We start from the raw sequence: 53,784 nt of genomic DNA on the forward strand, positions 1-53,784 counted from the left end.
GTCCGTGCAATAATTCACTATCCATATTAATTTGTATCTGAGTCATTATTCTCCTCCTTGTTTTTGTTTTGGCAAATCCAATTTACAAGGATTGAATTTTGGCTCAAATTCTTTTTACACCATTTTTAGGACTCTATCAAGCGGAAGACAAACAAGAATAAAAAAGTCATAAGGAGAAAGAATGAAAAGAAATATTGTAATATTAATACTATTGATAACCGTTTTATCTGGTTGTGCAGTTATTGGAGGAGCAAAATACAGGTATCGTAAAATTGCTGAAGGACTGCACGGAACCTGGGAAGAATCCGGCGGTACAATTTATAAGATCGAAGTTATGGATGAACTGGTAAATATAATTTCCATCGTAGATAGTGACGGTGAAGCATTTGAAGTTCAAGAAACGAAATGGGAAGAAGGGATTTTAAGCTGGACGTATCTTGTTCCTTCTACCGAATATGTAGTAAATATGCATAGCACAGCCATTACAGAAGACACCATCATCTGCGATTGGCAAAATGATTATGCCGAAGGATCAGAAACACTTACAAAAATATCTGATGTAATAGAGTGATCTGAAAAAAAATCTTTAAACCTTCCAGGATTTGCAAAACCTGGAAGGTTTTTTATTTATTTTTATTTGATCAAACTGATCTTTCTGGTCTGAATATGATTTCCTACCTCTAATCTGCAATTATAAATTCCACTAGAAACAGCTTTACCAGAATCATCTTTTCCGTTCCAGACAATTTGATGATCTGTTGATTGAGAGATTTGGAGATTGGAAAATCTTTTTACTATTTGTCCTTTTAAATTGAAGATTGTCATCTCCGCATCTTCCGAGACACCAGTGGTTAAATTGAAAGAAATTGTCGTGGAAGGATTGAACGGATTCGGATAGTTTGAAAGTGAAGTAATTGGATTCAGCACATCATCGGCAGCAGTGTCCAAAGTCACGTTCAAAAATGGCTGCAGATCTGCATTTACAGCTTCTTTGGAATTGAATTTACTGTGTCTCTGACCAGCATCAGCAATAATCACAAAACCATAATTCGGTTCATTTGCATATAACCAGTGATTTACGTAATCGGTAAGATCTATCTGAAACCAGGTGTCCTGCGTTCCTGCCGGACCTGAAAATGAAAAGGGAAAACCACTTGTATCAACGTATTGAATAAAAGTATGCTCATCCCAGCTGTCTTCGTCCCACTCTTCATTAATCCTGTAGATCATGGCAGAAGTAATTCCACCTCCACCACCGCAGGAAAAGAATCTGTGAATATTCAAAGTTGCCGATTCGATAAAAATTCCCATCAATCCGGAAACATCAAATCTCATCATGATCTGTTCTTCTTCTGTAGCTGTTTCACAATTTACATATAACTCTGCTTCCGGATGTGCTGCTCCACCAGTTATGCAGTCTGTGTACATATCATCAGAAGGTGCAATCTGTACTTCCTGACAAAATATTGAAACTGCAAAAATGGATATCATAATAGTGATAATAAATTTCTTCATCTTCTCTCCTTTTTTTGAAATCAAATACTTTATCTAATATAATAATCCAAAGTCAAAATCCCTTCCCAGATAGCTCTGCCAGTCTGCAAAGCTGCCTTCCTGAGGATCGTTCTCGCTGTAAATGAGCCGATAATCTCCATGCTGCTGCAAGTCTATGAAAATATAAGTAAGATATTCCACAATTCTATATTTCCAGATCTCATAATCTTTTTGAGCATATTTTGTGTTCATGGAAGTGGCTCGTTTAATGATCTCGTACGGCTGCCCATGACGAATATATATCCTGCCCCGATCTGTATTCCAGCCGGATTTGAAATGAGTAAAATGAGCATTACAATATTCTATCCTCGTCTTTATCTGATCTAAAAATTCGTTTTGCTCTGTAGTAGGATCAAGATCATTGGCTTTCCAGAAAGTAGCCAGGTAACGCCATTTATCTTCCTCACTTAGTTTTTTGTAATATTTTTTCTGCTGATAGGTTAAGAAATAGCTGGCAAGCTTGTATTCATCTTTCAGATTTTCGAAAACTTTGTGATTTTCTTTGGGTTCATCAACTTCTTGTTTTTGAGCTGATAAACTAAATAAAATAGCGATTAAAAGTGCGAAAATTATTGTTTTTTTCATCGAATTTTCTTCCTTTTATAACTTATTTCAACAACTGCCAGGATCATGATTATTGCGCTGATCCACTGCACAAGTGATAATTTGTGATCATTTATCAAATAGTCAAACAGTATTGCAGAAATGGGAAAAAACAATTCACAAATAGTCGAAACCATTGCTTTCACTTTATTCAATCCGAAATAGAAGAGAAAGATCGCTCCTGAACCGGTAGTTACAGCGATAATCAGGAAATACATAAGATGATCTGTTGTTATATTTTGGAATTCGCCAATAGCTCCGGTGAGAAGAACATAAATGAACATTATAATCGCAGTAAATCCAAAACGATAGAAATTAGTTGTGTAATAGGGAAATTTATTAAGAGCTTTCTTGCCAAAAACAGTAGCACTTCCAAAAGAAAAAGCCGCAATTACAGCCCAGATAGATGCTTGAATAAGATCAGCATCTTCAATCGCATGAGGAAGGTGAAAACCAAAAGTAAGTGTATAGCTTGCTCCAATAGCAATAACAGCCCATAAAACAAAATTCTTCTCAATCTTTTCTTTCAGGAAAATAGCAGCTAAAATGATGGCAAATATGGGTTGAAGTTTTTGCAGTAGTACTACCACCGAAAGATGCTGGAAATGTACCAGGAAAAGTGCTTTAACAATTGCCAGAGTTCCCAGGGCACCTCCAAAAAAGGATAATGCCAGTAAAGTAGCCAGATCTGTTTTCGTAAACGTTTTGATCTTTTTATATTCTTTGAACAGGAATGTATTCATCAGAACAAATGGCACCAGATGCAGCATAAATACCACGAATCCTACATTTAAGCTGAACAATCTTGGAGTGAGTACAACTCCATCAAATCCCCACATAATTGCAGCCAGGATGATGGCTGTGGCTCCGATATATCTTTTTTTATTTTCGTTCATATTTTTCCTTTATCATCGAACTTGCCTGAAAGCGAAGTCTTCAGGTAAGGACGGATGATCATTTATCAATTGTCCTTAACCCACACTTCGTTTTGGGTCAATTCCAGTTTACTATATCGTTAAAATCACAATTCCGCCAACCGTCATCAGCATGCCGATAATATTCTTGGTGGTAATCGGTTCGCCGCCCAGCAAAATTCCCATCAAAGCACCAAACAAGGGTGAAGTAAACGCGATCGGCATCACTTTGCTCAGCGGTGCTCCTTTGATCGCCATGTAAAAACAGAGCATTCCAACAGAACCTGCAACCACGCCGCCACCGATGATCATGTAAGTAAGAGCTTTTCCACCGGCATGAGCTACAGTTTTCCAATGTGGATAACTGGCAATTGAAAGCACAATAAGTGCAATAAACGTTCTGATCGTAATTCCCATCTGCGGAGACAGTTTTCCCAGATGTAAACCTTTCTTTTCGAAATAACCGCCAACTCCCCAGGCTATTGCCGTGAGCAGCGCAAATAATTGTGGCTTCATATTTTTCCCTTTTTTCGTAATTGCCTGAATGCACAGGCTTCAGGTAAGAACAGATAAATATTTATAGTTGTTCTTAACCCAAACTTTCTATTGGGTCAAGACCAGCTTCAGTCCTGCTAACTTTATATTTTATTCCTCTCTCTTCCTGATATTTCAACATTTTTTCCAGGCAGCCTGTTTCTGCTCCGACGAATTCGGGTGGATTTATCCCAACTTTCTTAAAATCTCCATTCAAAATCAGATCAACCGCCGCTGTAGCAGAATAGCCTGTCGTTCTGGCCATAGATGAAATGCCGGTTTCTTCATCATATCTATCCAAAAGATCATATTGATAGCAAACTCTCTTTTCCTGTTCTTTTCCGGCAATAATTATTTTCATCACAGTAAATTCCGGTTCATCTTTTTCCAGTTTCCACTGCTTGAAAAGCAGCTTTGCTGTCAGCTCGATCGGCTTGATCTTCCTGCCTTTTACTTCTATCTCATCTTCAGCAAAGAAACCGCTTTCACGCAGCATTTTCATGTAATCGATATGACCGGGAAAACGCATGGTTTTTTCGATCATATTAGGAATTTTCATGGTGAAAAGCAGGGATCGCAGACCATCTGTATTGAAAGCTTCCAAAGTTCCGATCTCAGCGAATTCCATAAATTCTGGTTCGGAAAGAGCAGGCTTTGTAACCAATTTTCCATCTCTGATATATCTTGCCGGTCGCGTATACTCTTCTATCACATCGATGGGAGAGAACGGCGCTTTATATTGAAAGGGTAAGGTTCTTTTTTGCGGCAAGCCACCTACGTAACATTCATAACTTTCCACCTGCATCATGGCATTGTGATGTCCCAGGATCACATTTCCCATGCCGGGTGCTACCCCGCAATCCACGATTGCTATCAAATTCTTCGATTTTGCCTGCTCATCCAGTTCAAAACAATCTTCCGGAAAGAAAGAAATATCAACGATGTTTTTGCCGGATTCGATCACGGTTTTCGTGGTTTGAAATCCCATGAAACCCGGAACAGCATTTACCACCAGATCAGCTTTAGTTATAGCTTTTAGAATATTTTCAGCTTTGGAAAGATCGAGTTTTTCAATTGAAATGTTGTTTCTTCCAGCAACTGATTTGAGATTTTCTTTGCTTACATCAACCGAAAGAACTTTGTGCTTTTTTGCCAGATCCAGAGCAATTGCACTTCCCACCATACCACAACCAAGAACTGTGATTTTTGCCATCTGTTTCTCCTGAAATTTTATCTTATTTTACTACCGTGCCAGCGCAACATCAAAAACATGAGCATTACAGGAAGGAACGTTCCAATTACCGAAATCAATCCTACAAAAGCAAATTTGAAGATCAAAGCTACGGCAATTAGAATTATTTTCCATTTTAATACAATCTCATCATTTGTAACAAATTTTACCAAAATAAATAAAGCTGCTGCTGATGCTGCTATACCAACCAATATTACCTCCGAAAATTATTCAAGTTGAAAGTTCAATTTGATGCTTGGAAAGTCAAATAAAAATATTTATCCAAAATACACAATTAAAACAAATGATAGGTTTCGTAGGAATGAGGTTATTGTTAAACGTTTTCTTGTTAACTACTGATATTAACTTTGCGAAGATCAAGAAAAGCAAGAAGTTCGAAAAGATGAAACTTGGTAAAAACCCTCAGCCTCCGCAAGCGGAGACAGCTCCCTAACCAGGGAGCGAATTAGGAAATCTGAAAGAACAAAACCTCGCGAAGATCGAGAAAAAAGGTTTCGTGTAATTCGGTGAAAATCGGTGGCAAAATAAAGAAAATTCTTAAATTTGACTATCACCGTGGTAGAGCCAAGGTGTATTTCGCTAAATTTATTTCAGCAAGCTGAAAATCGAATTTTCATTATTTACCCCTCTCCGGCAACTGCCGGATCTCCCCTCAAACAGGGGAGAAAATTTGGAAAACCCCGATGTAGAGCAGCGAGGAATTCTTTCGATTAAACTTTGCGAAGATCAAGAAAAGCAAGAAGTTCGACAACGTCTGGTAGTTGAAAGAATATCAGCATCTTGCAGATGCACTCTTCGAAGGGTATTTTTGCACGATCTGAGAGATCGTGATACAGAGAGTTTTCTCGTTACAAAGCTCTGGTTTTGTAACGTACGATTTCCGCAACTCCAGCTGCCATTTACATATAATTTATGCTATAAAACGTGAGTAAAACCTTGAAAAGGTCTAATTGCCAGATTTTCTCCGAATGTAACCTTTTCAAGGTTCTGCTAATTTATTATTTATTTCTTCAAATATAATACCAGCAATTTCAAGGTGTTTTCCAGACCTTCTTTATGCGTTCTTTCATAACCGTGTGAAGCAGAAACTCCCGGGCCGATGAGAGCATGTTTTATATCAAAACCAGCTCGCAATGTTGCTTCTACATCTGAGCCGTAAAACGGATAAATATCAACAGCATATTGCAGTTTATTTTCCTTTGCCAGTTGAATAAGTTTGGTTGTTACATCATAATCGTAAGGCCCGCCGGAATCTTTGGCACAAATGGAAACTTTGTGTTCATCTGTTTCCAGATCGTCGCCAACCGCTCCCATATCAACTGAGATCATTTCTTCCACATTAACCGGAATACCGGAAGATCCACCATGACCAACTTCTTCGTAAGTAGTGAAAAGCAGATAGACTTTTCGGGAAAGTTCGATCTTTTTATCGGCAACCATTTGGGCAAATGCCAACAATGTTCCTGCACTGGCTTTGTCATCCAGGTGACGACTTTTAATGAATCCATTTTTTGTAACGATTGTTCGAGGATTCAGTGAAATAAAATCACCGGTTGAAATTCCCAGTTTCTTCACATCTTCTGCTGAATCTACTTTTTCATCGATCACCACTTCCAGGGTTTTATCATCACGTTTTGCTTTTGCCAATTCTGCATTCACATGAGCTGCAGGTTCACACATCTGAAAAGTACCGGTAAATTCTTTTCCATCCCTGTTATGGATAATGCAGTTTTCTGCTTCTACGTTATTTCCCGGGTAGCCGCCGATCTTGGTAAAACGCAACCTTCCATTACTTTTTATGGCTCGCACCATTGCTCCCAAAGTGTCTACATGAGCTGCCAAAACAACTGCTTCACCTTTTCCACCCAGATCTACGATCACCGATTTTTTGCGGGAATATTGCGGTTCAAATCCCATTTTCTTAAGCTCATTAATTAAATATTCTGTAGCTTTGATCGTGAAACCACTGGGGCTGGGAATGCGACATAAAGTTTCGGTTTGCTTTACTGCCAGATTAACATATTTCTTCATCTCTTCTCCAATTATTATTCATTTTCTACAAGTGGAACATAAATATACATTTTGGAATCATCGCTATCCATTTCAAATTCTTCACCATACCATTCCATATCAACTTTGTTTGTATCGTATTCGTAACCGGATTCCGGCAGCCATTCCATAAAAATATAATCGTAGATTTTACCAAGATTTTCCAATTTTCCCTTATAAGTAAATTTTGCATACAACCCTTCTGGCACACTTTTCCAACAAATTCCTTCAGGAAGTTTCTTCACCTTTTTTACAGGATAACCAACCAAATGAAAATAATGATATTCCATCTTCTCAGGATCTTCGCTGATAACATTGGAACCATAAGATATTCCCACGCCAACATTTTCAAATTTCTGGTATTCAACTTCCTCGGCTCGTTCCATGAATCTTTCCCATAAATTGCCGATAAGATTAAGATTATTGCTCATGTAGGATTGTATTCCTACCACTTTCATTTCATCCAAATTTACAAATTCAGGAGTCCATTCTTCGGTTTTTGTTTCTTCGGCAAAACATAGAAAAATTGATAAAATAAATAATATGGAAATAGTTCTTTTCATCTCTCCTCCAATTTTTTAACAATCAAAAAAATTTTTTTTTGGAAGAAAATCGTCAAGTATTTACTATTATTGTATTTATTATCTGGTTAGTTATTTATATAGCCTTTTGATTATACACAGAAAAAATTATTAAAAATCTGCTAAATTTATACAACTACAAATTGCATATCACTTTTGAGCATGGAATAGAGTTTGATATCCATATATTCATCGCCAACCAGGATTTTTTCTCTTAAAATTCCCTCTAAAATCAAGCCTGCTTTTTCCAGAACTTTGGCTGCTGCCTTGTTTTCTTTCAAACAGAATGCTTCAATTCTATTTATGTCGGTTTTATCAAAAATAAATGATAAGATTTTAAGTAAGGCTTCTGTCATCATGCCTTTACGATGATGTTTTGGAAGCAGCATATAATGCATTTCTACGCAATTAAATTCTTCTTTGTAATTAAAAAATTCCACTACACCAATCAGATGGTTATCTTCTTTTAATTCAATACCAAAACAGCTGGGATGATTCATATTATAAGAATCTCGAACTTCTGTAATGTAGGCCTCGATCTCATCCATATCATCCAGATGATTCCAGATCATTTTTTTATCCATTTCTGAATTAGTCAGCAATTCGAAAAGATCTTCTTTATCGTCTCCTGATATCTTTCTCAGAATCAGTCTTTTTGTTTCCAATGTTGGATTATAACTCATTAGAAATCTCCTTTTATAATATAGTTCACAAATTTCGAAACCGGTATTCTTTGTCCATTAAAATTTAAGAAATAAAACATCTCATAATTCTGATGTAATCTATAATTAATGTTGCATTTAGAATTTATGAACGATTATTCAATTTATTGTTGGATCATTAAAAAATGTGCTTACTGATTTTTTCCAAACACTATTTAATTCAAATCTATGATAAGACTCAGAAACCTTGCAGCGCAAAATCTTCACCCTCCTCATATGGAGACAGCTCCCTAACCAGGGAGCGAATTAGGAAATCTGAAAGAACAAAACCTCGCCAAGATCAAAAAAATGGGTTTCGTATAATTCGGTGAATATCGGTGGCAAAATAAACCTTGCGAAGGTCGAGTAAAGCAAGAAGTTCGAAAACCTTCGAAAGGTTAGTGTGCTTCGAACCAGTTTTCGCCGATTCCGATATCTACAACCAGCGGTACGATTTCCGAATATTCTTGGGGAAGAGCATTTTCCATTTCAGTTTTTATCAGCATCTTTGCTTCTTCTAATTTTTCTTTTTTCACTTCAAAAACCAATTCATCATGAACCTGCATGATCATTTTGATATCATCGTTATCTTCTATCTTTTCCTGCAATTTGATCATGGCGATTTTTATGATATCGGCAGCACTGCCCTGAATCGGCATATTTGTGGCAACGCGAGCTGCTTCACTCACTCTCTGACGGTTGGAACTGCTCAAACCAGGAAGAAACAGTTTTCTGCCAAAGATCGTTTCGGCATAACCTTTTCTGGTTGCATCTTCTATGCTTTTTTGAATGTGATTCTGGATTGTGGGAAATTTACTGAAATAATTATCAATGAATTCCTGAGCTTCCTTGCGCGTAATTTCCAATTCATTGGACACGCGAAAAGCTCCCATGCCGTACATCAAACCAAAATTGATGATCTTGGCATAACGTCGCTGATCTGCTGTAACTTCCTCCTGCGGAATTTCATAAATAATGCTGGCTGTTTCGCTGTGAATATCTTTTTTCTGCTGGAAAGCATTGATCATTTTTTCATCTTTGGATAGCATTGCCAATATGCGCAATTCGATCTGGGAATAATCGGCAGCTATCAGGATTTTATCATCACCTTCTGCCACAAAAGCGTACCGAATCTCTTTGCCCATTTCGCTGCGAACAGGAATGTTCTGCATATTAGGATTTGTACTGGAAAGCCTGCCGGTGGAAGCCACAGTTTGATTGAACGAAGAATGAACTCGACCCGTTTCTGGATTTACAAGTTTGGGAAGAGCAGTAACGTAAGTAGATTCCAATTTGGACAGCATGCGATATTCCATCAATTTCCGGGCAATTTCATGATCTTTTGCCAATGTTTCCAGAACAGTTACATCGGTTGAATAACCTGTCTTGGTTTTCTTGACCGGTGGAATTCCCAGATCATCAAACAACACCTTTCCCAGCTGTTGCGTGGAATTTATATTAAATTGCGAGCCGGCAATTTCATAGATCTCTTTGGTCAATTTCCCGATGCGTTTTTGATTTGCCTTAGACATTTTATCCAAAATATCCACATCGATTTTCACACCGTTCTGTTGCATTTTTGCCAGCGAATAAAACAGCGGCATTTCTATATTTTTGAAGAGGTTGTAAAGATCTGCTTTGATCAGTTTATCTTCGTAAATTTTATAAAGTCGAAATGTGATATTGGCATCCTCAGCAGCATAATCACAAGCCTGGCTGGTAGGAACCAGATCGAACGTGATCTGCTTCTTTCCCACTCCGATCAAATCTTTTATCGGGATCATTTCGTGATCGAATTCTTCTTTGCTGCAGGCATCCAGAGAATGGCGCGAAGTTGGACGCAGCAGATAATCAGCAATCATTGTATCGAAGATTTCATTCTCGATCTTCCAACCTGCTCTTTCCAGAACCAGGTAATCATATTTAATGTTGTGGGCAATTATCAGTTTTCCTTTTAAAATTTTTGGTAATTCATCCAAAACCATTTCTACTGGAACATTATCTGCCATTTGATGTGCAATTGTAATGTAATAAGCTTTCTCAGAATTTGTGCAGATTGAGATTCCTACCAGTTTTGCCAGCAGCGGATCGGTGGAAGTGGTTTCGGTATCCAAAGCTACAACATCAGCTTCTTTAATTTCCTTCAGCAGGTTTTGGAATGCTTCTATTTTGTCGATCAGGATTGCTTTAAAATTGATTCCTGTTTTTGGAGGAGTTTTTGCTGAATCCTGAGAAATAAAATCAAACTCTTCTTTGAATTCTTCCTTTTTTTCTTCAATTTTATTTTGGATTACCGGATCATTGAAAGTAAGAATTTTTTTGGCAGTATTTCTCAATTCATATTCTTTTAAAAAAGGTATGGAATTTGCCAACTTAGCTTTGTCAAAACAGAAAGTTCGCTCATCTGCAATATCTATTGGAACATCACGAACAATGGTTGCCAGTTTTTTGGAAAGAAATGCTTCTTCCTTGTATTCGATAAGTTTTTTCTTAGTACCTTTTGCTGAAATATTTTCGATATTTTCATAGATATTTTCCAGAGTTTTGTATTCTTTTATAAGCTTTGTTGCGCCTTTTGGCCCGATTCCCTTCACGCCGGGAATATTATCGGCACTGTCGCCGCAGATCGCCAGATAATCGATGAACTGCTTGGGTTTCAAACCATATTTTTCTATTACAGCTTCTTCATCCATCACCATTTCTTTGGATGGATCATAAAGCAAAACATTATCATCGACAAGTTGGGCAAAATCTTTGTCACCCGTCACGATAATCACATCAAATTCATGCTTGAATTTTTCGGCCAGAGTTGCCAGAACATCATCTGCTTCGTAGCCGGCACAGGAAATTTCATTCAGTCCGATCAGTTTAAAAAAATCTTTGATCGGTTCCACCTGCTCGTGCAGTTCTTCCGGGGCTGGAGGACGATTTGCTTTGTAGGTGTCAGTAATTTCATGTCGGAAAGTTTTTTCTCTTCGATCAAAAGAGATCGCCACATGATCCAGATTATAACGTTCCACCAAACGCAGAAAAGCATTGATGGTACCGTAAATAGCGCTGGTATTTTGTCCTTTGCTGTTATAAAGCGGATTGCGGATAAAAGCAAAGAATGATCTATAAATGATCGCTGTTCCGTCGATTAAAAATAACTTTTTTTTCATTATCAAAACTCCTATTAGTCCGAACTTGCCATTCTTGCCTCAATGCGCAGGCTTGAGGTAAGAATGGATATAATTTCCACTGTTCTTAACCCAAACTTCGTTTTGGGTCAAGTCCAGTCGTCTTATTATTCAAACAATAATTTATTAAACTCTTTTTCTTCAATATATTCTTCATATTCTCTAATTGTTTGTTCATAATTTTCTAATTCATCTGCGAATATTTCTTTAAACTCAGGAAAAAATAACCTTGATTTTCCTTTCCCAGACCAACCAAGATAATTTGAATACTTCCAATCAACTAAATCTTTTACCAATCCAGCTTTAATAGGATTGAAATGTATATATTTACATAATTGTACAAAATAATTATTTGATTTTACACGAATATGTTGAAGTGGCCCTTGAAAAAGCGTTCCTTTCCTTTTATATTTAGAATTAAAATGCAAAACATACGGACGGAAACTGGAATCAAAAAGTTTGAATACAGGAATATTACCATCCTGCCGTAAAAAGAAATGAAAGTGATTTGGCATTAAACAAAAAGCTACTATCGATGCAGGAATTTCGGTAAGTTTGTTTTCGAATCGAGATAAAAAATACTCATAATCTTCATTTTCGTTAAATAGTAATTCCTGATTTACAGCTCGATTGTAAATATGAAAAAACTCATCTTTAACAAATTCTTCTTGTTTGCACCTCATTAATCTTTCTCCACTGTTCCCAGACTTGCCTCAATGCGCAGGCTTGAGGTAAGAATGGCTTCATTCCACACTGTTCTTAACCCAAACTTCGTTTTGGGTCAAGTCCAGCACTTTTTCGATTTGAATTCTGGCGGTTTTTGTGTCTATGAAATTTTTTGCTTTGACATCACATTTCCTTTTGATAATAAATGTTATAATAAATTTTACAGGAGAATTTTATGGAAGCAATGATTAAAGTTTTAGTAGTAAATGTGAATACTTCATTTTATCGAGTAGACCGCTACAAGCTCGGAGATTTTTTTGGCCCTGTCGATCTGGGCTTGCATCTGGCAGGAAAATTGAACAGCTTAAATATTGGAACAGGATTGTTTGCTGGTTCGATCCTGCCTGGATCAAATCGCCTGATCTTTTCCGGTTTTTCTCCCTGCTGGGGAGGATTTTATATTTCTTCCATGGGTGGTGCCGGTTTGGAATTCAATAACTTGGGAATCAACCTGCTGGCAATCGTCGGAAAAGCTGCTCAACCATCTATTTTATATCTGAATCGTGATCACGGCGAAGAAATCCAGTTGGAAATTTATCCTGTAAATTCAGCTAATATCTGGAATCAAAAGGAAAAAGGTGTTTACTCGATGATGGATCAAGTCTATAAAAATTACGGAAAGAATTTCGGTTCCAATCCCCGCATTTTAGCAGTTGGGCCTTCCGCAGCAAAAACCGATATGGGAGCGATCTGTTCTGTGCCAATTAAAAACGATAAACTTACACATATCGATACCTGGGCAGGTAGAGGAGGGTTTGGTTCCAAGCTGTATCAGGAACATGGAATTGCTTCGATCATTTATGGCGGGACCCATCTGGAAGAAGATTTTCGCGATCGTTCTGTGGCTGATAAATGGTTCAAAGACAAGTATAATCAAATTCTGGCAGTAAAAGATTTTGAAGCAACAACCAAGTACCGCTTCGATCCTAAATTTCAAACCGGTGGTACTCTGGGAGTGAATTATGCTAACGTTTCAGGAAAATTGATTGCCTTCAATTATAAAAGTATTTATTACTCGGAAGAAGAAAGGTTGGATATTCATAAAAAATTCATTTTAGATCATTATCTGAAGCAATTCAATGAAGAAACAATAAAAACGAAACAGCAGAAAACCTGCGGAGAACCATGCGCAGCTTTGTGCAAGAAGATGCACGGAAAATACAAAAAAGATTATGAACCTTATCAAACCCTGGGACCACTTTGCGGAATTTTCGATCAACGAGCTGCAGAAAAACTGGTTCATCATGCCGATATGCTGGGCTTTGATGCAATTTCCGTCGGAGGAGTTTTAGCCTGGTTGATGGAATGCGTGAACGAAGACTTGCTTACTTTAGAAGAAGTTGGCATTTCCCAAAAACCTAAATTCGATACCAAGGATTTTGGTGTGATAGAAGATTCCAAGAGAAATGCTGAAATTGGTATTGAATTGCTGGATTCGATTATTCAGAAAAGAGGAATTTTAGACTTCCAGGAAGGAGCCCGGAAATTTGGCCGCCGACTTTCCCGCAAAAAAGGGAAAGCAATACTGGATAAATTTATTTACATCGCTTTTGCCCGAAAAGGCTGGATGGTTCCCAATCAATATTGGACTCCCGGCGTTCTTTCGCCAATGGCGATAATGGGAAAATATTACATGTACTATGGAAACGAATTCTTCAAACCCAGAGATCTGGGAAGATTGGCTGCTGAAAGATTTATGGCCGAACTGGTGATGGATAATCTTGGTATTTGCCGATTTCATCGAGGCTGGGCGGAAGAAATGCTGCCGGAGATCATGGAAAAAATTTACCAGCTGAAAGATGATTTTATAAATAGTGTAAATATGACGGCTTCCCGCATCAACAGCCGAAACTCCAGCGTATTCTGGGAGTCGGAAAGAGATTTTGATTTCGTAATGAAGTTTATGGAAAGAAAGATCGAGATCGAAAAAGATGACGATCCGTATTTGAAAGAATGGTTAGAAAAATTCAAGAACAATAAATTTGAAGCTGGTTTGGAATTCTGGTATGAAATTCATAAAGGGATTCAAGAATCGTTGAAAGAATTTTGACAAGAAAATCAGATTTGTTTGAATGTGCAGGCTTGAGGTAAGAATGGCTTCATTCCACACTGTTCTTAACCCAAACTTCATATTGGGTCAAGTCCAATACTCCAGACTTGCCTCAATGCGCAGGCTTGAGGTAAGAATGGCTTCATTCCACACTGTTCTTAACCCAAACTTCGTATTGGGTCAAGTCCAGCGATGAAATTTTCGTTAAAATGAAAATATTGCTTGCATCTCTCACAAACATAATTAATTTTTACATCAGTTATTCATTAAAATGAAAATGAGGCTAAAATGAGAATTGATGAGCTGGGTAAATTGATTAAACAACGAAGAAAAATCTTGCGAATCAACCAACAGGATCTGGCTGAGATTTCCGAGATCGCTTTGCACACGATCAGCGACATCGAATCGGGAAAAGGTAATCCAACTTTACTGGTTATAAATAAACTTTGTGAAATACTGGGTTTAGAACTTCAGATCAAAGTTAAAGGCAATGAATAATGCAAGCTCAAGTTTATTATAAAAATAAATTTGCTGGAATTCTCAGTAAAATAGATTCAGGTTTTTCTTTCGTTTACGATGATAGTTTTTTATCAGATTCAGATTCCAAATCAATCAGTCTTACACTTCCTAAGCAAAAAAAAGAATTTCAATCTCAATATCTTTTTCCTTTTTTTCATGGTTTACTCACCGAAGGTTTTGCTTCTCAAATCCAATCTCGCAAATTAAAGATCGATGAAAACGATTATTTCAAAAGACTTATTGAAACTGCAAACAATGACACAATAGGTTGTGTAACCATCGGTGAAAACAAATGAATAGATGCTTTGGTTGCTTTAAAAAAATTCGCTCGAAACATTACTGTAATGCATGTTCACGAAGATTGTTTGATGGCAAAATTCCCACATTAAATTTGAAGAAAACTGATTTTCAAACTGTTAGATACGAACTGATCGACCATTTTTCCATTTCGGGAGTGCAGGATAAAATCTCATTGAAATTAGTAAGAAATGAACTGCAACCCACATCCGAAAATGGCGAATATATTTTAAAACCGGTACCTGAACTAAATGTTCCAAAATTGCAAAATGATATTCCTGCCAACGAACATCTGACGATGCAGATTGCCAGACAAATCTTCAAGATCAAAACGGCAGAAAATGCCTTGATTACTTTCCAAGATGAAGAATTCGCTTATATAACCAAGCGTTTCGATAGAAACAACAAAGAAAAATTACGACAGGAAGATTTTTGTCAGTTAACCGAAAAATCACCTGAATCACATGGCAAAAATTTCAAATACGACGGAAGTTATGAAAAGCTCGGTAATGTGATAAAAAGATTTTGTGCTGCCAGTAAAATTGAAATTGAAAAACTATTCAAACTAATTCTATTCAATTATGTTTTTGGTAATGGTGATTCTCATCTCAAAAACTTTTCATTAATTGAAACTCAAAACGAAGACTTTATTCTTTCCCCAGCTTACGATCTGACCAACACAAATATTCATTTCCCAAATGAAAGCAGAATGGCTTTGGAAATGTTTGACGATTTTGAATCGAAATTTTATAGAAATAATGGATTTTCTGGAAAAGAAGATTTTTTAAAATTAGCTGAGTTTTATGAAATAAAAGAAAAACGTGCAATCAAAATGATAAGAGAATTCCCTGAAAAGAAAGAAAGTGTTAATAAATTGATCGAAGCTTCTTTTTTAAGCGAAAAGGCTAAAGAAAAATATATGATTGTTTTTCATGATAGATTGAAAGCGATTAGTTAAATTAATTGGAGAAAGTTATGCAAACCGAAACCAAAATAATCTGTACGATCGGGCCGGCAAGTTCCAGTGAATTGACACTATTGGGATTAGCCGGAGCCGGCATGAATGTGGCAAGACTTAACATGAGTCATGGTGATTATAAAACTCATCAGCAAGTTATCGATAACATAAACAAATTGAATACAGAACATGATCTGCAGATAAAGATTTTGATGGATCTGGAAGGTTACCGTATTCGTATTGCTAAGTTAGAACATCCTGTAAAAGTGGAAAAAGATGAAGAATTATTGCTTTCTTCAATTAGATGTGAAACAGACAAAAAATGCATAGCTTTTGATTACGATGGAGATTTGAATCTGGTTCCCCAAAATTCTGATCTTTTTATCGATGATGGACATCTGCGTTTCAAGATTTTGGAAATTAAAGAAAATTCTCTGCTATTGAAAACGATTTTCGGTGGAACTATTAAATCCCGCAAAGGAATCAACATTCCAGATCTTACACTACCCAACGCATTTTTGAATGAGCAGGATAAAGCAGATATAAAATTCGGGGTGGAAAATAATGTCGATCTCATTGCCCAATCTTTTGTCTGCAATGCGCAAAACATCGAACTGGTGAGAAGCGAAATTGAAAAACTCGCTGGAAAATGCGGCGTTTTCGCCAAGATCGAAAATGCAGCTGGCGTTAAAAATATCGATTCGATTATTGACGTTTGCGATGGCATCATGGTGGCTCGCGGAGATTTGGGAATCAGCCTGCCGGTTTACAAAGTTCCGGCTATTCAAAAATATATCATCAGCCGCTGCAGTAGAAAAAAGAAGCACGTGATCATCGCTACCCAAATGCTGGAAAGTATGCTGGATTCACTCTATCCCACTCGCGCTGAAGTTTCCGATATTGCCAACGCTATTTACGACAAAGCCGATTACCTGATGCTCTCTGCCGAAACTGCGGTTGGTAAATATCCAGTGCAAACCGTGGAGATGATGCGAAAAATCATTGAATATACAGAAGATAGTATTTATATTCAGCCGGAGCTGAAATGAAAAAAACATTTATATTTATCTCTGGATCAATTCTCTTAATTCTCACATCCTGCTCTTCCATGAACAGCTTTCAATCTCCCAATGTAACACCAGAAGGTAAGTATGAAGTTGGAGCTGGTAGTTCATTTATTTTAAACAATGATCATTCCACATTGATCAATATTGAATGCTTTGGAAGAATTGGCTTGAATATGAGAAGTGATGTTGGAATAAAAGTGTTTGGATTACCGGGACTCAGTGGTGGTTTGATGGCAGATTACAAATATCAGATTATTGAAAACCCCGTTTACGTTTCTGTCGAACTGGGAGCATCATACTGCTATACAAAAGACCTGAATTATTATGATATCTATCCGATGTTGATTGCGGGAAGTGAAAGATTTTACGGAGGTTATCGGGGCATTTACCGCAATGGCGTAGACGATGATGCCAAAGTTGAATTTAACAATTATATGAATAGCTTTTTTCTTGGATGTAAAACTGGACCAGGACCATACCTTCGACCGGAAATTGCCTTCTTCACACACGATTTCAAACACGGCTTTTTCATTTTTGGATTGGCTCTACAATTCAAGTAATTATTATTTTCAATTTGACACAATAAAACCAGATCATCTTATTCACAACAAGTGAGGTGATCTATGAAAAAAATTGTTGTATTTTTTGTTTTAGTTGTAATTATTTTTGGATGTTCAAACTCCCGCAAATCACTACTAAAACTTTCCGATCTGAAAACTGAACAGGAAGATTGGGAGTTGGTCTATGCCGATTCTCCTACAGATTCCGGTTATCAGAAATTTAACCATGATAAGTGGCTGATGTACTATCTGCACTGGCGTCCTTTAACCGAAGAACGCAAAAATATTTCCACCGAATATGTACGTGAATTGATGCTTTCTTTCTGGGGACCAAATATGCCTTTCACTATAACGAGCGATGGCGGTGAAACAGAAATTGGCGGACATCAGGCTTTTTACATCGACGGCACACTTTTCAATGAAATGGTAAGAACTCGTTTTATCGTGTGGAACTGCCTCGAAACCAATCGACAATTCATTTCCGATTGCAACATAAATCAAACCATGAACACTTCTCCTGACCTTTTTGACCTGGAACTGGAAATCACCAAAACTGTTTCCAGTCACGGTCAGGAAGTTTCCCAAAATCCGAATTTACCAAAGCTCTTCAAATCAGAAGAATTTAATATTTCCTTTTATATTCCCGAACATTGGAATACAGCTATTTTTCCTCATGCCGGCTGGTATCCTGATGGCGTAACCAAAGATAGCGGCAGTTTCTGGACTTTGATAACTGATCCGGAAAAAAGTATTGAAGTTCTTTGGCAACCTCAAACAGAATTAACCGAAGAGAATCTTCAAAAATTCATTTCTAAAACAGAAGAAACCGAATTCCAACAGGGAGAATTATTTTCCAGCTGCGATAGTGTGAAGATTTCCAACCTAAATATCGAATCCGATCTGATCATCGCGGATTGCACCCAATATTATACTCACAAACAAACTGTTCAGGAACAGGAATATGTTTGGAACGATCATTACATAGGCAAAGTTTTTATGTTCAATCGGCATAAAGAAACTTATCTCATCGCAGCAACCATTCTGGTTAATACAGAAGTGATGGGAGTGCAAGTGAATTTGAAGCCATCCCAGAAAACAATAGATGAGTTTATCCAGGAAAAACTGTATGGAAATATTGAATTTCTGCAAGATACAGCGAGTTAATCATACTACCTTGAATTAATCTTTTGACAGAGTACTGATCTTCCAAATTAATTGAATCGAAAAGTAAATTAAGGAAAAATTATGGAACGCAAAATTTCGGTAGATCTGGGAAATCTCATCCTGTCATTTTCCGATTCGATGGACTTGGCAAGTCCAGAGCTTACACAACATCAGCAGAGAACAGCTCTGATTGTGTGGGAAATTTGCAAACTTGCAAATCTTTCAACTGAACGTCTTGAAAACATTTTTACCGCTGCTCTTATTCATGATATTGGAGCCTTTTCACTGGAAGAAAAAGCTTCTCTGATGCAGGCAGAGAACATCAATACGGAAGAACATTGCATTCGTGGCCAGAAACTGCTGAGAAAAACACCCTGGCTGAGAGATTCTGCTAGAATTATACGCTATCACCACACTCCCATCAGAGAGTGGAATCAAGCAATTTATGTAGCTCATGTTTTCGATTCGCAAATTTTATATTTATCAGATTATGTGGAACGTCAGATCGATCGAAATCAATTCATTCTTTACCAACATTATAATATCATAGAAAAAGTAAAAAAACTGAGTGGAGTAGAATTTCATCCTCAGATAGTAGAACTTTTTCTGGAAACTAGTGATCGGGAGGAATTCTGGCTGGATCTGATTTCTCCGAGGCTTTATTCAATCTTGCAAGCTGGACCATTTAGAGAAATCAAAGTAAATATGCAGGAGCTTATGAATATCTCAGAGCTTTTCCGTAATATCATCGATCTCCGATCACGGTTTACTTCTACTCATTCCAGTGGAGTTGCTGCAGCTTCATCCAAACTGGCAGAAAAATTTGGCTTTACTCAAATGGAAATCGATATGATGCAGATTGCCGGAAATCTGCACGATATAGGAAAGCTGGCTATTCCCAACGAGATCTTGAACAAACGTTCCAGCCTGACCAGACCAGAAATTGAGATCATGAAATCGCATACTTACTACACTTATACCATCATCAATAAAATTTCCGGTTTGGAACAAATTGCCCGTTGGGCTGCTTATCATCACGAAAAACTGGATGGCAGCGGCTATCCGTTCCGATGTAGAGCAAAAGAACTTTCTTCCGGTGCGCGCATCATGGCAGTTGCCGATATTTTTACGGCTTTAGCGGAAAATCGTCCTTATCGAAAAGGAATGGATCAAAAGGAAATTGTGCGAATCATGCGTCAGTTTGCTGATAGAAGTCTTATCGATAGTAAATTGGTAAGATTGTTGTTATTCAACTATGATGAAGTTCTGGATCATGTAAAAACTCAACAGAGAATTGCCAGAAATTTTTACGAAAATCAGTTTGAAATTAAAGATGTTCAATAAGCTGTAATCTGTAAAAACAGGAGGAAGAATGGAAGTTTTCTGGCTAAAATCTGCATCGTTTTTTTTGATATTTATCACTGGTTTAACTGGTGGTTTCTTTGCGCATTGGCTTTCCAAAAGATCAAATAGTAAAATTATCTTTTCGTTGGGAAATGCTTTTGCCGGTGGAGTTTTTCTGGGTGCCGGCCTTATTCACATGCTCCCCGATGCTCAATCGGGATTTGCAGCTATTTCTTCTAATTCCGATTATCCCTGGTTTGCGGTAATCTGTATCGCAGGTTTTTTAACTATTTTCTTTCTGGAAAGAGTACTGCTGCATCATTCTCATGACTCTGTTCCTGAAACTGATAACATTGCTGTAAACAATAATCCTTCCAGAATTTTATATCCATACGTTCTCATGTTTATTCTTTCTATTCATTCCATCATTGCCGGAATTGCTTTGGGAATTGAAGAAAAGGCAATCCAGGCAATTGTTATTTTGCTGGCAGTTTTGGCACACAAAGGAACTGCAGCTTTTGCTTTGGGAGTGAGTATGCTGCGAAATAATACAGATAAAAAGAAATACAGATCTATGATAACTTTCTTTTCGTTTATGACTCCGCTGGGAATAATGCTGGGATATCTTTTTTCTGTTTTACTTTCAGGAAGTTCAGAGCAGATTTTTGAAGCAATCTTTGACGCTTTAGCAGCTGGAACTTTTATCTATGTTGCTGTCATGGATATTCTGGATGAAGAGTTTACGATCAGGGAAAAACTGATCACTAAATTCAGTTTCGTTTTAGTGGGATTGGCCATTATGGCTGTGGTTGCTATTTGGACATAAATTTGTTAATTTTTTTATAGATTATCTAATCGATTATTTCATAAATCCTATAGATATAAATATTTTTGTTGCCAAAATATATTGTTTAAGTTTTTTTTCGTTGTTAGATGAAAAATGTTTTGTAAGCTGAAAAAAGAAATGTATTTAAAAAGCGGGAAGTGATATGAGAAGCGTTCCAGCCTTAATTATAGTTATTATCGGTGTTGTTGCCATTATCGGTGTTGTTGCTTTCGTAATAGCCAGTATAGCACACAATTATTCTGAAGTCGAAATGCAGGCAGGACAGCAAATGCAGGAAACATCCAATTTACCGGAATTGAACCAGAACATGTTTATTCTACAATTGTTCTCCAGCAAAAATTATTCACGCATCGAACATCAGAAACAGAAATTGGAAAAAGCCGGTTATAACATGATCGTGACCAAAACAATGAAAGAAAATGAAATTTTGTATCGTTTGCGTTTGGAAGGTCTTTACGGCAAGAATGAAGCTTTGGCGATAGGAGAAGAGATAAAGCAGAAGTTTCCGTCCATCCAGAATTACTGGCTCGATCAGATCGGAACTGAAGAATCTGTATCCGAACATATTGCCGAACAAAACCTGGTGGAAGAAGTTGATGACAGCGAAGTTGCCCAAGATCAGCAAACAGAGCAGCCATCAGAAACAAATCAGCAGACAGAGCAGAAGCAAACCACATATCAACCCATAACTCAAACTTCCGGTAAACAGTATGAAGTGCAATTAATGGCCAGCAGCAATTATGCCAAGATCGAAGAAGCAAAAGCCGCTTTATCACGCTTGGGATATAACACAAAAATCTTAAATCTGCGAGAAGGAAAAAAGATCGTTTATCGCCTGCGATTAAGTGATATGTATTCGGAATCTCAGGGAAAAGCTCTTGGCGATAAGATCATCAAAGAATCACCACTAATTTCTGGATATTGGCTGGACGAAATGGAAAATGGAAAATCCGTTCAAAACCAGAATCAGATTTCCAAAACAACGGAACCAGTAAAACAGCAACAGACAAAAACTTATACAGGAGCCAAGAACTACGAAGTTCAATTCCTGGCAAACACCAAACTGGATTTTGTGCAAAACCGTAAGCAAGAACTGGAAAATAAAGGTTACCGAGCTAAGATATTGACTGTGGTTATCAATGGAACAACTTATTATCGTTTGCGATTGGCTGATGCTTATTCCAAAGCTCAAGCTGAAGATATCGGTAAGCAGGTGAAACGTGATATTGGTTTCGTAAAAGATTACTGGGTTGTAAAGAAAACAGCAAATGATCGGGTTTATACTCAAACTACCAACACACAGCAAAATACAAGAAAAGAAGAACCGAAGGTACCCAAAACCGAACCACCTGTAGTGGAAGAAACTGTTGTATCCGATGGAGATGCAGAATCTAAAATTGTTGATTACTCCGCTTCCTGTAATGCCAATGACGTGAATATTCGAACAGGTCCGGGAATGCAGCATGAAGTCGATCCGATCGGAAAACTGATGCAGGGAATCACTGTTTTCGTGGTAGAAGAAAAAGGCGATTGGGCTCGTTTTACAATAACTCCAAACGACGAATCATGGTCGGGTTGGGTTCGTTTACGCTACCTGGATAAGAATTAATCGAATTTTAGAGTAATAAATTGAACTGGATCAGATTTTGGCCAATTCTACTAACTGTAGCATTAGCTATTTTCGTTTTTATAACAAAAGAACATATTTGGAAGAAGATTATCGCTATTCTAATTCCTGTTGTCATTTTACTGATAAAGTATTTATCATCAAATATCACTATAGAAATTTTATGTACTTATGGATTGATTATCTATTTCATTTTATTGCTGATATATTATCGAAATAAAGGTGTAGTTTAAATGAATAAAATATTAATATTTTCAATTATTTTAGCAACTCTGCTTATTTGCAGTTGCACAGGAAAAGCCATGTTCAAAGAAATTAAAACCAATACAGATCAATTGCAGAATTTAACTATAATGGGATACGGCACAGGAAGTTCTAAAAGCCCCAATCTGGCAAAAGCAAAAGCCAAAACCTACGCCTTTGCCAACCTCGCAGAACAAATTTCCGGCAAAAATTTCAGTTATCAGAAAAACAATGGTTCAATTACATTCAAAACTAACACTCAGGCAACCATCAGCGGTTCCGAAGAAGTAGCATCGGTCTACATCGGAGATCACACTTACTTCACGATCCTATCCACAAAATTTTCCCGAGAAAATAGTTCAACAAACGATTCCTGGCTGCTGGATACTGAATATAAAACCCAAGATCTGGAAAAAAGTTTTATCGAAAAATATCAGCAGGCTGTTCAACAGGTTATTGATAAACGATTTTCAAACATAAATCGTTTGGAAGGCAGATTATTCCTCACAAATATCGATGTGCAATATGATGAATCTTCAAAGCAGTTTTCAGTAAAAATGCAGGTTCTGATAGTGGTTGAAGGTTAGATATTACCTACTCTTTCTTCTCAGTTTTTTTCCTGAAATATTTCATGGCATCTTCTATCATAGCCATGCCGCGATAGGTTTGCCCCACATGAAAATTAGAAGTGAGTTCATCCAGACTGGCTTCCTTTTTGTGTGAACTCACACCGTAAGAATAAAGCATTTCCTGATCTGTAACCAGCAGATCAACTTCAGCCTGAGCTCCTTTGTGTTCAGGATTCAATACCAAAACTCGTTCAAAGCATTCCAAAGCTTTTTCGATCTGTTTCAAGCCAAGATATGCCAGCCCCAGATGATACTGAACAGCCACAGCTTTGTCATCTTGCTTCACTATTTCTTCGAGCAGTTTCACCGCTTCTTTAAAACGTCCTGCCGCTTTCAATGAAATCGACATTTGATAATAACCCAGAGTTGAGTTCCTACTATGCTTGTGCAGTTCTTTGAAGGAATTGATGGCAGCATCGATATTGCCGCGATGATAGTAACTGAGACCTTTCCAGTAGTGCGCCATATATAAATCCGGTTCATTGGTACTGATCTCGTTGAAGCACTCAATTGCTTTCTGGAAATCTGTGTAACGAAAATAACAAATTCCCAACTTGTAAAATGCCAGACTGTATTTTGGTTCCATCTCGATAACTTGCTGATAAAACTTGATTGAATCCTTCAAATCACCCAGCAGATAATGCAGTTCGGCAAGGTTATAGATCACATCGATCTCTGCGGGATTTTCATTTAAAATTTCCTGATATATTGATATCGCTTTTTTCAGCTGTCCATGCATTTTATATTTTTCTGCCTGTTTCAGTTTTGTTTGAAAATCTGCCATTTGAACTCCTTAAAACACAATAAATTAAACATCAAATAAACTTTTCAAAATTCATGATAAGTTTATCCAATTTTGATGTAAAGAAAAAAAGCGCACAAAAAATATGTGCGCTTTCATAATATCATTATTACTCTTATTTCACTTCCTCGATAGCCCACTGGATGGCATTTTGCAACATTTCATCTTTGGGGCTTTCAATGAATCCGGTTTCCATCAGTTTTTTAGTCATACTTCTGGAATAATCGATATCGGTTTTGGCTTTCTGGAATGCTTCATCCCAGGTCATCTCGATTCGAGCAACTCCGTCTTTGATTGCCTGCATTGCCACATCAGCAGCTTCCACAGCAAAAACACCTGATTCATCCATTGTGGGAACAATATTCTCTGGATTTATGCCGCGTTTTTCAGCATAATTTGCCAGTGAATGGGCAGCAGCAATTGCCATATTATCGGTTACTTTTTTGGCACGAACCAGCAGAGCACCTTTCAAAATTCCTGGAAATCCCAGAGAATTGTTTACCTGGTTCGGAAAATCTCCGCGACCGGTAGCAGCAATAAAAGCTCCTGCTTCTTTGGCTGCATAAGGATAAATTTCCGGAACAGGATTAGCGCAGGTGAAAACAATAGATTTTTCTGCCATTGAACTGATCCATTCCGGTTTAACTGTGTCTGGACCTGGTTTACTTAGAGCGATCATCACATCGGCTCCTTTACAGGCTTCGGCAAAAGATTCAATTTTTTCAGGATTTGTACTTTCACACAGTTCCCATTTGCGATAGAAGCGTTTATCTGCTTTGATATCTTCTCTACCTGTATGAAGTCCGCCTTTGGAATCGAAGAGATACATTTTTCGGGGATCTCCACCGGCAGCAATTATCAGTCGTGCAATAGTCGTATTAGAAGCTCCAGCACCCAGCATTACTATTTTCACATCTTCGATCTTCTTTTCAGCCAGTTTCAGCGCATTGATCAATCCGGCCAGTGTAACGCAAGCTGTTCCCTGAGCATCATCGTGCCAAACAGGAATTATACATTCCTCGCGCAAAGTATCCAGAACTTTGTAGCAGTTAGGCTGAGAAATATCTTCCAAATTAACCGCTCCAAAACTGTGCTGACACATCTTTACGAATTCGATGATCTTATCAGGATCGTTTTTGCCGTTTTCATCTTTACTGTCCACGCAAAGTGCTACCCCGTCTACTCCACCCAGATATTTCATCAGGAAAGCTTTTCCTTCCATCACGCCGAGTCCACCGGGAGGTGTACAATCGCCATCACCCAGCACACGAGTGGAATCGCTGACTACAGCAACCAGGTTACCACGGTTGGAAAGCTCGAAACTGGTGTCGTTGTTATCACGGATCGTGGTAGAAATTTTGGAAACTCCGGGTGTGTACCACACATTGAACCAGTTAAAACCAAAAACACCGGCTTTGGGAACGGTCTGGATTTTTCCACCGTAGAATTTGTGAGCATCTTCAGCCAGTTTTTTCAGGAACAGTGTTTTGGCTTTGGCGATCTGTTCCTGCGAAAATTCATCGGGAAAAACTTCATTCAAATTTGTTAAATCCATCTTCAACTTTTTCATTGGAAATCTCCTATTAACTTTATTTGCAATTATTTATCAATACTATCCTTCGATACTATTCAGTAAACTGAATCACTCAGGATTACATTATTACTTCATTTTAAAAAACCTCACTATCACACTGAGTAATACCTGCGACGTATCGAAATGCGAACCATCAGATTCTATTTCTGATACTGTTTCACGCCTTCTTTATAAATGTCGTTTCCCTTTACATCATTTGCCACAATGCAGGGAAAATTCTCCACTTTCATCTCGCGAATCGCTTCAGTTCCCAGATCTTCATAGGCAATTACTTTTGCTTCTTTTATCGATTCTGCCACCACAACGGCAGCTCCACCGATTGCGGCAAAATAGACAGCCTTATTTTTCTGCATGGAATCGATAACAGCCTGGTTGCGAGGTCCTTTTCCGATCATACCTTTTAATCCAGCATCCATTAAAATCGGAGCATAAGGATCCATGCGATAACTGGTTGTCGGCCCGGCAGAACCGATCGGTTTTCCTGGAGGAGCCGGTGCTGGTCCTACATAATAAATCACCTGACCCTTGATATCAAAAGGCAATTCTTTTCCAGCTTCCACCAATTCTACTAAACGTTTATGCGCTGCATCTCTTCCGGTATAAATCGTGCCGGAAATATAAACTTTATCTCCAATCTGAAGTTTTTCCAGATCTTCACTTGTTAAAGGTGTTTTTAAATAAACTGTATTTTCCATTGTATCTCCTTTATAAGCAACGAACAAAACCCGTCTTACTGAGGAAATCTTCAAAGAAACTTCTTCCGCAGAAGCTCGCTTCAATTTGAAGGCATTCCTGAGAACAATTTGCAGGATTCGTCAGGATATCTTGCAAAAAGTTAGTTTTGTTAGTGTTGTTCGCTGCTGACATAATTTATTATCAAATCACTGCACTTTTATGTCGTGCTGCATGACATTGCACATTTACAGCAACAGGCATGGAAGCTATATGACACGGTTTGGTAAGTATTTGAACTCCCAGAGCTGTGGTTCTGCCGCCCAAACCCTGCGGACCAATTCCCAGATTATTAATTTTTTCCAGGATTTCTTTTTCTACTTTCGCCCATTTAGGATCAGGATTTTCTTCATCCAAATCTCTTAATAAGGCTTTTTTGGCCAAAAGCGCACTTTGTTCAAAATTTCCACCCAATCCAACTCCAACCACTATTGGAGGGCAGGGATTACCACCGGAACGAGCAATGCGATCGACTACAAATTCGACTACACCTTCTATTCCATCAGCGGCTTTCATCATCTTAACTTCGCTCATGTTTTCACTACCGCCGCCCTTGGGAGCGATCGTGATCTTGATCTTTTCGCCGGGAACTATATCGGTGTAAATGATTGCCGGAGTGTTATCCTTTGTATTCACACGATCGATGATCGGATCATCCACCATCGATTTGCGCAGATAACCTTCTTTGTAACCTTGCCGAACTCCTTCATTTATCGCTTCATAAAGATCACCACCAACCAGATGAATATCCTGACCGATTTCCAGGAAAGTAACCGCAATTCCGGTGTCCTGACAGATCGGCATTTTCTCCTGAGCAGCCAGTTCATAATTTTGCAGAAGAATATCCAGTACTTCCTTTCCGGTAGGAGATTCTTCTTTCTCTTTCATCTGTTTGATCCGATTGATAACATCTTCTCCCATGTAAAAGTTAGCATCGATGCATAACTTTTTAACGATCGGGATCAAATCTTTCACATTCACTTCTCGCATGATCTCACCTCTTTATTATAATTCATTTACTTCCTTATTTTCATACCTCTCGAAAATCACAATTTACAAATCTCAAATTACAAATAAGTTCCAAATTCAAAATAAAAAAATTTCAAACACATGATTTCATAATCTACATTTTATATGTTTAAATTTCCTTTTTTTATTAAACCCCTCTACGGCTAAAGCCGCATCTCCCCTTGTCAGGGGAGAATTTCTTCGATTAAAAAAAAACTAATAAAGAACATTCTTAAATTTGACTATCACCGTGGCAGAGCCAAGGTGTATTTTGCTAAATTTATTTCAGCAAGCTGAAAATCGAATTTTCATTATTTACCCCTCTACGGCTAAAGCCGCATCTCCCCTCAAACAGGGGAGAAAATTTGGAAAACCCCGATGCAGAGCAGCGAGGAATTCTTTCGATTAAAAGACTATTCTTTTCTTTCATTTTTCTTTCAAATCCTCTTTCACTTCCCCCTGTCAAGGGGGAACAAGGGGGTTAATGCTTTCATCACTTGCTTTCCATCTTCTTGGTTAGCTATAGTATATGGCAGTGTTTTCACAAAAAGACAAATGTTTTTGGCAAAAAGAAATGTCCTTTCTTCCAAATCGTAAAATTTCTTTTGTCCGGTTTCAGGATTCATTCTATTTCCAAAAATTAACACTTTCGATCAATGTTTTTGCTGTTTCGAATTTGAGCTTTTGATAATTGTGAATAATTTGGTACTTGTCATTTGGAATTTCACTTCAGTGCTTCTTTCACCTTCTTACCAATTTCTGCCGGAGAATCACAAACAATTACACCTGCAGCAGTAAGTGCATCCATTTTTTCTTTAGCTGTGCCTTTGCTGCCGGCAATTATCGCTCCGGCATGTCCCATTCGTTTACCTTTGGGAGCGGTTTGTCCGGCGATGAAAGCTACAACAGGTTTAGAGAAATTTTCTTTAATATATTTAGCTGCCTGGATTTCCAGATCTCCACCGATTTCACCAATAATAACAACTGCATCGGTTTCAGGATCTTTTTCAAAATGTTTCAACAGATCGATGTAGGTGCTGCCGATAATGGGATCACCACCGATACCAATTGCTGTGGTAATACCCAACCCAGCTTCTACAACCTGATTGGCAGCTTCGTAAGTGAGTGTACCGGATTTGGAGATCACGCCCACATTTCCTTTTTGGAAAACAACTCCCGGCATAATACCAACCTTGGCTTCCTCGGCCGAAATAATTCCCGGACAGTTGGGACCGATAAGAGTAGCACCACATTTCTGAACAAACTTCTTAGCTACCATCATATCAGCTACCGGAATTCCCTCTGTGATGCAGACGATCACGTTGATGCCGGCTTCAGCAGCTTCCAGCACAGCATCGGCAGAAAAAGCAGGTGGAACGAAAATAATACTGGTATTAGCACCGGCTTTTTCCACAGCTTCACGAACAGTATTGAATACAGGTTTCTCCAGATGGATTTGACCGCCTTTTCCAGGCGTTACTCCTGCTACGATATTCGTACCGTAATCCATACACTGCTGAGAATGGAAAGTTCCTTCTTTGCCAGTGAAACCTTGAACAACAACTTTGGAATCTTTATTCACTAAAATACTCATGATCACACTCCCTTGGCAGCATTTACAGCTTTTACTGCACCATCCGCCAGATCGTTAGCTGTAATGATATTTTCAATATTTGCAGATTGTAATATTTTGGCAGCTTCGGCTGAATTTGTGCCATCCAGACGAACAATTAACGGAACTTTTACTTGCGTCTTCTCAGTGGCTTCCAGAATGCCATTGGCAATTCTATCACAGCGCACGATTCCTCCAAAAATATTCACGAAAATAGCTTTCACGTTGGGATCGCGCAGAATAATCTCAAAACCTTTTGCTACAGTTTCAGCACTGGCTGCACCGCCCACATCCAGAAAGTTAGCAGGTTCGCCGCCACTTAATTTGATGATATCCATCGTTGACATTGCCAGTCCGGCTCCATTCACCATACAGCCAACATTTCCATCCAGTTTCACATAATTCAATCCGAAATTTCCTGCTTCAGTTTCGGTTGGTTCTTCTTCATCCAGATCGCGCATTGCTTTGATGTCGGGATGACGATAAAGCGCATTATCATCAAATCCCATTTTTGCATCTAAAGCTACAAATTGATCTTCGGGTGTCAGTACCAGCGGATTGATCTCGATCAGGCTGGCATCGTTCTGGGAGTAAACCTGATAAAGAGCTTTGGCAAATTTACCGAAAGATTTGATCTGAGGTTTGGAGAGCTGCAATCCAAAAGCAAGTTTTCTGGCATGAAATGGTTGAAATCCGATTAGTGGATCGATAGATACTTTGATGATCTTTTCCGGAGTTTCAGCAGCAACTTTTTCGATTTCTACTCCACCTTCGGATGAAGCCATCATCACCGGCATTTCACTGGTTCTATCTAAAACCATTCCCAGATAATATTCTTTTTTGATATCCACACCACCGGCAATGAAGATCTTCTTAACCAGTTTTCCAGCTGGACCGGTTTGATGAGTAACAAGTGTCATTCCCAACATGTTTTTGGAAATTTCTTCTACTTCCTCGATGCTTCTGGCAAGTTTTACACCGCCGCCTTTTCCGCGTCCACCGGCGTGGATTTGAGCTTTGATCACCCAGAAATTTCCAGCGCTCTTTTCTGCCGCTTTCCTGGCTTCGGCTGCATCTTCGATCATAATGCCCGATTGAATGGGGATGCCATGATCGGCAAAGATCTGCTTAGCCTGATATTCATGAATATTCATTGAACCTCCGATTAATTTTTAAACTAAACTATTTCAAATTATTTTCTTCTATCACAATCTTTGCAACTTCAGGGATTGCTTTTGCAACTTCAATTGTGCATTCTTCCGAAAAAGTGGATGTATCACAAACTTCTACAGCATAAACTTTAATCTCCTCAGGAAGATCGGCTTTTTCCTTTTTCATAATATCAAATGCTTCGAAAAGACTGATGTCGTGCGGAGAAGAATGATGCATGGTTCTACTGAATTCATCAAATGTAAATCGATGTAACGTTCCCGGAACTGATTTGCCTGTTTTGATGGAATCGATCAGGATCAATTTTTGGTAGCCGATGATCTCATCCACCACTCGGAAACCAGCCGCGCTTGCTTCCAGCACATCGATCTCCCTGCACTTCTTTTCGATCTCAAAAGCAATATGAATTCCCACTCCATCATCGGAGAGGATTGTGTTACCAAGCCCTAGAACAAGAGTTTTTTGCATTTTTATTTAAAACCCCTCTTGGAAACTATGTTTCCCTTCTCCCCTTCAAAAGGGGAGCAATAAGGATTTTCTGAGTATCTAATCCCTCGTTATCGTTTTAACTTTATTTTTGTCTTTATCGTAAATGTTCACCTTCAGCGGCATTTTACCTGGCAGAGAATGTGTAGCACAAGCCAGGCAGGGATCGTAAGGACGGAAAGCCATTTCGATCATATTCAAAATTCCATCGTTGAACTCTCCGTTTTTGATCAGGCTCTGGGCTGCTTTGGCAATTGACATGGACATGGCTGCTGAATTCCCAACAGTAGCAACGATCAAATTAACTCCAGTCACCATTCCCTGTTCATCGGTTTTGTAATGATGGATCAGAGTTCCGCGAGGAGCCTCCACAATTCCTATACCTTCTTTTGGTGTATCGGTTGGAATGTTGCGAATATCAGTGCTGGTAATAGTTTTATCTTCCAGTAATTGAACCATGTGCTCGGCTGCAAACAGAACTTCGATAAGTCTTGCCCAATGGAATGCAAGCGTATGATGAGCTGGTTTTCCGCCCAGAATTTTGTACATCTTTTCATATTCTTTCTGAGCTAGAGGAGTTGCCATTCCATCCGCCACATTTAAACGAGCCAATGGAGCTACGCGGTAAACACCACTATCCTTGCCATCAGTGAATCCCTTCCAACCTACATTTTTCAGATATGGGAATTTGATGTAACTCCAGGGTTCCACACGTTCCACAATGTGATCGAGATAATCTTTTGGAGCAAATTTCGCTATTTCTTTTCCATCAGGATCGACCACTCTCAATTTTCCATCATAAAAATCGGGATGATTATTTTCATCCACCAGTCCCATGTAATAGGTTTCATGTTTGTAGATATCGCCCACGATCAGATCGACGTAAGTTTTGTTTTTTAGAACTACATCATCAAAAATCTTAAGTGCAAACTGGGCAAAATCCACACTGTCTCTGGCAATCTGCAGAAATTCTTTTCGCTGATCTTCGGTTATACCTTTGGAAACTCCACCGGGAAGTCCGCAAACAGGATGAATTACACGTCCGCCTAAAGTAGTTATAACAGAGCGCATTCTTCTACGAATATCGATAACTTTCTTACCGATTTCTACACCAACTTTTCCCACGACACCCAGAATATTTCTTTCGCCGGGTGCAGCATCGGGACCGACAACGAAGTCTGGTCCACCTAAAAAGAAAAAGTGCAGTAGATGATCTTCCATCATGAAAGCATCATAAATCACACGTCTCACTTTAACTGCTGTTTCAGTAGGTTTTACATTATAAACTGCATCCACAGCTTTGGTGGCAGCCATGTGATGCGTTGTGGGGCAAACACCGCAGATACGTGGTGTGATTCTAGGCAGTTCTTCTACAGGCCTTCCCACGCAGAATTGCTCGAAACCTTTCAGTTCAGGAACCTGCAGATAAGCATTGGTTGCATTTCCCTTTTCATCCAGGAAAATTTCGATTTTGCCATGACCTTCCAATCTGGTGATAGGATCTATAGTTATTTTCTTTGCCATATTATTTATCCTCGTTAATTCGTTTTCTTTTCAACATGGAAATGGGTAGCGAAAAACGATAGAAAGTGCCAGCAGGATCGGGAATTTGTTCCATTAATCTATCTACATCGGCATCTTTCATTTCTTCTTCGCCTTCCAATCCGACTATTGAAGCTAAAGCAGAAACCATTTTAGCTCCTACATCCAGAACTCCAGGAGGTGGCCCGTAACAACCGCGACAAGGCATATTGGCACTGATGCAGCGACCGTCTCCTTCTTCTTTGCAGCCAAATCTTGTAACTGGTCCCATGCAGATAATTCCCTGAGCCAGAAAACATTTTTCTGGATCGGGCTGAGTTGTAGCAACTCGATAAATTTTATCAATACTGAGTTTCTCCGGTTTGCTATCGTTTCTGCTGCAGATATCGCACAAAGACTTGGCGGGAGCCAGCACAGTTCCCTTGGCAGGAAGATCACCGGATAGAATTTTATTAATTGCATTCATGGTAAGGTATGGCTCTGGAGAGCAGCCGGGAAGATAATAATCTACATCTATAACCTGATCCAGGCTTTTCACAGTGTTATGAAATTTAGGAAGTGTCAGTTCACCTTCTTCTACTTGCCAGCGCTGCTGAGGAACAATTCCATCAGGATTTTCTACCGAAGGACAACTCTTGCCATAGGAAGATTCGAAGATCGTTTCTTTATCCCAGAAATTTGCCAATCCGGGAATTCCACCCATGTGAGAACAAGCACCAAAAGAAACCACGATCTTTGATTTCTTGCGCAGCAGTTTGGCCATTTCCTCGTTTTCTTCGGTTCGGATCGCACCGTTTATAAAAGAAACCGTGATCTCACCTTTTTTCATATTTCTTACATCTTCATATTTAAAGTCCATCGCACAGGGCCAGAAAACGATATTTACCAGATCTGCAACTTTTAAAATATCTTCGTTCAAATCCACGATCGCTTCTTCGCAGCCGCCACAGGATGCACACCAGTAAAAGGCAACTTTGGGTTTTGCCATCAAAACCTCCAATTCCTTAAATTAAAGTTCCCTGATATTCCGTCGCCAACTGTTTTGCTTTGACGTGATCCGGAATGTAATCAGGCAGGATTACGGGCGATATTTTTTTCTTATCGATTCCCAGTTTATCCACTTCTTTGATATAATCTTCTACGTGTTTCAGACTCATTTTTCCAAGTTTAACACCTTTCTTCACTTTAGCAGCAGCATTTGTTCCGGCTCTGCGGCCAAATACCACAATATCCAACTGGGAATTTCCCATCAGACGATTGCGGCCATGCACGCCACCGGAAGCTTCTCCCGCTACGAATAGCCCAGGAATAGATGTTTCGGCATTGGCATCGATTTCCAGCCCACCATTTTGGTAATGAAGAGTTGGATAAACCAGCATCGGATATTTTGTAATATCTATATCAAATCGCTTGTACTGACGCAGCATGGCAGGAAGATATCTTTCAATCGTTCCTTCTCCTACCAGTAATTCAATGAGAGGAGAATCCAGCCAGATACCACGCAAACCGGAAGGAGTTTCCACTCCCAGCCCTTTATCACATTCTCGAATAAAAGCCGATGCTTCAATGTCTCTTGGTTCAAGCGGATAAACAAATAATTCACCATCTTTATTTACCGGCTGCGCTCCTAAACCACGAATTTTTTCTGTGCACAGAAAACCAACTATCTGTTCCGGAAAAACTGCTCCGGTTGGATGATATTGAACCGAATCCATATACATCAATTTTGCACCGGCTCTATAACCCATTACCAGGCCATCAGCTGTTGCGCCATAATGATTGGTAGTTTCAAAGCCACGTACATGCAGCCGTCCAAAACCACCGGTTGCAATTATAACTGATTTAGCTTTAACAATGGAAAATTGTTTATTTTCCATGTGATAAAGAATAGCTCCGGCACAATTTCCTTTATTATCTAAGATCAATTCTGTGGCTGATGTATATTCAATGAAATTTATTTTTTCGGGACGATTCTGAACTTCGTCACGCAGCACACGGCAGATTGCAGCACCGGTATAATCTCGTGCAGAATGCATTCTGTTACGGCAGGTGCCACCACCCGATTTCACCATCATCGAGCCATCCGAATTTTTATCGAACATCACACCCAGATCTTCCAACCACTTAATAGAAGGAGCTGCATCTTTTACCAGGGCTTCCACCAGTTCCGGTTTATTATCGAAGTGACCGCCACCAATTACATCCAGGTAATGCAAAGTTGGATTGTCATCCAATTGATCGGCTGCCTGAATTCCACCCTGAGCCATCATCGAGTTGGAATCTCCCAGACGCAATTTTGTTACCAGAGTAACTTCTGCTCCGCCGTTGGAAGCTTCGATAGCAGCAGAAAGACCAGCAGAACCAGCTCCGATAATGAGAACATCTGTTTCAATTTCGATTTTATCCAGATCGAAAGTATCGGGATGATTGCGTGGATAAGATTCCATAATATCCACAACTTCGTTTACCATTTTCTCGCCTTTATTCGGTCCGATCCTGAGTTCTCGCAAAGCATCACTCTGATAGTCGGGATGATATTTATCCAGAACTTCTTTACGCTCCTGCTCTGTCATTCCAGGAAAAACTTCCTTCCCGAGTTTCTTGGCAAGTTCCAATCGCTTGGGCCGGGTTTTCTCGACCATTTTAATGGACTCCATCATATATTTAGGATACATGTTGCACTCCTGTATTTTTTTTAGGATACATATTGATCTCCCTCTATGAAATTTTAATTTCGCGTTTGTAATATTTTTTCGAAAGTTTATCTTTCGGCATCGCTTTCATTTTATCGATTTCTTTATCGTATTTGCCCTTTTCCAGTTCTTTCAAGCGTGCTTCAAGTTCAGGACTTTTTGGTGCCAGGTATTTGGCATAAAGTCGGCGAGCCAGGATGGCATTGTTGTATTGCACGATTTCAGCAGGACAGCGCAATGCACAAAGTCCACAGCGAATGCAGTCGAAAGAAAGATTTGCAGCTCGCTTTATATCTCCCCGAATAATTGCCTGGATATAATCCATCACCTGAATTTCCTGAGGACAGGCTTTTGTACAGGTATTGCAGGAAACACAACGGAATACATTCGGAAACAATTCAGTAAAGGTACTTACATCTGCTTCCAGTTCGTTCAAATCGTATATCGGTTTCTCAGCTGGAACAAAAGGTATCATGGCAATTGCCATTCCTTCTGTTACCACAGTTTGACAAGCCAAACCGCCCTGCAGTTTATAATCACCTTTTTCTCGATAAACCGTGGCACAGGCACCGCAATATCCTTCTCGGCAGCCAACACCTTTTTTCAATTGGAAACCCGCATACTCCATAGCAGAAATAATGGTGGAACCTTCGGGAACTTTGAATAGCTCTCCACCAATATAAACGTTTATCATCTCTCTTTTATCGCCCATTAGCTATTCTCCTCCTTTTATCTCGGATTTGGTTTTTCTATCCAAATCTTCACTAGCCAATTTTGGAAGCGGTCCCAAATTTCTGATTGATTCTATAAATTCTCTCATCGTGTTGGCAAACTTGTTACCTTCACTGGCCGAAATCCATTCCAAACGCAATCTTTCGGGATCGATACCCATTTGCTTCAGCATGGCTTTCAATAAAATCACACGACGTTTGGTTTTGTAATTTCCAGTTTGATAATGGCAGTCACCAGGATGGCAGCCGCCGATAAAAACTCCATCACTTCCATTTTTGAAAGCATATAAAATGTGCTCAGGATCGATCCTGGAAGAACACAAAGTTTTAATGACCACTCCATTGGGAGGATATTGTAACCGAGAAGTTCCTGCCAGATCTGCTCCTGCATAGGTACACCATTTGCACAGGAAGCAAACGATCTTTGGTTCAAATTTTCTCATATTCACTTCCTTATATTTAATTTAATATTACGTTTATCATGTTCAAAATCTGATCGTCGGTAAGGTTCTTCTGTTGAGATGCACCAGATGGACAAGCCGCAATGCAGGCTCCACAACCTTCACAAAGAATATCGTTCACTTCTGCGATCATATTATCATTCAAAATACGTGCTCCATACGGACACGTTCCAATACAAATACCGCAACCAGAACATTTATTATCATCCACGGTAGCGATGATCGGCTCGTGCTGAACTTCATCCTGCGACATCAGAGCAAGAATTTTGGCAGCTGCACCAGAAGCCTGAGAAATTGCATCAGGAATATCTTTTGGACCTTGACCTGCACCTGCCAGAAAAAATCCCGACTGCAAACTTTCCAGAGGTCGCAGCTTTGGATGAGCTTCGCTCAAGAAGCCATCTTTATCGGTTCCTATTTTCAAATTCTTGAACAGATCTTTCGCTCCTTCACTGGGAACCATAGATTGTGCCAGAACCACCAGATCAGCTTTCACGGTTACTTTTTTGCCTGTGAGAGTATCCATTCCGTGCACAACCATTTTGTCGCCTTCTTTATATACTTTTGCCACTTTACCGCGAATATAGATTATGCCGTCCTCTTTAACGCCTTCCTGAATGAATTCCTCATAGCGCTTACCGCCAGAACGGATATCGATATAGAAAACATAAGGTTGTCCGTCGTGAACTTTATGCTTGTAAAGCTTGGCATGTTTAAGCGTGTACATGCAGCAGATCTTGGAGCAGTAAGCATTGTGTCTTTCAGGATCACGCGAGCCGGAACATTGAATGAAAACAACCTCTTTGGGAACTTTACCATCAGAAGGACGCAGCATCTTTCCACCGGTTGGGCCGGTAGCAGAGAGAATTCTTTCGAACTGCAGTCCGTTCATGACGTCAGGATATTTTCCGTAACCATATTCCGGAATATTCTCCACAGGATAAAGATCGTATCCTGTTGCTACTATGATCGCACCGATATCTTCCTTGAAAATTTCAGGTTTTTTATCGTAATCGATCGCTTCCGGTAAACACACTTTTTTACATTCACCACAGGCAATTGGTTCAAAACCAAGACAGTGCTCCGTATCGATCGTGTAAGTAGACGGAATAGCCTGCGGAAATGGAACATAGATAGCTCTGCGATAATCCAGTCCTTCATCGTATTCGCTGGGAACAACTACCGGACAGCTATCAGTACAATCATCGCATAGTGTACATTTTTCGGGATCTACAAACTGCGGTTGACGTTTTATCTTCGCTTTGAAATTTCCCATAAAACCGGAAATTTCTTCCAATTCACTATTCACATAAAGTTTTATATTTTTGTGTTTTCCCAGCTGTACCATTTTTGGAGTAAGAATACATTGTGAACAATCCAAAGTGGGAAATGTTTCCGATAACTGGATCATGTGTCCACCGATCGAAGGTTTCTTTTCTACCATGATCACTTCATAACCGCCATCTGCAATGTCCAATGCTGCCTGAATTCCGGCAATTCCTCCACCAATTATAAGAACACGTTTGGTAAGAGGAGCTTTCACAGGATCCAACGCCTGGTTCAGTTTGGCTTTTTCCACAGCGGTCTTTATGATCAATTCCGCTTTCCTGGTTGCTTCTTCTTTTACATTGTGGACCCAGCTGCACTGCTCTCGAATATTACCGATTTCCAGCTGATATTTGTTAACTCCCACTTCCGAGATAGCATCCTGGAAGGTCGATTCGTGCAATGTTGGTGAACATGCTGCTACAACCACTCCATCCAGTTTATGCTTTTCGATAGCCTCTTTTATCAGGTTCTGCCCAGGATCGGAACACATGAACATATAGTTCTCGATATGAGCAACTCCCGGATATTCGGCTAGTTTCTCAGTGAGGAGTTCAACATCAACGGTGTCGGCAATATTAACACCACAATGACAAATAAATACACCGATTCTTTTCATTGTATCCTCTATTTATTTTTTATTATCATATCAATTTTTTCTCTATCAAAAGCGGCTCGGGATTCACATCGTGCTGCTTAGTCCATGCTTTTTTCCAACTTGCTCCCAGGGCAACAGACATTAATTCTGTAAAATAGAAAACAGGAATTTTGTTGAAATCGGTATGCTGCTTTTCTATTTCTTTCTGCAGGAAGTCAAGATTGTAAGCACAAAGCGGACAGCTGGTCATAATGGCATCACAACCGGCATTCCGTGCTGATTGCAGAATCTCATAAACTCGCATCACGCTAACATCTTTCTTTGTTAGCGTTTGATATGCACCACAGCATTCCAATTTATAAATATAATCAATCGGTTCTGCACCCAGAGTTTCGATCAGGTTTTCCATGATGGAGGGATCTTCAAAATCGTCGATAGCATATTTCTGAGGACGCACCAGCAGACAGCCGTAATAAGCTCCAACTTTCAAGCCTTTCAGCGGATTTGACACTTTTTCTTTGATATTTTCAAACTTTATGCGCTGCTGCAAAATGGAAAGCAGATGATAAATTTCCACCGTTCCCTGATATTCTGCTTCTTCCATATACATAAATTTATTTACTTTATCCAGATTATCAGGATCGTTTTCCACAAAATCTTTTGATTGCTTAAGTGTATTGTAGCACATGCTGCACATGGCTACCAATTCTTTTAAATCCTGTTTTTCGGCTCTCAGCAAATTGCGAATGGAAGAAAGCTGCAGCATCAGATCGTCGCTGCTCATGGAAAATACAGTTCCACAGCAAACCCAATCTTTCATTTCCTCCAGCTGATAATCCAGTTTTTCCAAAGCTTCTTTTGCAGAATCCTCAAAATGCTTGGCATTTGCTTTTAGTGTACAGCCAGGATAATAAGGTAATTTCATTTATTTCCTCCCTGCCTTAACCTGTTAGTTTTCTCATTGCGCACACCAAAAGAATGGGAGGCAATTCATCTTTATTTTCCACGTCCAATTTCCTGGGATCTACAATTCCCAAACCTGCCCGCAAATTTATAGTTCGGAAGGCTTCCATCAGTTTTGCTACATCGATGCCTTTAGGACAACGTGAGGAACATTGCAGGCAAGTGGAACAAACCCAGATAGTTTCGCTTTCCAGGATATCCTGAATTTTTCCATACTGAGCTAATCGTAAAACCTGATTGGGATTGATATCCATATAATCTACTACCGGACAGCCGGATGAACAATTTCCGCATTGATAGCAGTCGAACACATCCTGACCCGAAATTTCGTGGAGTTTCTGTACTAATTCATTTTTTATTTCTTTTCTGGAAATTTCTGTGAACATATCAATCTCCCTTATAATCGTAACCAATTTGGAAAGCTTTCATATTCAGTTCGGTAAATTTGGCAGGAACTGATTTTTTGATCGCACTTTTCATAGCTTCGTAAGTAGCAACTTTGGCTTGAGCAGTAGCGAATCCCAGCATCACAATATTTGCCACGATCTTTTTACCGAGTTCTTCTGCCAGTCGAGTTGCCGGTATCGATTTTACTGTTAGATTTTTTGGCGGTTGCAGATTTTTCACCAAATCACTATCATAAAGTAAGATACCTTTATCTTTCAGGATGCCTATAAACTTATCGTAACTTTCCTGGCTCATAGCGATCAGCACATCGGCTTCATCAACCATAGGATAATCAACTTCATTATCAGAAATAATTACCTGTGAGCTGCAAGCACCTCCACGAGCTTCTGGCCCATATGACTGCGTCATGGAAGCTTGTTTGCCATCAAAAATGGTCGCCGCCTGCCCCACGATGAATGAAGAAAGAATGATACCCTGACCACCGAATCCGGAAATTTTAACTCGTAATTCAGTCGTCAGGTTAGTTTCTTTTTTATGTGAATTATCCATCATTCCTCCTAATATTGTGTTTTTTTATCTTCCACATAAAGTGGATGTCTTTTAACTTTGCGGGAAATTCCCTTTTGTACGTTTTCCCAGAAAGTTAATTTTTCTTCATTAACAAACACACCACAAACCATTTCTCCATCCATATCCAAAGGAATTTCTGTGGGATTTGCACTGTGGTCGATAATAGCTCTTTGCTTATATTCCTGAAGTAGATCTAATCCTGTTCCGCCCTTGTTCTTGCGAGCAAAAACCGTCGAACATGGTGATACGATTTCCATAAAACAAAAACCTTTTTTATTCGCCATCACTTCTACAGAATCCTGAATTCGCTGCAGATGAAGTGCCGTCCAGCGAGCAACATAAGAAGCTCCGGCAGCAGCAGCAAGACCAACCAAATTGAAAGGGTGTTCATAATTTCCATAAGGAGCTGTAGAACTATACGCTTCCAAAGGTGTAGTCGGAGCATTCTGCCCACCAGTCATACCATAGATAAAATTATTGACACAGATAACATTTAAATCCAGATTCCTTCTAGCAGCATGGATTAGATGATTACCACCAATTGCAAAAAGGTCACCATCGCCGGAAATTACAGCAACTGTAAGATCGCGATTGGCCATTTTTAAACCTGTGGCAAAAGGAATTGCTCGTCCGTGAGTAGTATGATAAGAATCCAATTTTACATAACCTGCCACACGTCCGGTACAACCGATTCCAGAGACAACAACAACTTTATTCAGATCTATTCCTGCTCTTTTCATTCCTTTCATAAAAGCGGTAACAACACTTCCCAATCCGCATGATGAACACCAGATGTGCGGCATTCTATCCATTCGCAGATATTGTTCCATTGGATGTTTCGGTTCATTATTTTGCATAAGCCACCTCTTCTATAGCTCTGGCTATATCTTCGGGTTTGTGAAGTCCTCCACCAGGATGGGGAACAGAAATCGTTTTTACACAACCTGCACATCTTTCCACATCGATGACAACTTGTCCCATGTTTATTTCAGGAACCACGAAACCTTTGACTTTTTTTGCCAGATCACGGATTTTCTGTTCCGGGAAAGGCCAAACAGTTATCAATCGCAGATAACCAACTTTAATGCCCTTCTTCTTTGCCAGATTGATACCGGGAACCACAGTTCTGGAAGTTATTCCATAGGAAACAACAATCACATCCGCTCCTTCCAGGTCTCTTTCTTCTACCATACTTATGTCATCGATGTTCTTCTTGATCTTATCGATAAGACGATTCACAAGTTGCACATGACATTTTTCACTCATGTCGGGATAGCCGCGATGATCGTGTGTGAGACCGGTTGAATGATAAAGATAACCATCACCTGCTTTGGCAAAATCGGGAACCCAATCGCCTTTTTTTATTTCATAAGGATGATAATCTTCCGGTTTTTTATCTGTGTATTTTCGGTCGATAATTTCTAATTCTTCTACCGGAGGAATTACAACTTTTTCCGTCATATGACCAACCACCGCATCCGACATCACAAATACCGGTAAACGATATTTTTCGGAAAAATTGAATGCTTTCACAGTCAGATCGAAATATTCCTGTGGGGATTTGGGAGCTAAAGCAATAACACCATAATCTCCATGCGATCCAAATCTGGCCTGCATCATGTCCGATTGTCCCCAGGATGTTGGCAATCCTGTAGAAGGTGATCCTCGCTGCACATTTACGATAACGCAAGGAGCTTCCATCATAATTCCCAAACCGATATTCTCAAGCATCAAAGAAATTCCGGGTCCGGAACTTGCTGTCATCGATTTTACGCCAGCCCAGGATGCTCCCAGAATGGAAGCCATGGATCCGATCTCATCTTCGAACTGAACGAATGCTCCTCCTACTTGTGGTAGTCGAAATGCCATTCTTTCAGCAATTTCTGAGGCTGGAGTGATGGGATATCCACCAAAGAAACGACAACCTGCAGATACTGCAGCTTCGGCACAAGCAACATTACCCTGTAGAAAAAACTCTCCATGTAAATTACTCTGTTTCAACTTTGTCCTCCTTTCGGATAATGAAGATTGCAGAATCGGGACAGATATTTTCGCACAAACCATCGTAAGTACATTTATCCCGATCTACTACAATTGGCGGATGATATCCTTTTTTGTTAAAATCCGTGGAGAGTTCCAGCACTCCATTGGGACAAAATTCAATACAAAACGAACAGCCTTTACAGCGATCCGGAATGATATAAATCTCGCCATCAACAACTTTTGGCTTTTCTTTGCCAAAAGGCTTTTCCCAATACTTCATAGATTCTCCTGTTTATTTTATTGATTATTCATTATATAAAGAAAAAAGCAGACTTCCTGTTTTTATGGAAACCTGCTTTCGAATTAAATTTTTATCAACACGTTCAAGCAATTATAAATGTATGATGCTATCATCTGATGAGGGTTTTCGGGTATTTGTATGAAAGGATTGATGTGTGCGAGAACCTTTCTCTGCAACTTCAAAAAATCTCCCGTGCTACAAACTTTAAGATAATCAATTACATTTTAACAAAATCATTAATTAAATTATCTTTTTTTAACGTTGCGAAATGCCGACAAAGGTAACTGTTGTCAATCTTTAAATTATTATTTTTTCTGCCGATTACATTGAATGACATTCATTGTTTGCATAATTTAATAAATTTCAATATTTTACCCTTCAATTATTGATGTTCTTCACACAATTCTAATAATATACCATGCGTAGATTTCGGATGTAAAAAAGCTATATCAGCATTGTGTGCGCCGGATCGCGGTTCTTTATCGATCAGTCTGATTCCCTGGTTTTCCAATTCCGTCAGACGATCTTGTAAATTATCTGTGGATAGAGCGATGTGATGAATTCCTTCACCTTTTTTCTCTAAATATTTCGCTACAGTACTTTCAGAAGAGGTTGGTTCCAAAAGTTCTATCCTCACCTCTCCAATTGAGATGAAAGCCACTTTTACTTTTTGAGATTCCACAATTTCTACAGCTTCGATTTCTAAATCCAATTTTTCGTAAAACTTAGCTGCTTCTTCGATGCTGTGAACTGCAATTCCGATATGGCTTATCTTCTTAACTGCGGTTGTTGGCATTATGCTTCTTCCGAATAAGTATCTGCCAACTTTCTTCCCAATCTCATTGCCTTTAAATTCATGTCTACGTATTGAGGTTTTACAGATTCTGTTACAGCTTTTTTCAAGGAAGCTTCACTCACAACTCCCGTAACTTTGACCAGGAAAGCCAGAGACATAATGTTTGTAGGAAGTGGTGAGCCTAATTCTTTGGTTGCGATTTCGGTAAATGGAAGTTCATAAACTTCAGTATCCATCAGAGAAATATTTTTAACGAAGGTATTATCGGCGATGAGAATTCCATCATCATTCAGGTTGAAAGCAAATTTATCGTAAGCTTCCTGGGTGAGAGCAAGAAGAACGTCAAAACGCGTAGCTTCGGGAAAGTAAAATACTTCATTACTGATGATAACATCCGCCCTGCTGGCTCCACCGCGAGATTCGGGTCCGTAACTTTGAGTTTGAGTAACGCGTACTTTATCTAAAACAGCAGCTCTTGCCAGGATTATTCCCGCAGTTATCAAGCCCTGACCGCCGCTGCCGCTCAATCTTATTTCTGTCTTGAATTTCTTTTTACTCATTATTTATCTCCCGCTTCTGGCTTTAGAGATTGCATAAGGTTTTCGTAGGCTTCTGTATATTCCTGCCTTTCTTCCTGCACCAAAATTCCTCTGGTAATCTTATCTTCTTTTTTATCATCAGGAAGTTTTTCATAAGCTTTTACAGGGATCACATTTTCTTTCATCCACAACATCATTTTGGAAGCATCACCTTTACGATTCAAACGACCGTAAATTACAGGACAGGCACTCACAATTTCGATCACGGAAAATCCTTTATGCTGCAATCCTGCCCGGATAAAATTCTGTGCTTCCTGGGCGTGGAAAGCAGATGTTCTGGCTACAAAAGTTGCACCGGAACCTTTAGCAAGCCGGCAAATGTCAAAAGTCGGATCTATATTGCCATACATGGAGGTTGTTGCTCTAGCTCCGATAGGAGTGGTAGGAGAAAACTGCCCACCAGTCATTCCATAAATATTGTTGTTTATCAAAATAACTGTGAGATCTAAATTTCGGCGAGCAGCATGAATAAAATGATTTCCACCGATCGCTGTTGCATCACCATCTCCAGTTACCACGATCACTTTCATTTCCGGTTTATACATCTTTATTCCGGTAGCGTAGGCAATCGCTCGGCCGTGCAAGCTGTGAAGAGTATTGAAATCTACATAAACCGGCATTCTACTGGAACAACCGATTCCTGAGACCATGGCTATGTCATCTTTTTTGTAATCAAGTTGTGCGATAGCTCGAATTGTTGATCCCAAAACTATTCCGTTACTGCATCCTGCACACCATACATGTGGAAATTTTTTATCATGACGAAGATACTGATGAATTTTCTTTTGAGGTATTTTTTCCATTTTACTTTACCTCCTTTATTGTTGCCAATATCTCATCCGGTGTTATCAATTGCCCCGAAAATTTTTGAATTTCTATTATGTTCTTAGTTTTTCTAATATCGTAATTCCAGATTCCACCCATCACTCTTTTCAGTTCATTGGAAAGCTGTCCTTCATTCAATTCGGGAACGATAACTGCTTTCTTGTCTCCCAGATATTTTTTTACTGCCCGATCGGGGAAAGGCCAGATCGTAAGTGGTCGCAACATTCCTACTTTCACGCCTTTTCTACGAGCCATTACCACAGCTTCTTTGGCTGCCCTGGATGTGATTCCAGCAGCAAATATTGCAATTTTGGCATCATCCATCTGGAAGCTTTCAATCTGTACAATGTCATCGATATTATTAACTATTTTCTTCTGTAGTCGAACTGACATAGACTGTACCTCTGAGCCAAGGTTGGTAGGAAATCCGTTTGAGTCATGAGCAAGGCCGGTTACATGATAACGATAACCTTCGCCAAAGCTTGCCATCGGCATTGGATATTTGGGATTTTCAGGATAATGCTTATACCATTCAGGTGGAATGCTGGGCTGAATTCTTTTAAGTATTTTTATTTTGGAAAGGTCGGGAAGTTCTATTGTTTCTCTCATGTGACCGAGAACTTCATCGGAAAGTAGTACAACACAAGTTCGATATTTTTCTGCCAGATTCATAGCGCGAATGGCTAACTCATAGCTTTCTTTTACCGAATTCGGATACAAAACTATTGCTGGTGCATCGCCGTGATTTCCCCAGCGAGACTGCATAATATCTGCCTGTGAAGGTTTGGTCGGAGAACCGGTGCTTGGTCCGCCGCGCATCACGTTCACGACTACGCAGGGTGTTTCTGTCATCTTTGCAAAACCGATTCCTTCCGTCATCAAGGAAAATCCTGGGCCGCTGGTTGCAGTCATCGTTTTTGCTCCTGCCAAAGACGCTCCAATAATTGCAGAAATACTGGCGATTTCATCTTCCATTTGAATGAATTTTCCACCACGTTTGGGAAGTTCGCGAGAACACAATTCTGCAATTTCGGTAGAAGGTGTGATCGGATAGCCGGCAAAAAAGTCTAACCCGGCATCCAAAGTTCCACGAGCAATTGCTTCGTTTCCCTGCATCAAAACTGTATTTCTGGTTTTTTCTTTTACCATTCTGCCCTCCTACCTTTTGGCTCCGGTTATGGCGAAATCAGGACATAATTTATCACAGGTTTCGCAGTGAACACATTTTTCCGGATGCGGAACATAGGGTGATCCGTCCGGTTTTCTGCCTAAAGCACCCGTAGGACAGAAGGTAACGCAAATTCCACATTTCTTACACCAGTCATAATAAATATAGACCGGATTTTCATTGTAATCGCCGGAAGAAACGATATCGGATTCCACTTCCATTTTGGCAGAAGAATCTTCTGATCGGATTATTATTCCTTCCTTGTGCTTTTCCACGTTCTTCGTTTTCTTATTAATTCCCATTTCATCTCCAAAGAATACAAATTTACACTCTTATTCTTGAAACACAAATTTTTCTTTGTTTTTTTGTTTTGATAAGATTTTTTAACTTGTTTATATAATTGAATTTAAGATCTGGTAAAATCATTTTCTTGCAGGAAATCATCAAATTTCTTTCAGCTCGAAGATCCTGTCTCGCAGTTCCGCAGCCTTTTCAAACTCCAGGTTTTTGGAAGCTTCGAACATCTCCTTTTCCAACAGTTGTATCACTTTTTCTTTTGAGTCTAAATCCAAGTAATCCATAAAGTTATCTTTATCGGATTTAGCCTCTTTTTCATCCACTTTTTTATAACCGTCGGCAACACTTGTAGCACCCATTATGTCGTCAATATTTTTTTTGATACTTTCGGGAGTAATCTTATTCTTCAGGTTGAAAGCTATCTGCTTTTCGCGGCGGCGGTTAGTTTCGTCTATGGTTTGTTTCATGGCAGCTGTGATGTGATCAGCATAGAAAATCACCTTCCCTTTAACGTTTCGGGCTGCTCTTCCAGCTGTTTGAATCAGGCTGCGGGCAGAACGCAGAAAACCTACTTTATCGGCGTCAAAAATAGCGACCAATGATACTTCCGGCAAATCGAGTCCTTCCCGCAGAAGATTGATACCAACCAGCACATCAAATTTATCGGTGCGGAAATCACGGATTATTTTGGAACGTTCAATCGTGCTGACTTCGCTGTGCATATACCGCGTACGAATCCCTGCTTTTCCCAGGTATTCGCTGAGATCTTCCGCCATGCGTTTGGTAAGAGTTGTTACCAATATTTTTTCTTTATCGGGAATTCTCTGCCTTATTTGTTCCATCAGATCATCTACCTGATTCTGCACCGGTTTTACTTCGATTTCAGGATCGAGCAGACCGGTAGGACGAATAACCTGTTCCACAAAAACGCCATCACTTTTTTGTAGTTCATAATCGGCAGGAGTGGCAGAAACAAAGATCACCTGATTCTGTTTAGCTTCAAATTCGTGAAATTTGAGTGGACGATTATCAAAAGCAGAAGGTAAACGAAAACCAAAATCCACCAGGTTTTTCTTGCGAGTATAATCTCCACCATACATGGCATGAACCTGCGGAATGGAAACGTGCGATTCGTCGATCACCATCAGGAAATCTTCAGGGAAATAATCCAACAGACAATAAGGCGGATCACCTTTTTTGGCTCCGGTAAGATGGCGTGAATAATTTTCAATTCCAGAACAAAACCCAAGTTCACGCAGCATTTCCAGATCAAAATTGGTGCGCTGCTCAATGCGTTGAGCTTCCAGCAGCATATTGTTTTTCTCGAAATATTCGATACGATCTTTCAATTCAGCTTTGATCGATTTGATGGCTCGTTCCAAAGCGTGTTTATTCGTTATAAAATGATTTGCCGGATAGATGGGATATTCTTTCACAACTTCCAGAACGTGATTGTCCAGAGGATTGATGCGGGAAATTTTTTCGATCTCATCACCGAAGAATTCTACTCGAATTGAATTTTCCAGATAAGCCGGATAAATATCGACGATATCTCCATTGACGCGAAAAGCGCCCCGTTCAAAAGCGATGTCGTTGCGCCCGTAATGGATATTCACAAGTTTTGCCAGCAGTTCATCGCGATCCATGATATCACCGGTTTTGATGCGGATCAATGACTTTCGGTAATCCTGCGGAATTCCCAAACCGTAAATACAGGAAACGCTGGCCACGATGATCGTGTCGCGCCGTTCGGAAAGACTCATGGTTGCGCGCAAACGCAGCTTTTCGATCTGGCTGTTGATATCGGAATCTTTTTCGATGTAGATATCTTTGCCGGGAATGTAGGCTTCGGGTTGGTAATAATCGTAGTAACTGATGAAAAATTCCACAGCATTTTGCGGGAAAAGCTGTTTGAATTCTCCGTAAAGTTGAGCTGCCAGAGTTTTGTTGTGAGAAAGCACCAGAGTTGGTTTATTCACCTTTTCGATAACATTGGCAATGGTGAAAGTTTTACCCGAACCTGTCACACCGAGAAGTGTCTGATATTTGTTATTATTTTGAATTCCTTCCACCAGCTCTTGAATTGCTTGTGGTTGATCACCTCTGGGTTTATAACTTGATACAACTTTGAATTTTTCCATTTTATTTCCTTCTCTTTCCGAACTAAATTCAGCAGTTTTTATGGCAAGATATTTTGTGGGATTTATCCCTCTGTCTGGCAAATGTCAGACAGAGGGGTAAATAATGAAAATTCGATTTTCAGCTTGCTGAAATAAATTTAGCGAAATACACCTTGGCTCTGCCACGGTGATAGTCAAATTTAAGAATTTTCTTTATTCCCTTCAGAACTTAACTAATGAATATGATTCTTAACGTCATTTTTTTTTGCAGCTCCGAATTGTCTCCCTTCGTCAGGGAGAATAAAAGAGGGTTTAGCAAATCTTATTGAAAACCAATTTACTTTCTTCAAAAAAATCAATTTTTTGCCAAAGCAGAACCCCTCTGTGTCTCCCCTTACAAAGGGGAGCTTAAAGTAGATTTTTTCACTCAACTTATCAAGAAAACATTCCGATGATCTTTGAACAATCGGAAGTTTTGGTTTGACAGAAATTAACTGTTCCCACATAAAAATTCACATGAAAAGAAAAGAAAAATTAGCAATTTTATTGGCTGAGATCGAAGACCTGATGTTGTATGTGAAAGAGTGGGAAAAAATATATGCCGATAAGATCGAGCAGGTTCATCCTGAATATGCTGATGCCGCCAGAAACCTGGTTCATTATTATGCTTTGCGTTCCCAGAAAATAGGCAATTTACAGAAACGGTTAGGCAATTTCGGTCTTTCCAGGCTCAGTGAATCTGAACCGCATATTATGGCGAGCTTGGCAACGACTCGTTCAATTTTGAAAAGTATGCTGAAGGAAAAGGTGAAATATCCCAAAGTCCAGCCTTCTTTCAAACGCAGCCGAAAAGCAACTCGCCGCAATGCCAAAGAACTTCTTGGTTATCGCAGTAAAGGACGTCGCTGCCGCATTATGGTAACTTTGCCGGGCAAATATTTCGATGATTTTGATCTGATCTACGAACTGGTGGAAAATGGCATGAATTGCGGCAGAATCAATTGTGCTCATGAATCACCGGAAGAATGGACGAGAATGATCGAGAATGTAAAGATCGCATCGGAACAACTGCGTAAAACCTGTAAAATTTCCATGGATCTGAGCGGTCCAAAAATTCGTACTGGTTTTATTGCCAGAGATGCCCGTATCATCAAGATCCGTCATCAGATAGATGCCCTGGGAAATTCCATTTCTCCCATCAAGGTTTTCTTTGGAAAATCAGATAATCCCGATTCCAATATTCCCGAAATTCCTCTGCAGAATTATGATGCAAAACTGATAAAGAAAAATGTCGTTCTAAAATACACCGATTCCCGTTTCAAACAGCGGGAAATCGTGGTTCAGGAAATTTCTGAAAATGGATTTCTGGCAGATCTGGATAAAACAACTTTTTTTGAAACAGATTTTCCCATCCAGATAGATGAAGAAAATGCCTTCCTGATAGGAATGCTGGACCAGAAGAAAAAACCGCTATATTTGAAAGAAAACGATATTTTGATAATCATGAAAGAGCAAACAACTGCGCAGCGCAAAAAGATAATCACTGACACTGGAGAGATCGAACCGGCTTACATCAGCTGCACAGCTCCGCAGATTTTCGGCATGGTAAAACCGGGAGAACCTGTGGTTTTCGATGATGGAATTATCGAAGGTTTCATCGAAGAAATGGATGAAGAAGAAATTCAGGTTCGCATTACAAATGTGAAAGGTAAGATTGGCAAATTGAAGGAAGATAAGGGCATCAACTTTCCGGAAAGTAAGCTGCTGCTGCCCAGCCTATCGCAAAAAGATCTGGATGACCTGCCGTTCATGCTGCAATATGCCGATGTTATAAATGTCTCCTTCGTGCAGTTTCCGCAGGATGTTGCTAATCTTACAAAAATAATCAAAGAACAGAATGTAGATAGAAATGTAGGATTGATCCTAAAAATTGAAACCAAAACCGGTTTTGACAACTTGCCCGATATCATTTTGGAAGCGATGAAAGTTTACCCGATCGGAGTGATGATCGCGCGCGGCGATCTGGCGGTGGAAACAGGTTGGGATAAGATCGGTCATATCCAGGAAGAAATTCTATCCTTCTGCAAAGCTGCTCATATCACCAGCATCTGGGCAACGCAGGTTCTGGAAAATCTGGCAAAAAAGGGAATTCCTTCTCGCGCTGAAATTACCGACGCCGTGATGGCAACCAGAGCCGATTGCATCATGCTGAATAAAGGTTCCTATATTTTAAAAGCGATCAAACTTCTGGATAAAATCCTGAGAAATGTGAATAAAAAATCGACTGCCTTAAAGCCGATAGATGATTGAGATTAGAATTTAGATTTTAGAATTCAGAAATTAGAAAAAGGGCGATTTTAAATCGCCCTTAAAATTATCTTAATCTGTGAAATCCGTGTAAATCTGCGAGCTATTATTCAGCTTCAACGTGACAGAGAACATCTCCTTTTGCTACGGAATCTCCGGTTTTAAACTTGATAGCTGTGACTTCACCTGTGCAAGGAGCTGCCAGATTATTCATCATCTTCATCGCTTCCAGCACCACCAGCGTATCTCCAGCTTTTACTTTATCGCCAATCTTTACGCGGTATTCCACGATCATGCCGGGAATTGGTGCGACCAGGTTTCCGGTGCTTTCAGAAGATTTTGATTCTTTTTCTTCTGCCTTTTTCTTAGCAGAAACGCTGCTGCTTCGTATATTTGGATCGGCAACTTCCACACAGAAATGATCGCCATCCACATAAACATCGAATGACCGCAGATTGACCGGTTTGTCAGATTTGATCTTTGCGACCATATCACCCGAAAGAGCTTTGCGAACGATCTCATCTTCTTTTTCCACTTCTTCCAATGTTTTTGGTTTTACATCGGCCGGAACCGGTTCCAAACCATATTTCCATTTTAGGAATCTTTTTCCTGTAACAGGATAAAGAGCACAGATCAGCTCATCATCCAGATTTTTTGCAAGTCCTTTTACTTCTTCCTGAATTGTTGCAAGTTCCGGTTCCAGAGTATCGCCCGGTTTTCCTGTAATAGGAGTTTCTCCTCTGGGATAATCTTTCAAGGCTTTGGCTTGAACCTCTTTATCGATGGGAAGTGTGGTTTTTCCATACAATCCAAAACAAAGATCTTTAACCTGTTCTGTTATTTTGGAATATTGTCCTTCCCATTCATCGAAAAGTACATTATTTACAGTTTGAATTCCCACAATTTGACTGGTAGGAGTTACCAGCGGAACCTGACCGAGTTCTTTGCGAACTTTTGGTAGAGCTTCAAATACATTTTCCAATTTGTGCAATGAATCCATCTGACGCAGCTGGTTTACCAGGTTGGAAAGCATTCCGCCCGGTGTTTGATGCAGAATCACGTCGATATCGATGATAGCATTTTTTGTGTTATTGGCAAAGTGTTTGTATTTGGGAATAAATTTTTCCATGGTGCGATCGATCTCGGTAAGTTTATTGATGTCGATTCCACTATCACGATTCGTTCCCAGAAGCGATATTACAATAGGTTCGATAGCAGGATGCGAAGTGCGATAAGCATAAGGCGCCATGCAGGTATCAACGATATCAACGCCAGCTTCGATTGCCTTAAATATCGCCAGATCACCCATTCCGGAAGTGAAGTGTGTGTGCAGATGCAGCGGTATATCAGTTTGTTTTTTCAGTTCTCGAATCAGATTGTAAGCATCGTACGGAGAAACCAGCCCAGCCATATCTTTGATGCAGATTGTATCCGCACCGAGTTCTTCCAATTTTTTTGCTTTTTCCAGATAATATTCCAGGTTGTATGTTTCGCCGCCCAAACGGGGTTCGGTGAGAGTGTAGCAGATGGTTCCCTGAAAATGCTTTTTGTTTTTTTTGATAATATTTACCGCAGTCTCGAAATTGCGAAAATCGTTTAAAGCATCGAAAACCCTGAAAATATCGATGCCGTTGTCGCAAGCACGTTGAACAAAATTTTCTACTACATCATCGGCATAATTTCTGTAACCTACCAGGTTCTGTCCGCGCAGCAGCATGGAAAATGGCGTTTTCTTGATATACTTTTTCAGCGTACGAATTCTTTCCCAGGGATCTTCGTTCAAGTAGCGGTGCATTGTATCAAAAGTAGCTCCGCCCCATACTTCCATACTATAAAAACCAACTTCATCCATCAGTTCTGCCACGGGCAGCATATCTTCGGTTCTACCACGAGTGGCAAACAGTGATTGATGTCCGTCTCGCAAACTGACATCCTGAATTTTTATGGGATTTTCTGCTTTCGGTCTAGCGGCGTCGTAGTTCATTTTGGTCATTTCCAAAACGCCGTGTTTATCGAATTTCATTTTATTTCTCCTTTGTGATTATCTATTAAATTCTCTTCGTTGAACGAGCTGATTATTTTTCATTATCATCTTCCTGCCGGAAAGAACCCACTGGTTTGTCTTTTTCTTTTTAGATTGCTCTTTTTCCTGCTGCAGGAATTGCAGAACTCCAGCGATGGCAGCTTTCAATTTTTTATCTAACACAATAACTCCTAAACCGGAATATTTCCGTGTTTTTTGGGCGGAAGTGCTTCGCGTTTCGTACACAGAATATCCAGAGCATCGATCAGTCTCATCCTGGTTTCGGAAGGTAAAATTACAGCATCCACATAACCACGTTCTGCTGCGATGTAAGGAGTATTGAATTTTTCTTCGTAATCTTTGATCTGTTCCTGGCGTTTTACATCAGGATCGGCGGCTGCTTTTTGCTCTTTACGATAGCTGGAAACCACATTCACAGCACCCTGAGCGCCCATTACAGCAATTTCTGCTGAAGGCCAGGCAAACGACATGTCATTTCCCAGATGACGTGAACTCATCGCGATGTAAGCTCCACCATAACTTTTGCGAGTTGTCACGTTCAGTTTAGGAACGGTTGCTTCTGAATAACTCCACAATAGTTTTGCTCCATGACGGATAATTCCGTTCCATTCCTGCTCAGTTCCAGGCAGATAACCGGGAACATCCACAAAAGTAATTATCGGCAGATTGAAGGCATCACAGAAACGGATGAAGCGAGAAATTTTATCGGAAGCATCGATATCCAGGCAACCAGCCAAAACCATGGGTTGATTGGCAATGATTCCCACCGGACGCCCATTTAATCGCGCCATTCCGATAACCGCATTTGCGGCATATAGCTCATGGATCTGCATAAAATCGCCATTATCGACAATTGATTCGATCACTTCGATCATGTCATATCCAGCTTTAGGATCGTCAGGAATAACTTCGTCAAGTTCGGTGCACAATCTGGCAGGATTATCACCGGTTTCTTCATAAGGCGGCTCTTCCAAATTATTACCGGGAATAAAACTGAGAAGAAGCTTAACCTGTTCGATGGCATCTTCGTCACTTTCGCAGGCAAAATGTGCATTTCCACTTTTAGTATTGTGAGTGACGGCTCCACCCAGATCTTCAAAATTGGTTTCTTCTCCGGTTACCGTTTTGATAACCTGCGGTCCTGTGATGAACATGTGAGCAGTTTCTTTCACCATCAAGATGAAATCTGTCATGGCGGGAGAATAAACTGCTCCGCCGGCGCAAGGTCCCATTATTATGGAAATCTGCGG

General features: G+C 39.6%; 54 protein-coding genes. 14 read left to right on the forward strand and 40 right to left on the reverse strand.

Annotated elements, in window-relative coordinates:
• The first annotated feature begins 181 nt into the window (after positions 1–181).
• Positions 182–571: a hypothetical protein gene (locus K9N40_02880; protein MCF7813408.1), complete on the forward strand. Its 390-nt coding sequence runs from the start codon at positions 182–184 to the stop codon at positions 569–571.
• 62 nt (positions 572–633) lie between these two features.
• Here the strand turns inward: K9N40_02880 and K9N40_02885 are convergent, their stop codons facing one another.
• The 11 genes from K9N40_02885 to K9N40_02935 all read right to left on the reverse strand — a co-directional run bounded on the left by K9N40_02885 (position 634) and on the right by K9N40_02935 (position 12,050).
• Positions 634–1,515, reverse strand: coding sequence for a DNRLRE domain-containing protein (locus K9N40_02885; protein MCF7813409.1), 882 nt, complete (start codon positions 1,513–1,515; stop codon positions 634–636).
• 33 nt (positions 1,516–1,548) lie between these two features.
• Positions 1,549–2,139, reverse strand: coding sequence for a GWxTD domain-containing protein (locus tag K9N40_02890; GenBank protein ID MCF7813410.1), 591 nt, complete (start codon positions 2,137–2,139; stop codon positions 1,549–1,551).
• Positions 2,136–3,053, reverse strand: coding sequence for a DMT family transporter (locus K9N40_02895; protein ID MCF7813411.1), 918 nt, complete (start codon positions 3,051–3,053; stop codon positions 2,136–2,138). The genes K9N40_02890 and K9N40_02895 overlap by 4 nt, the downstream gene beginning before the upstream one ends.
• Before the next feature lie 111 nt (positions 3,054–3,164).
• Positions 3,165–3,587 (reverse strand): EamA family transporter, encoded by a 423-nt coding sequence (locus K9N40_02900; protein MCF7813412.1) that lies wholly within the window; start codon positions 3,585–3,587, stop codon positions 3,165–3,167.
• Positions 3,588–3,660: 73 nt separating this feature from the next.
• A complete protein-coding gene (locus K9N40_02905) occupies positions 3,661–4,818 on the reverse strand; it encodes a saccharopine dehydrogenase NADP-binding domain-containing protein (protein MCF7813413.1) in 1,158 nt (385 codons plus the stop codon).
• A gap of 17 nt (positions 4,819–4,835) precedes the next feature.
• Positions 4,836–5,048 (reverse strand): hypothetical protein, encoded by a 213-nt coding sequence (locus K9N40_02910; protein MCF7813414.1) that lies wholly within the window; start codon positions 5,046–5,048, stop codon positions 4,836–4,838.
• Positions 5,049–5,859: 811 nt separating this feature from the next.
• Positions 5,860–6,888, reverse strand: coding sequence for a M42 family metallopeptidase (locus K9N40_02915; GenBank protein MCF7813415.1), 1,029 nt, complete (start codon positions 6,886–6,888; stop codon positions 5,860–5,862).
• A gap of 14 nt (positions 6,889–6,902) precedes the next feature.
• A complete protein-coding gene (locus K9N40_02920) occupies positions 6,903–7,469 on the reverse strand; it encodes a GyrI-like domain-containing protein (GenBank protein MCF7813416.1) in 567 nt (188 codons plus the stop codon).
• 146 nt (positions 7,470–7,615) lie between these two features.
• On the reverse strand, positions 7,616–8,170 hold the full coding sequence (locus tag K9N40_02925; protein ID MCF7813417.1) for a GNAT family N-acetyltransferase: 555 nt from the start codon (positions 8,168–8,170) through the stop codon (positions 7,616–7,618).
• A 416-nt stretch (positions 8,171–8,586) separates the two neighbouring features.
• Positions 8,587–11,349: a DNA polymerase I gene (gene polA / locus K9N40_02930; protein MCF7813418.1), complete on the reverse strand. Its 2,763-nt coding sequence runs from the start codon at positions 11,347–11,349 to the stop codon at positions 8,587–8,589.
• 125 nt (positions 11,350–11,474) lie between these two features.
• Positions 11,475–12,050 carry a hypothetical protein gene (locus tag K9N40_02935; protein ID MCF7813419.1) on the reverse strand — a complete coding sequence of 192 codons (576 nt, stop codon included), beginning with the start codon at positions 12,048–12,050 and terminating at the stop codon, positions 11,475–11,477.
• Positions 12,051–12,268: 218 nt separating this feature from the next.
• On the opposite strand from K9N40_02935, the gene K9N40_02940 reads away from it, so the two are divergent.
• From K9N40_02940 to K9N40_02995, 12 genes are all read left to right on the forward strand, one after another.
• Complete coding sequence (locus tag K9N40_02940; GenBank protein MCF7813420.1) at positions 12,269–14,143, forward strand: aldehyde ferredoxin oxidoreductase; 1,875 nt, start codon at positions 12,269–12,271, stop codon at positions 14,141–14,143.
• 288 nt (positions 14,144–14,431) lie between these two features.
• Positions 14,432–14,641, forward strand: coding sequence for a helix-turn-helix domain-containing protein (locus K9N40_02945; GenBank protein ID MCF7813421.1), 210 nt, complete (start codon positions 14,432–14,434; stop codon positions 14,639–14,641).
• Complete coding sequence (locus K9N40_02950) at positions 14,641–14,958, forward strand: HipA N-terminal domain-containing protein (protein ID MCF7813422.1); 318 nt, start codon at positions 14,641–14,643, stop codon at positions 14,956–14,958. The genes K9N40_02945 and K9N40_02950 overlap by 1 nt, the downstream gene beginning before the upstream one ends.
• A gap of 95 nt (positions 14,959–15,053) precedes the next feature.
• Entirely contained in the window at positions 15,054–15,917 is an 864-nt protein-coding gene (locus tag K9N40_02955; GenBank protein ID MCF7813423.1) for a HipA domain-containing protein, read from the forward strand.
• 17 nt (positions 15,918–15,934) lie between these two features.
• Positions 15,935–16,966, forward strand: a complete 1,032-nt coding sequence (gene pyk, locus K9N40_02960; GenBank protein ID MCF7813424.1) for a pyruvate kinase — start codon at positions 15,935–15,937, stop codon at positions 16,964–16,966.
• Entirely contained in the window at positions 16,963–17,544 is a 582-nt protein-coding gene (locus K9N40_02965) for a hypothetical protein (protein ID MCF7813425.1), read from the forward strand. The genes pyk and K9N40_02965 overlap by 4 nt, the downstream gene beginning before the upstream one ends.
• A 63-nt stretch (positions 17,545–17,607) precedes the next feature.
• Positions 17,608–18,708, forward strand: coding sequence for a hypothetical protein (locus K9N40_02970; protein MCF7813426.1), 1,101 nt, complete (start codon positions 17,608–17,610; stop codon positions 18,706–18,708).
• Between the two features lie 81 nt (positions 18,709–18,789).
• The gene (locus tag K9N40_02975) at positions 18,790–20,052 is read left to right on the forward strand and encodes an HD domain-containing protein (GenBank protein ID MCF7813427.1); all 1,263 of its coding nucleotides are present in this window, start codon (positions 18,790–18,792) and stop codon (positions 20,050–20,052) included.
• Between the two features lie 28 nt (positions 20,053–20,080).
• Positions 20,081–20,878 (forward strand): ZIP family metal transporter, encoded by a 798-nt coding sequence (locus K9N40_02980; protein MCF7813428.1) that lies wholly within the window; start codon positions 20,081–20,083, stop codon positions 20,876–20,878.
• 163 nt (positions 20,879–21,041) lie between these two features.
• Positions 21,042–22,508: an SPOR domain-containing protein gene (locus K9N40_02985; protein ID MCF7813429.1), complete on the forward strand. Its 1,467-nt coding sequence runs from the start codon at positions 21,042–21,044 to the stop codon at positions 22,506–22,508.
• A gap of 20 nt (positions 22,509–22,528) precedes the next feature.
• Positions 22,529–22,759: a hypothetical protein gene (locus K9N40_02990; GenBank protein MCF7813430.1), complete on the forward strand. Its 231-nt coding sequence runs from the start codon at positions 22,529–22,531 to the stop codon at positions 22,757–22,759.
• Positions 22,760–23,356, forward strand: coding sequence for a hypothetical protein (locus tag K9N40_02995; GenBank protein MCF7813431.1), 597 nt, complete (start codon positions 22,760–22,762; stop codon positions 23,354–23,356).
• A 7-nt stretch (positions 23,357–23,363) separates the two neighbouring features.
• Here the strand turns inward: K9N40_02995 and K9N40_03000 are convergent, their stop codons facing one another.
• From K9N40_03000 to uvrB, 26 genes are all read right to left on the reverse strand, one after another.
• Entirely contained in the window at positions 23,364–24,182 is an 819-nt protein-coding gene (locus K9N40_03000; protein MCF7813432.1) for a tetratricopeptide repeat protein, read from the reverse strand.
• A 133-nt stretch (positions 24,183–24,315) separates the two neighbouring features.
• Positions 24,316–25,770, reverse strand: a complete 1,455-nt coding sequence (locus K9N40_03005; protein ID MCF7813433.1) for an NADP-dependent malic enzyme — start codon at positions 25,768–25,770, stop codon at positions 24,316–24,318.
• Positions 25,771–25,934: 164 nt separating this feature from the next.
• Complete coding sequence (locus K9N40_03010; GenBank protein ID MCF7813434.1) at positions 25,935–26,489, reverse strand: Fe-S-containing hydro-lyase; 555 nt, start codon at positions 26,487–26,489, stop codon at positions 25,935–25,937.
• 181 nt (positions 26,490–26,670) lie between these two features.
• The gene (locus K9N40_03015; protein MCF7813435.1) at positions 26,671–27,516 is read right to left on the reverse strand and encodes a fumarate hydratase; all 846 of its coding nucleotides are present in this window, start codon (positions 27,514–27,516) and stop codon (positions 26,671–26,673) included.
• Positions 27,517–27,983: 467 nt separating this feature from the next.
• Positions 27,984–28,160 carry a hypothetical protein gene (locus K9N40_03020; protein ID MCF7813436.1) on the reverse strand — a complete coding sequence of 59 codons (177 nt, stop codon included), beginning with the start codon at positions 28,158–28,160 and terminating at the stop codon, positions 27,984–27,986.
• A 98-nt stretch (positions 28,161–28,258) separates the two neighbouring features.
• Entirely contained in the window at positions 28,259–29,128 is an 870-nt protein-coding gene (gene sucD, locus K9N40_03025; GenBank protein ID MCF7813437.1) for a succinate--CoA ligase subunit alpha, read from the reverse strand.
• A 2-nt stretch (positions 29,129–29,130) separates the two neighbouring features.
• Positions 29,131–30,300: an ADP-forming succinate--CoA ligase subunit beta gene (gene sucC, locus K9N40_03030; GenBank protein MCF7813438.1), complete on the reverse strand. Its 1,170-nt coding sequence runs from the start codon at positions 30,298–30,300 to the stop codon at positions 29,131–29,133.
• A gap of 28 nt (positions 30,301–30,328) precedes the next feature.
• On the reverse strand, positions 30,329–30,784 hold the full coding sequence (locus K9N40_03035) for a hydrogenase maturation protease (GenBank protein MCF7813439.1): 456 nt from the start codon (positions 30,782–30,784) through the stop codon (positions 30,329–30,331).
• A gap of 78 nt (positions 30,785–30,862) precedes the next feature.
• The gene (locus tag K9N40_03040) at positions 30,863–32,326 is read right to left on the reverse strand and encodes a Ni/Fe hydrogenase subunit alpha (GenBank protein MCF7813440.1); all 1,464 of its coding nucleotides are present in this window, start codon (positions 32,324–32,326) and stop codon (positions 30,863–30,865) included.
• Between the two features lies 1 nt (position 32,327).
• A complete protein-coding gene (locus tag K9N40_03045) occupies positions 32,328–33,332 on the reverse strand; it encodes an oxidoreductase (protein ID MCF7813441.1) in 1,005 nt (334 codons plus the stop codon).
• A gap of 16 nt (positions 33,333–33,348) precedes the next feature.
• The gene (locus K9N40_03050) at positions 33,349–35,019 is read right to left on the reverse strand and encodes an FAD-dependent oxidoreductase (protein ID MCF7813442.1); all 1,671 of its coding nucleotides are present in this window, start codon (positions 35,017–35,019) and stop codon (positions 33,349–33,351) included.
• Between the two features lie 43 nt (positions 35,020–35,062).
• On the reverse strand, positions 35,063–35,749 hold the full coding sequence (locus tag K9N40_03055; GenBank protein MCF7813443.1) for a 4Fe-4S dicluster domain-containing protein: 687 nt from the start codon (positions 35,747–35,749) through the stop codon (positions 35,063–35,065).
• Between the two features lie 3 nt (positions 35,750–35,752).
• Positions 35,753–36,211, reverse strand: coding sequence for a hydrogenase iron-sulfur subunit (locus tag K9N40_03060; GenBank protein MCF7813444.1), 459 nt, complete (start codon positions 36,209–36,211; stop codon positions 35,753–35,755).
• A gap of 16 nt (positions 36,212–36,227) precedes the next feature.
• Positions 36,228–38,174: a CoB--CoM heterodisulfide reductase iron-sulfur subunit A family protein gene (locus tag K9N40_03065; protein MCF7813445.1), complete on the reverse strand. Its 1,947-nt coding sequence runs from the start codon at positions 38,172–38,174 to the stop codon at positions 36,228–36,230.
• A 25-nt stretch (positions 38,175–38,199) separates the two neighbouring features.
• The gene (locus tag K9N40_03070; GenBank protein ID MCF7813446.1) at positions 38,200–39,078 is read right to left on the reverse strand and encodes a CoB--CoM heterodisulfide reductase iron-sulfur subunit B family protein; all 879 of its coding nucleotides are present in this window, start codon (positions 39,076–39,078) and stop codon (positions 38,200–38,202) included.
• A gap of 16 nt (positions 39,079–39,094) precedes the next feature.
• Positions 39,095–39,502, reverse strand: coding sequence for a 4Fe-4S dicluster domain-containing protein (locus tag K9N40_03075; GenBank protein MCF7813447.1), 408 nt, complete (start codon positions 39,500–39,502; stop codon positions 39,095–39,097).
• A 1-nt stretch (position 39,503) separates the two neighbouring features.
• Entirely contained in the window at positions 39,504–40,073 is a 570-nt protein-coding gene (locus K9N40_03080; protein MCF7813448.1) for a 2-oxoacid:acceptor oxidoreductase family protein, read from the reverse strand.
• An 8-nt stretch (positions 40,074–40,081) separates the two neighbouring features.
• Positions 40,082–40,951: a 2-oxoacid:ferredoxin oxidoreductase subunit beta gene (locus K9N40_03085; protein MCF7813449.1), complete on the reverse strand. Its 870-nt coding sequence runs from the start codon at positions 40,949–40,951 to the stop codon at positions 40,082–40,084.
• Positions 40,941–42,158, reverse strand: a complete 1,218-nt coding sequence (locus tag K9N40_03090; GenBank protein ID MCF7813450.1) for a 2-oxoacid:acceptor oxidoreductase subunit alpha — start codon at positions 42,156–42,158, stop codon at positions 40,941–40,943. The genes K9N40_03085 and K9N40_03090 overlap by 11 nt, the downstream gene beginning before the upstream one ends.
• Positions 42,082–42,357, reverse strand: a complete 276-nt coding sequence (locus tag K9N40_03095) for a ferredoxin family protein (protein ID MCF7813451.1) — start codon at positions 42,355–42,357, stop codon at positions 42,082–42,084. Before K9N40_03095 ends, K9N40_03090 begins: the two co-directional genes overlap by 77 nt.
• A 403-nt stretch (positions 42,358–42,760) precedes the next feature.
• Complete coding sequence (mce, locus tag K9N40_03100; protein ID MCF7813452.1) at positions 42,761–43,174, reverse strand: methylmalonyl-CoA epimerase; 414 nt, start codon at positions 43,172–43,174, stop codon at positions 42,761–42,763.
• Positions 43,174–43,734: a 2-oxoacid:acceptor oxidoreductase family protein gene (locus K9N40_03105; GenBank protein ID MCF7813453.1), complete on the reverse strand. Its 561-nt coding sequence runs from the start codon at positions 43,732–43,734 to the stop codon at positions 43,174–43,176. Before K9N40_03105 ends, mce begins: the two co-directional genes overlap by 1 nt.
• Positions 43,734–44,576: a 2-oxoacid:ferredoxin oxidoreductase subunit beta gene (locus K9N40_03110; GenBank protein ID MCF7813454.1), complete on the reverse strand. Its 843-nt coding sequence runs from the start codon at positions 44,574–44,576 to the stop codon at positions 43,734–43,736. Before K9N40_03110 ends, K9N40_03105 begins: the two co-directional genes overlap by 1 nt.
• A gap of 1 nt (position 44,577) precedes the next feature.
• On the reverse strand, positions 44,578–45,747 hold the full coding sequence (locus K9N40_03115; protein MCF7813455.1) for a 2-oxoacid:acceptor oxidoreductase subunit alpha: 1,170 nt from the start codon (positions 45,745–45,747) through the stop codon (positions 44,578–44,580).
• 9 nt (positions 45,748–45,756) lie between these two features.
• A complete protein-coding gene (locus K9N40_03120) occupies positions 45,757–46,068 on the reverse strand; it encodes a 4Fe-4S binding protein (GenBank protein ID MCF7813456.1) in 312 nt (103 codons plus the stop codon).
• 141 nt (positions 46,069–46,209) lie between these two features.
• Positions 46,210–48,204, reverse strand: coding sequence for an excinuclease ABC subunit UvrB (uvrB, locus tag K9N40_03125; GenBank protein ID MCF7813457.1), 1,995 nt, complete (start codon positions 48,202–48,204; stop codon positions 46,210–46,212).
• Positions 48,205–48,699: 495 nt separating this feature from the next.
• Here uvrB and K9N40_03130 point away from each other — a divergent pair, with 495 nt between their 5' ends.
• The gene (locus tag K9N40_03130; GenBank protein MCF7813458.1) at positions 48,700–50,493 is read left to right on the forward strand and encodes a hypothetical protein; all 1,794 of its coding nucleotides are present in this window, start codon (positions 48,700–48,702) and stop codon (positions 50,491–50,493) included.
• Positions 50,494–50,596: 103 nt separating this feature from the next.
• Here the strand turns inward: K9N40_03130 and K9N40_03135 are convergent, their stop codons facing one another.
• The 3 genes from K9N40_03135 to K9N40_03145 form a co-directional block, all read right to left on the reverse strand.
• Positions 50,597–52,513, reverse strand: a complete 1,917-nt coding sequence (locus tag K9N40_03135) for a pyruvate carboxylase subunit B (GenBank protein MCF7813459.1) — start codon at positions 52,511–52,513, stop codon at positions 50,597–50,599.
• An 18-nt stretch (positions 52,514–52,531) separates the two neighbouring features.
• Positions 52,532–52,696: a hypothetical protein gene (locus K9N40_03140; protein MCF7813460.1), complete on the reverse strand. Its 165-nt coding sequence runs from the start codon at positions 52,694–52,696 to the stop codon at positions 52,532–52,534.
• An 8-nt stretch (positions 52,697–52,704) separates the two neighbouring features.
• A partial coding sequence (locus K9N40_03145) for a methylmalonyl-CoA carboxyltransferase (GenBank protein ID MCF7813461.1) occupies positions 52,705–53,784 on the reverse strand: 1,080 nt, incomplete at its 5' end.

The organism is Candidatus Cloacimonadota bacterium (assembly GCA_021734245.1).
In the GTDB taxonomy this organism is placed as follows: domain Bacteria; phylum Cloacimonadota; class Cloacimonadia; order Cloacimonadales; family TCS61; genus B137-G9.

What these genes read in the sequence shown, in the direction of transcription:
- K9N40_03070 (MCF7813446.1), bottom strand. Translation starts at nt 39,078, where the DNA reads ATGAAATTACCTTATTATCCTGGCTGTACACTAAAAGCAAATGCCAAG.
- K9N40_03105 (MCF7813453.1), bottom strand. Translation starts at nt 43,734, where the DNA reads ATGAGTAAAAAGAAATTCAAGACAGAAATAAGATTGAGCGGCAGCGGC.
- K9N40_02915 (MCF7813415.1), bottom strand. Translation starts at nt 6,888, where the DNA reads ATGAAGAAATATGTTAATCTGGCAGTAAAGCAAACCGAAACTTTATGT.
- K9N40_03060 (MCF7813444.1), bottom strand. Translation starts at nt 36,211, where the DNA reads ATGAGAAAATTTGAACCAAAGATCGTTTGCTTCCTGTGCAAATGGTGT.
- pyk (MCF7813424.1), top strand. Translation starts at nt 15,935, where the DNA reads ATGCAAACCGAAACCAAAATAATCTGTACGATCGGGCCGGCAAGTTCC.
- K9N40_03045 (MCF7813441.1), bottom strand. Translation starts at nt 33,332, where the DNA reads ATGGCAAAACCCAAAGTTGCCTTTTACTGGTGTGCATCCTGTGGCGGC.
- K9N40_03090 (MCF7813450.1), bottom strand. Translation starts at nt 42,158, where the DNA reads ATGGTTTGTGCGAAAATATCTGTCCCGATTCTGCAATCTTCATTATCC.
- K9N40_02935 (MCF7813419.1), bottom strand. Translation starts at nt 12,050, where the DNA reads ATGAGGTGCAAACAAGAAGAATTTGTTAAAGATGAGTTTTTTCATATT.
- K9N40_03050 (MCF7813442.1), bottom strand. Translation starts at nt 35,019, where the DNA reads ATGTATCCTAAATATATGATGGAGTCCATTAAAATGGTCGAGAAAACC.
- K9N40_03000 (MCF7813432.1), bottom strand. Translation starts at nt 24,182, where the DNA reads ATGGCAGATTTTCAAACAAAACTGAAACAGGCAGAAAAATATAAAATG.
- K9N40_03065 (MCF7813445.1), bottom strand. Translation starts at nt 38,174, where the DNA reads ATGAAAAGAATCGGTGTATTTATTTGTCATTGTGGTGTTAATATTGCC.
- K9N40_03075 (MCF7813447.1), bottom strand. Translation starts at nt 39,502, where the DNA reads ATGTTCACAGAAATTTCCAGAAAAGAAATAAAAAATGAATTAGTACAG.
- K9N40_03010 (MCF7813434.1), bottom strand. Translation starts at nt 26,489, where the DNA reads ATGGAAAATACAGTTTATTTAAAAACACCTTTAACAAGTGAAGATCTG.
- K9N40_03040 (MCF7813440.1), bottom strand. Translation starts at nt 32,326, where the DNA reads ATGGCAAAGAAAATAACTATAGATCCTATCACCAGATTGGAAGGTCAT.
- polA (MCF7813418.1), bottom strand. Translation starts at nt 11,349, where the DNA reads ATGAAAAAAAAGTTATTTTTAATCGACGGAACAGCGATCATTTATAGA.
- K9N40_03130 (MCF7813458.1), top strand. Translation starts at nt 48,700, where the DNA reads ATGAAAAGAAAAGAAAAATTAGCAATTTTATTGGCTGAGATCGAAGAC.
- K9N40_02905 (MCF7813413.1), bottom strand. Translation starts at nt 4,818, where the DNA reads ATGGCAAAAATCACAGTTCTTGGTTGTGGTATGGTGGGAAGTGCAATT.
- K9N40_03005 (MCF7813433.1), bottom strand. Translation starts at nt 25,770, where the DNA reads ATGAAAAAGTTGAAGATGGATTTAACAAATTTGAATGAAGTTTTTCCC.
- K9N40_02985 (MCF7813429.1), top strand. Translation starts at nt 21,042, where the DNA reads ATGAGAAGCGTTCCAGCCTTAATTATAGTTATTATCGGTGTTGTTGCC.
- K9N40_03110 (MCF7813454.1), bottom strand. Translation starts at nt 44,576, where the DNA reads ATGGAAAAAATACCTCAAAAGAAAATTCATCAGTATCTTCGTCATGAT.
- K9N40_02890 (MCF7813410.1), bottom strand. Translation starts at nt 2,139, where the DNA reads ATGAAAAAAACAATAATTTTCGCACTTTTAATCGCTATTTTATTTAGT.
- K9N40_02945 (MCF7813421.1), top strand. Translation starts at nt 14,432, where the DNA reads ATGAGAATTGATGAGCTGGGTAAATTGATTAAACAACGAAGAAAAATC.
- K9N40_02920 (MCF7813416.1), bottom strand. Translation starts at nt 7,469, where the DNA reads ATGAAAAGAACTATTTCCATATTATTTATTTTATCAATTTTTCTATGT.
- K9N40_02975 (MCF7813427.1), top strand. Translation starts at nt 18,790, where the DNA reads ATGGAACGCAAAATTTCGGTAGATCTGGGAAATCTCATCCTGTCATTT.
- K9N40_03015 (MCF7813435.1), bottom strand. Translation starts at nt 27,516, where the DNA reads ATGCGAGAAGTGAATGTGAAAGATTTGATCCCGATCGTTAAAAAGTTA.
- K9N40_02965 (MCF7813425.1), top strand. Translation starts at nt 16,963, where the DNA reads ATGAAAAAAACATTTATATTTATCTCTGGATCAATTCTCTTAATTCTC.
- K9N40_02880 (MCF7813408.1), top strand. Translation starts at nt 182, where the DNA reads ATGAAAAGAAATATTGTAATATTAATACTATTGATAACCGTTTTATCT.
- K9N40_02925 (MCF7813417.1), bottom strand. Translation starts at nt 8,170, where the DNA reads ATGAGTTATAATCCAACATTGGAAACAAAAAGACTGATTCTGAGAAAG.
- K9N40_02895 (MCF7813411.1), bottom strand. Translation starts at nt 3,053, where the DNA reads ATGAACGAAAATAAAAAAAGATATATCGGAGCCACAGCCATCATCCTG.
- K9N40_03035 (MCF7813439.1), bottom strand. Translation starts at nt 30,784, where the DNA reads ATGCAAAAAACTCTTGTTCTAGGGCTTGGTAACACAATCCTCTCCGAT.
- K9N40_03135 (MCF7813459.1), bottom strand. Translation starts at nt 52,513, where the DNA reads ATGAAATTCGATAAACACGGCGTTTTGGAAATGACCAAAATGAACTAC.
- K9N40_02900 (MCF7813412.1), bottom strand. Translation starts at nt 3,587, where the DNA reads ATGAAGCCACAATTATTTGCGCTGCTCACGGCAATAGCCTGGGGAGTT.
- K9N40_03115 (MCF7813455.1), bottom strand. Translation starts at nt 45,747, where the DNA reads ATGGTAAAAGAAAAAACCAGAAATACAGTTTTGATGCAGGGAAACGAA.
- K9N40_03095 (MCF7813451.1), bottom strand. Translation starts at nt 42,357, where the DNA reads ATGAAGTATTGGGAAAAGCCTTTTGGCAAAGAAAAGCCAAAAGTTGTT.
- K9N40_02995 (MCF7813431.1), top strand. Translation starts at nt 22,760, where the DNA reads ATGAATAAAATATTAATATTTTCAATTATTTTAGCAACTCTGCTTATT.
- K9N40_02950 (MCF7813422.1), top strand. Translation starts at nt 14,641, where the DNA reads ATGCAAGCTCAAGTTTATTATAAAAATAAATTTGCTGGAATTCTCAGT.
- sucC (MCF7813438.1), bottom strand. Translation starts at nt 30,300, where the DNA reads ATGAATATTCATGAATATCAGGCTAAGCAGATCTTTGCCGATCATGGC.
- K9N40_03085 (MCF7813449.1), bottom strand. Translation starts at nt 40,951, where the DNA reads ATGCAAAATAATGAACCGAAACATCCAATGGAACAATATCTGCGAATG.
- K9N40_03080 (MCF7813448.1), bottom strand. Translation starts at nt 40,073, where the DNA reads ATGGATAATTCACATAAAAAAGAAACTAACCTGACGACTGAATTACGA.
- K9N40_02980 (MCF7813428.1), top strand. Translation starts at nt 20,081, where the DNA reads ATGGAAGTTTTCTGGCTAAAATCTGCATCGTTTTTTTTGATATTTATC.
- uvrB (MCF7813457.1), bottom strand. Translation starts at nt 48,204, where the DNA reads ATGGAAAAATTCAAAGTTGTATCAAGTTATAAACCCAGAGGTGATCAA.
- K9N40_03020 (MCF7813436.1), bottom strand. Translation starts at nt 28,160, where the DNA reads ATGAATCCTGAAACCGGACAAAAGAAATTTTACGATTTGGAAGAAAGG.
- K9N40_03120 (MCF7813456.1), bottom strand. Translation starts at nt 46,068, where the DNA reads ATGGGAATTAATAAGAAAACGAAGAACGTGGAAAAGCACAAGGAAGGA.
- K9N40_02940 (MCF7813420.1), top strand. Translation starts at nt 12,269, where the DNA reads ATGGAAGCAATGATTAAAGTTTTAGTAGTAAATGTGAATACTTCATTT.
- K9N40_02885 (MCF7813409.1), bottom strand. Translation starts at nt 1,515, where the DNA reads ATGAAGAAATTTATTATCACTATTATGATATCCATTTTTGCAGTTTCA.
- sucD (MCF7813437.1), bottom strand. Translation starts at nt 29,128, where the DNA reads ATGAGTATTTTAGTGAATAAAGATTCCAAAGTTGTTGTTCAAGGTTTC.
- K9N40_02970 (MCF7813426.1), top strand. Translation starts at nt 17,608, where the DNA reads ATGAAAAAAATTGTTGTATTTTTTGTTTTAGTTGTAATTATTTTTGGA.
- mce (MCF7813452.1), bottom strand. Translation starts at nt 43,174, where the DNA reads ATGCCAACAACCGCAGTTAAGAAGATAAGCCATATCGGAATTGCAGTT.
- K9N40_03055 (MCF7813443.1), bottom strand. Translation starts at nt 35,749, where the DNA reads ATGGGCGATAAAAGAGAGATGATAAACGTTTATATTGGTGGAGAGCTA.